Here is a 43,024-nt window from a genome sequence, read left to right on the forward strand (position 1 = left end):
CTCGGCGTGGGCGTAGGCGGGGCCGTCCAGTTCCTCGCCGTAGGCGTCCGGGTCCACTTCGCGGTACGTCCATTCGAGGCCGGTGCCGGCCAGACGGGTTCGGGCGGCCTCGTGGAACGGATCGCGGCCGTCGGCGATGCCGGTGCCGGCGAAGAGGACCAGGGTGCCGCCGCCGGCGAGCCGCTCGGCGGCCGCGTCGAGGATGCGCAGGGACAGCTCGTGCCCGTTCGGGCCGCCGTCCCGGTAGGCCCGGCCGGCCGGATCGATCATGAACGGGGGATTCGAGATGATCAGGTCGAAGGTTCCGGTGACGCCGTCGAGGAGATCGCTGTGATGCGGCTGCACGTTGGGCGTACCCGCCAGAAGGATGTTGGAGCGGGCGAACCGCAACGCCGCCGCATTGATGTCCACCGCCAGCACCTCGGTGCCACGCAGCCGTTTCGCCACCGCGATCGCGCCGGCCGCCGTGCCGCAGCCGATGTCCACCGCCCGCCGCACCTGGTCCTGCCGGGCGGCGACGACGGCGAGAGCGGCGTCGGCCATCCGGTGGGTGTCCGGGCCGAAGAACACCGCGTCCGGCTCGGTCGTCGGGAACGGCGAGTGCACGAAGAGCTCGCCGTCGTAGGTGGAGTACCGGACCAGGCTGCGCCAGGTGTCGCCGTCCCGCTTCAGCACGCCGGCGACGTCCATCAGCTCGACGAAGCGGTCGGGCAGCAGGCCGCGGCCGAACGGGCGGTTCCAGCCGAAGACGCCGCGCAGGTCGGTGGCCCGCTCGTTGCCGGGGCGGTGGTTGATCCGTTCGTGGGTGGCCGGGGTGACGGTGGTGAACCGGTAACCGGCGGCCCGCAGGAGCTCGCCGAGCTCCACCAGCGCGGTGGCCTCGGTCGTTTCCGGGACGGTGATCGACATGGCGCCCGCATTCCCGGGATTCATCGTTTCAATCATCGAAATCACATGGTGACGGATGCTTGCTGACATCGGGGGGCCGGGTATGACAGGGTGCCCTACGGCTATCGGGGAAGGCGGAGATGACACACGGTGAGGTGGACGGGCAGCGGCTCGTCGCGCTGCTGCGCACCGGCCTCGACGCCGTCGCCGATCCGACGTTCGATCGGTTCGCCGCCCTGGTGCGCAGCGTCCTGGACGTGCCGGTGGCCCTGGTCTCGCTGGTCGACACCGACCGGCAGTTCTTCCCCGGCGCGGCGGGGCTGGGCCAGCCGTGGGCGGCCAGCCGGGAGACCCCGCTGAGCCATTCGTTCTGCCGGCACGTCGTGGACAGCGGGCGGCCGCTGATCGTCACCGACGCCCGTGTCGATCCGCGGGTTCGGGACAATCCCGCGATCGACGACCTGGGCGTGATCGGTTATGCCGGGATGCCGCTGCACGACGCCGAGGGTCGGGTCCTCGGCTCGCTGTGCGCGATCGACCACGAGCCGCGCAAGTGGACCGAGCGGGAGACGGCGCTGCTGGCCGACCTGGCGGCCGCCTGCTCCGACACCCTCCGGGCCCGGATCGCCTCGTACAGTTCGGAGCGGCGGCGGCAGGCGGCCTCGGACGGCGAGGACCAGGCGCAGACGATCGCCGAGCGCGCCCGGCTGCTGCTGCGCGCCAGTGTCGCGCTGGGCGGCGCCGCCACCTCCGAGCAGGTCGTCGAGACGGTCCGCAGCCTGGTCATCGGCACCATCGACCCGGCGTACGTCGGATTGTCCTGGCTGCAGACCGGCGGGAACATCCGGCTGGTGTCGGGCCGGCTGCTGCCGCCGCACCTGGCCACCCGGTGGGAGCGGTACGGCCCGCAGGTGCGCACCCCGTCCGGCCTGGCGGCGGCCGGCGGCCGCCCGGTGGTGCTGCCCGATCTGGACGCGGTGGCCGAGCAGACGCCGGACGCGCTCGGCACGTTCGCCGAGATGCGCTGGCAGTCGGCCGTCAGTGTGCCGCTGCCCGGCGCGGGCGGGCCGATCGGGGCGCTGACGTTCTGCTGGCGGGAGCCGTACTCGCCGAGCGAGGCGGAGCAGGCCGTGCTGACCGCGCTGGCCGGTTACGTGGCGCAGGCGCTGCTGCGGGCCAGCGCCTTCGACGACCGTCGCAACGCCGCCGAGATGATGCAGAAGGCGCTGCTCAGCCCGCTGCCGCAGCCCGGTCATGTGCGGCTGGCCGCCCGCTATCTGCCGGCCAGCCGCAGCGACCTGGTCGGCGGCGACTGGTACGACGCGGTCTGCCTCGACGGCGACCGGATGGCGGTGATCATCGGTGACGTGGCGGGACACGGTGTGACGGTGGCCGCGACCATGGGCCACTACCGCAGCATGCTGCGCACCCTGCTGGTCGACCGCTACGACTACCCGTCCGCGCTGCTGGAGCGGTTCGAGCGAGCGGTCCGGGTGCTCGGCCTCGACGGCATCGCCACCGTGCTGGTCGCCTACCTCACCGCGGAGCCCGGCGGTGGGCACACCCTGACCTGGTCCAGCGCCGGTCACGTGCCGCCCACCGTGGTCCTGCCGGACGGCACGGTCACCCAGCTGCCGACCGGCGGGCCGCTGCTCGGCGGGCTGCGCGGGGTGACCCGGCGCACCCACACACGCCGGCTGCCGCCGGGCAGCCGGCTGGTGCTGTTCACCGACGGGCTGATCGAGACCCGGACCTGCCCGCTGGACGACGGCATCGACTGCCTGCACCGGATCCTGCGCGAGAACCCGGGCGCCGGCCTGGACGAGCTCGCCGACCTGATGATGGAGATCATCCCGGCGCCGCAACGGGAGGACGACGCGTCCCTGCTGCTGATCGACACAGAACCGAGCCGACGACATTACCCTGCCGACGGATCGCCCTGACCGGATGTTCGGGTGATTCACACCTCACCGCTAACCTGTTGCAGTTGTGCAAGCATCTGGATGCTTTTCGGCACGGGTCGCGACAGATGAGGGTGGCTGGGAATGATGCAGAGCGGCGCCGCGGTGGCCGATGGTGACCTGCGGCAACTGCTGGCAGGACTGACCGCCGTTCGGGACGGCGACTTCCGGACCCGGTTGCCGGAGGACGGCGACGGCCTGCTGGGCGAGATCGCGGGCGTCTTCAACGGCATGGTCGACCAGCTGTCGCTGTTCACCTCCGAGGTGACCCGGGTCGCCCGGGAGGTGGGCACCGAGGGCCAGCTGGGCGGTCAGGCCGAGGTGCCGAACGTGTCCGGCACCTGGAAGGACCTCACCGACTCGGTCAACGCGATGGCCGGCAACCTCACCGACCAGGTGCGTGACATCGCGCAGGTGGCCACCGCGGTGGCCACGGGCGACCTGTCGCAGAAGATCACCGTCGACGTGCGCGGCGAGATCCTGGAGCTGAAGAACACCATCAACACGATGGTGGACCAGCTGTCCAGCTTCGCCGACGAGGTGACCCGGGTGGCCCGGGAGGTGGGCAGCGAGGGCCGGCTCGGCGGTCAGGCCGAGGTGCCCGGCGTCGCCGGCACCTGGCGCGACCTCACCGACTCGGTGAACTTCATGGCCGGCAACCTGACCAACCAGGTCCGCAACATCGCCCAGGTGACCACGGCGGTGGCCCGCGGCGACCTGTCGCAGAAGATCACCGTCGACGCGCGCGGCGAGATCCTGGAACTCAAGTCGACCATCAACACGATGGTGGACCAGCTGTCGTCGTTCGCCGACGAGGTGACCCGGGTGGCGCGGGAGGTCGGCACGGACGGCCGGCTCGGCGGCCAGGCGCAGGTCAGCGGGGTCGCCGGCACCTGGCGCGACCTGACCGACTCGGTGAACTCGATGGCCGGCAACCTGACCGGCCAGGTCCGCAGCATCGCGCAGGTGGCGACCGCGGTGGCCCGCGGCGACCTGTCGCAGAAGATCACCGTGGCGGCCCGTGGTGAGATCCTGGAGCTGAAGAACACCATCAACACGATGGTGGACCAGCTCTCCAGCTTCGCCGACGAGGTGACCCGGGTGGCCCGCGAGGTGGGCACCGAGGGCCGGCTCGGCGGCCAGGCCGACGTGAAGGGCGTCTCCGGCACCTGGAAGGACCTCACCGAGTCGGTGAACGTCATGGGTGACAACCTCACCGCCCAGGTCCGCAGCATCGCCGAGGTCACCACGGCGGTGGCCCGCGGCGACCTGTCGCAGAAGATCCGGGTCGACGCGCGCGGCGAGATCCTGGAGCTCAAGGAGACCATCAACACGATGGTCGACCAGCTGTCCGCGTTCGCCGACGAGGTGACCCGGGTGGCCCGCGAGGTGGGCACCGAGGGCCGGCTCGGCGGTCAGGCCCGGGTGTCGAACGTGGCCGGCACCTGGAAGGACCTGACCGACAACGTCAACGTGATGGCGTCCAACCTGACCAGTCAGGTGCGCTCGATCGCCCTGGTGGCGACCGCGGTGGCGCAGGGCGACCTGAGCAAGAAGATCACCGTCGAGGCCAAGGGCGAGGTCGCGGTCCTGGCCCAGACGATCAACACGATGGTGGACACGCTCGGCGCGTTCGCCGACGAGGTGACCCGGGTGGCCCGCGAGGTGGGCACCGAGGGTCAGCTGGGCGGTCAGGCCCGGGTGCCGAACGTGGCCGGCACCTGGAAGGACCTCACCGACAACGTCAACTCGATGGCCAACAACCTGACCGGCCAGGTCCGCAACATCGCCCAGGTGACCACCGCGGTCGCGCAGGGCGACCTGACCAAGAAGATCGACGTCGACGCCCGCGGCGAGATCCTGGAGCTGAAGACGACCATCAACACGATGGTCGACCAGCTCAGCAGCTTCGCCGCCGAGGTCACCCGGGTGGCACGCGAGGTCGGCAGCGAGGGGCGGCTGGGTGGACAGGCCGAGGTCGAAGGCGTCTCCGGTACGTGGAAACGGCTCACCGAGAACGTCAACGAGCTCGCCGGCAACCTGACCCGGCAGGTGCGCGCCATCGCCGAGGTGACGAGCGCCGTCGCCACCGGCGACCTGACCCGCTCGATCACCGTCGACGCGTCCGGTGAGGTGGCCGAGCTCAAGGACAACATCAACTTCATGGTGGAGTCGCTGCGCGAGACCACCCGGGCCAACCAGGAACAGGACTGGCTCAAGACCAACCTGGCCCGCATCTCGTCGCTCATGCAGGGACACCGCGACCTGGAGGCGGTCGCCTCGCTGGTGATGAACGAGCTGGCCCCGCTGGTCGACGCGCAACTCGGTACGTTCCTGCTGGTCGACGAGACGGCCACCGAGCCGGGGCTGCGGGAGGTCGGCGGTTACGGCCACAAGGGCGCCGGGCGACGGTACGCCCTCGGCGAGTCCCTGGTCGGGCAGGCCGCCGTGGCGAAACGCCGGATCGTCGTCGACGACGTGCCGGCCGACTATTTCCGGGTCTCGTCCAGCCTCGGCTCCGCCGTGCCGATGCAGCTCGTCGTTCTCCCGATCGTCGTCGAGGACCAGGTGCTCGGCGTGATCGAGCTGGCCGGGATGAGCCCGTTCACCGGTATCCACCAGGACTTCCTGGACCAGCTGATGGAGACCATCGGCGTCAACGTGAACACGATGGTCGCCAACGCCCGCACCGACGTGCTGCTCACCGAGTCCCAGCGGCTGGCCGCCGAGTTGCAGGCCCGCTCCGAGGAGTTGCAGGCCCGGTCCGAGGAGCTGCAACGCTCCAACGCCGAGCTGGAGGACAAGGCGTCGCTGCTGGCCCGGCAGAACCGCGACATCGAGACCAAGAACTCCGAGATCGAGCAGGCGCGCCAGGAGCTGGAGGCCCGGGCCCAGCAGTTGGCGCTGGCCTCGAAGTACAAGTCGGAGTTCCTCGCCAACATGAGCCACGAGCTGCGTACGCCGCTCAACTCGCTGTTGATCCTGGCGCAGCTGCTGGCCCAGAACCCGACCCGCAACCTGAGCCCGAAGCAGGTCGAGTACGCCAACGTGATCCACTCGGCCGGCACCGACCTGCTGCAGCTGATCAACGACATCCTGGACCTGTCCAAGGTCGAGGCCGGCAAGATGGACATCGCGCCGGAAGCGTTCGAGCTGCGCAACCTGCTCGACTACGTGGAGGCGACGTTCCGCCCGCTGACCACCTCCCGCGGTCTGACCTTCGAGGTGTCCACCGCGCCGGACGTGCCGACCGGGCTGTTCACCGACGAGCAGCGGCTGCGCCAGGTGCTGCGCAACCTGCTGTCCAACGCGGTCAAGTTCACCGAGTCCGGCTCGGTGCGGCTGAACATCGAACGGGCCCGCCCGGACGAGCTGACCGAGGCTCTCGCCGGGCAGGAGACGGTCGTCGCGTTCCGGGTCGTCGACACCGGCATCGGGATCGCCGAGCAGCAGCTCAGCGCCATCTTCGATGCGTTCCAGCAGGCCGACGGCACCACCAGCAGGCGGTACGGCGGCACCGGTCTCGGCCTGTCGATCAGCCGGGAGATCGCGTACCTGCTGGGTGGTGAGATCCAGGCGCAGAGCGTGCTCGGCAAGGGCAGCACGTTCACCCTGTACATGCCGATCGAGACGTCCCCGGTGCACGTCGACGGGCCGGCCGAGCCGCACCCGGTCGCCCAGTCGGCGCTGCCGCAGCTCACCGTCGAGCAGATCATCGACCGGCCGGCCACCCGGCGGCTGCTGGTGGTGGAGAGCACCGCGGACGGGCTGCTCACGCTGATCGCCAGGGGCGCCGCGAGCGCGGTCGCCGAGACCCACGGGACGGTGCAGGTGGCGACGGCGGTGGACCCGTACGCCGCGATCGCCGACCTGATGTCGCAACCGTTCCACGCGGTGGTGCTGGACCTGTCGATGCCGTCGGACACCGGTTCGATCTTCCTCAAGGCGCTGCACGACCAGACCGGGCTGCGGCATCTGCCGGTGCTCGCGTACCGCACCCGGCCGCTGGCGGCGAACCAGGACACCCTGTTGCAGGCGCTGGCCCAGACCCGGCCCCTGGAGGTGCTGTCCAGCCTGGACGAGCTGCGTGAACGGGTCACCCTGCACCTGTCCACCGACGCCGGGATGCCGGTGATGCCGCCGGCCTTCGAGACCGGGGCCCTCACCGGCCTGGCCGAGCTGCCCGGCAAGCTCACCGGCCGCAAGGTCCTGGTGGTCGACGACGACGCCCGCAACGTCTTCGCCCTCACCAACATCCTGGAGCTGCACGGCATGGAGGTCGTCTACGCCGAGAACGGCCGCAAGGGCATCGACGTGCTCGCCCAGCACGACGACGTCGACCTGATCCTGATGGACGTGATGATGCCGGAGATGGACGGGTACGAGGCGACGGCCGCGATCCGGTCGATGCCGAAGTACGCGGACCTGCCGATCATCGCGGTCACCGCCAAGGCCATGCACGGTGACCGGGAAAAGAGCATCGCCTCCGGCGCCAGCGACTACGTCACCAAGCCGGTCGACGCCGAGGACCTGCTGCACTGCATCGAGCGCTGGCTGGAGAGCTGACCCCGGGCCGCGTGCCGGCCGACCGCGATCACGTCACCGTTCGTCGAGTTCGATTCGTTCCTGGCGGACGGTGCCGGTCACGGTCTGCTCGTCGCGGACGGTCTCCTTGGTGAGGCGTACGCGCTCGACCGGCACCGTCTCGGTGGTGACCACGGGCCGTTCGGCGTGCAGGACGACCGGGCCGGCCGCCGGCTCCTCGGGCGCGTCGACCGGCACCTCCTCCAGGCGTACCTCCTCGCGGGTCACCGGGACGGTCACCTGCTGCTCCTCGGTGACCAGGTACTTGCGCAGCCGCACCCGGCGGGCCGGCTCCCTGGTGGTGGAGGCGACGAGCCGTTCCTCGGATCGGGTCATCGCGTCGTCCGGCGCCGTCCCGTAGTGGTCGTGCAACCGTTCGGCCTGCTGGTGTTCCAGCGGCCCGCCGGTGTCCAGCAGCGGCGCCCGGCGAACCTGATCCGCGTCGGCGGCGACGGTGAGCCGGCCGGCGTCGAGACGGGCGCCGAGCAGTGGGACGAACGATTCCTGAAAGCTCAGTGTGCCGGTGCTGACGGTCACCCACAGTGGATCACCGGTCTCGGCGTCCAGGTAGATCTGGCGGACCGTGCCCAGCTCGTGACCTGCTCGGTCGTACACCGCAATCCCTTGAAGTCTGTCGATATCGCGCTGTGTGAACACCGAAGGGTGGTACCCGCGCACGCCGGAAATCCACCTGGATCACGTCCAGGAGTGAATGAGAGCCCGTTCACGGTGACTCATCGGAAATGTGCGCATGCCCCGGAGGTTGCCGGGTAGCAAGGGGCGTACCGAACGACGAGAGGAGAACCCCCCGATGATCACCGTGGAGCAGGTTCAGACCCTGTACGGGCTCGACGTCTACGACCGTGACGGCGACAAGATCGGCCACGTGGGCCAGGTGTGGGACGACGGCACGAGCGGCCGTCCCACCTGGGCGAGCGTCAAGACCGGGCTGTTCGGACTCAACGAGTCTCTGGTGCCACTGCAGGACGCCGACGTGCGCGACGACCGCCTGATCGTGCCGTTCCAGAAGGGCACCGTGAAGGACGCGCCCAACGTGGACGCCGACCACGACGAGCCACTGAGCAGCGAGGACGTCGAGCGGCTGTACGAGTACTACGGCATCGACTGGCGGGAGCACTACCGGGCGTACCAGGCCGGCGCGACCGCCGCCGGCGACGGGTACCGCGGCTCCCGCACGGACTACGACGAGTCGCGCACGGACTACTCCGAGTCCCGCGCTGACTACTCCGGGGCTCGCGGCGGCCACGGCGACTCCGACGCCATGACCCGTTCCGAGGAGCGTCTCAACGCCGGCACCGAGCGCGAGGAGGTCGGCCGGGCCCGCCTGCGCAAGTACGTGGTGACCGAGCAGCAGCAGGTCCAGGTGCCGGTGGAGCGCGAGGAGGTACGCCTGGAGCGGGAGCCGATCACCGGCCACAACCGGCAGGCCGCCTACTCCGGCCCGGACCTCACCGAGTCCGAGCACGAGGTCACCCTGCACGCCGACCGCCCCGTCGTGAACACCGAGACCGTTCCGGTCGAGCGGGTCCGCCTCGGCAAGGAGACGATCACCGACGAGGAGACCGTCAGCAGCGAGGTCCGCAAGGAGCGCATCGAGGCCGACCTGCCGGGCGAGCGCGGTCGTCGCACCGTCGACTGACCGGTCCCGGATCCCGGGTGGGGGTTCCCGCGGAGGGTGCCCTCACCCGGCCGTCTCGGCCAGCACACAGACGGCCAGCAGGTGCAGTGACGGCCAGGACGCCCGGCTCCAGTCGACGGCCGCCTCGTCGGCGGACCACCCGCGGGCGGTGACCGTGTCGGCGACGCCGTCCGCGTACGCCGCGAGATTGTCCGCGCGAAGCTCACCGAGAGCGTCCCGGATCTGCGCGACGTGCTGATCGACCGCGGCCGCGAGGCCGGGGAGCAGCCGCATCGCCTCGAACCCGGGGACGCCGAGCCGCTGTGACCACTGCGCGAGAGCGAACCGCGCGGAATCGGTCACGGTCCGGCTGTGGTGCTGATCCAACTCCATGACCAGCGACCGTACGGAACGAGCCGATCTTTCGGCAACCGGCGGAACCGGCATATTCGTCGGGCCACGCGGACGAACCCGGTCCGGTGATGATAATCGGACGGACATGTCGGACTCGGCGGATCGCCGTCCCGCCTTCACCGAACCGGTCGGCGGCGTGTGGCCACCGACCGGTTCGGTGTCGTCGCGGACTCCCGCGCGCGCGGTCCTACTTGGTGGCCCGGTTGGTCAGGTGGTCCCGGAGCCGGTCCACCAGGCCCACCCCCGGCCCGACCAGCTTGTGGAACAACTCGCTGTTCGGGGCGGCCGGATGCGGCCGGGTCGGCGCCAGCTTCTTCGCCGTCTCCACCTTGCCGGCCAGCGTCACCAGCTCCTCGGCCGGGATGTGCCGCCGCAGCTCGGGGAAGTGCTCGGTCTCCTCGTCCTGGATGTGATCGGCCAGGATGGTCTCCAGCTTGCGCAGCGCGGCGTCGAACTCGGCGCTCGAGACGTCGGCGGCCTCGAGCTGCTTCATCGTCACCTCCAGCTCCTTGTGCTCCTCCACGTCGTGCTCGACCGCCTTGTCGCCGCCGGGCATGTGCTTGCGCATCGCCGGATAGACGTACATCTCCTCGGCGACGGCGTGCCGGACCAGCTCGCTGATCGCGGTGTCGGTCAGGTCCCGCCGGATCATCGGGTCCGCGACCACCTTGATCTCGCCGATCAGGGCCGTCACATCCCGGTGGTCATCGGTCAGAATGTCGATCACGTCGGTACGGGGACTGTCGGACACGGGTTCCTCCTCCAGGTCGTGGGGATACCCGGGCGCATTACCCGCCGGCAGCCGCTTCAGTCGTCGAACCGTGGAGTCGTGCCGCGGTGCCTGCCGGCTGTCCGAGAACGCCCACGCCCTGGGCCTAAGGCTCGAACAGCGCCGGCTGCCCGCCCTTTCCGCCGGCCGCCGGGTCCCCGCCGTCGGGCCCGCTCGCGGCGGCGAACCGATCGGCCGGCGTGTCGTAATAGCCCGGCGCGGCCACCAGCACCGACTCGAAGTACCGGCCGTCCTCGTCGTCCGGGTCGTCGGGCACCCCCGACCGCCAGAAGGCGAGCAGCAGATCCGGCGCGGTGAGGCCGCCGTCCTCCGTAGCCTCGACCCGGGTGATCCTGCGCAGCGCGTCCGTCAGCTCGTCGGCGGTCAGGTCGAACACCGGGATCTCCCGGAACAGAACCGTCACCCCGGTCCGCGGCCGCCAGATCTCCACGGCTCCGACCCGTCCGCTCCCGTCCGGCCCGACCGAGATCGACAGCCCCGTGTCGTAGTGGGTGAGCGTCCCGTGCACCGGGGCCCCCGGCGCGGGCGGACGGTAGCCGTCGAGGTTCCGGAGAACCTCCTGCGCCGCACGCATCGGCATACCGAGACCGACCGGCCCGGCGGCCCGCGGCGGATCCAGATGAAATCGCATCGACCCTCTCTACCAAATACGGCCGGATACGGCGCCGTCCGCACCCGGGAGGCCTGCCGTTGCCGCGGGGGGTCACGGGACGAAGGTGGCGCCGGTCCCGGGACCGGCGCCACGTCGCGGCGACGTGGATCAGCGGCCGGAACGCTCCCGGCGGACGGCAGCGCGGCGACCGCGGATCATCGCCTGCTGCATCGCGTTGATGACCATGTCGGCAGCCGGTTCCGGCACCTCCACCAGCGAGAACCGGTCGGTGATCTGGATCGCGCCGATCTCCCGGACGTTCAGGCCGGACTCGCCGGCGATCGCGCCGACCAGATCCTGCGGGCGGACTCCGGCCCGCCTGCCGATGCCGAAGAACAGCCTGGTCGCGCCCGCGTTCGACGGACGTCCCCGGCCGCCCTGGCGCGGGTCCCGGTCACGGTCGCGGCCCTGCGCCCGGCGCGACTCGGACGGTGGCGCCGGTGCCGGGATCTCGTCCTCGTCGACGTCGCCACCGGCCGCCTCGTGCAGCAGCTTGATCGCGGCCAGGGCGATGTCCTCGACGTCGAACTCGCCGGTCAGCGAGTCCAGCACGACCCGGAACTTCTCCAGGTCGTCGTTCTCGATGCTGGCCTGCAACGACGTACGGGTCAGCTCCAGCCGCCGGGCCCGCAGGTCGGTGACGGTCGGCAGTTTCTCCAGGGTGATCCGCTGCCCGGTGAGCCGTTCGATGGCCTTGAGCATCCGCTGCTCACGGGGCTCGGCGAGGGTGATCGCGGAGCCTTCCCGCCCGGCCCGGCCGACCCGGCCGATGCGGTGCACGTACGACTCGGGTGCCGCCGGCACGTTGAAGTTGATGACGTGGGTGAGCTGTTCGACGTCGAGCCCGCGGGCGGCGACGTCGGTGGCGACGAGCAGTTCGGTGGTGCCGGCGCGCAGCCGGTTCATCACCCGGTCGCGCTGGTCCTGGCTCATGCCGCCGTGCAGGGCCTCCGCCCGGTACCCGCGGCCGTTCAGCGTCTCGGTGACCTGGTCGACCTCCTCCCGGGTGCGGCAGAAGACGATCGCCGAGGTCGGCGCCTCGACGTCCAGGATCCGGCCGAGCGCGGCGGCCCGGTGCGGGCGGGCGACCAGGTAGGCGCTCTGCCGGACCAGCGGCATCTCGCCCGGCTCGACACCCTTGCGGCCCATCGTGATCCGGACCGGCTCGCGCAGGTGCCGGCGGGCGATGCTGTCGATGCGGGGCGGCATGGTGGCGGAGAACAGCACCGTCTGCCGGGTGTCCGGGGTCTCGGCGAGGATCGCCTCGATGTCCTCGGCGAAGCCCATGTCGAGCATCTCGTCGGCCTCGTCGAGCACGACGGTGCGGATGTCGCCGAGTTTCAGGGTGCCGCGCTCGATGTGGTCGAGGACCCGGCCGGGGGTGCCGACGACGACGTCCACGCCGCGGGACAGCGCCTGCAGCTGCCGGCCGATGGGCTGGCCGCCGTACACCGGCAGGACCCGGACGCCGAGGTCACGGCCGTACCGGTGGACGGCCTGGGACACCTGCTCGGCCAGTTCGCGGGTGGGTACGAGCACCAGCGCGACGGGGCCGGCGTCGCGCCGGGCCGGGGTGAGGGTCTGGAGCAGCGGCAGCGCGAACGCGGCGGTCTTGCCGGTGCCGGTCGCGGCCTGGCCGACCAGGTCGTTGCCGGCGACCAGCGGCGGGATGGCCTCCTGCTGGATCGGGGTGGGCTCTTCGTAGCCGAGGGTCGTCAACGCACGGAGCAGCTCCGCCCGCAACCCCAGTCCGGCGAAACCTGTCTCGGACTCGAGCGGATCATGTTGCATGGTTGTCAACTTTAGGAGATCCGCCCGAGCCGGGTTTCAGGGGGCGGGGGTCAGAGCTCCCGGTACATCAGGTGCAGGCCGACCCGGCCGAGGGCCGGATGCTCGAACGAGCGCGGCACGGTGCCGAGGATCTCCCAGCCGTGCCTCCGGTACAGCTCGACGGCGGTGGCGTTGGTCTCGACGACGGCGTTGAACTGGATCCCGGCGTAACCGGCGGCCCCGGCCCAGTCGATGACGTCCTTGCACAGGGCGGTCCCGACACCCGTGCGGCGAGCGTTCGCGGCGACCATGAAGCTGGCCGTGGCGATGTGCGATCCCGGGCCGGGGCGGTTCGGGCCCATCTTGGCGGTGCCGAGCACCCGGTCCCCGTCGACCGCGACGACCGTACGCCCGGGTGGCGTCTCCACCCACATCGGCCGCGCCTGCTCCTCGGTCATCGCCGGGTCGTAGGGGAACGTCTCGCCTGCCCGCACCACGTCCCGGATGATCTCCCAGACCTGCGGCCAGTCGCTACTGTCGATCTCTCGAATGCGCACGCCGCACAGTACATTCGCCGGTCGGGCCGCTCGTCACCGGCGGCCGCGAAGGGCACACGCTCGGTTGACGCGGCGGGCATACTGATCGCCGTGGATGCGGACCGGCACCTGGAGGAGATCCCGGGCGAGTCCGTCGCACCCCAGATGAGTTCCGTCGAGGAGGCGGCGATGGACCGGATGATCCGGACCGTCGAGGACCTGCTTGCGGGGTACGGCTACCAGCGCGCCGACCAGACCCTCACCCGCGAGGTCGCCCCCGGTCTCGAACATGTGATCGTCGTCGACCACTCGTTCGGGTGGAACCCCGGCGAGCACCAGGTCGGCATCACCGCCGCGGTCCGGCTGGACCTCTCCGACGTGCCGTCGTTCAACGTCCTCGACCACCGCGGCGACCTGAGCGACGGGGCGGCCCTGGCCACCGTGATCACCGACCGGGTGCTGCCGCTGCTCGACGGCCTGACCTCGGTGGACGCGATGCTCGAGTCCTGGCGCGCGCAACGGTCGATAGCCGAGGACCGCCGACAGCCGTACCCGCTGCCGGAACGCAAGATGCACGCCCGGGTGCTGGTCTCGCTGGGCCGGCTGGACGAGGCCCGCGAGCAGTACCAGATCGCGTTCGAGCAGAGCATGCCCCGCTACCGGGAGTACCTGCTGAAGACCGTCGACGGGCTGGGTGTGCCGCCGCTGGCCACGGCCGCCGACCGGAGCCTGACCGTCGGGGAGGCGGCGACCCTGGCGGCGTGGCCGGGCACGCGGACCGGGCGGCTGCGGGAGCTGACCGGGCTGGCTCTGGACGGTTCGCTCGCGTCGCTGGACGGGTTGTGGGCGTGGCTGCGGGGCGCGCCCGCCGTCGACGGGGAGCCGGCGCTCGGCAGGTCCTACTACGGGGCTCTCGTCCCGGAGATCGGTTCGGGGCGCATTCCGTTCGACCCGTCGTACCGGGTGACGGTGGAGCTGGTCACGGCGTACGTCGGGGAGGTCGTCATCGGGGTGGCCCCCGGCGCCGTGTGGTGCATCGACGGCGAGGGCAACCTGGGCCTGGCCCGCCACAGCGCCACCGGCCTGCTGTGGCGGGTCCTGGCCATCACGCACGAGGCGTTCGACGCGCCCGAGGAGGAGTTCGATCCGCGCCGGTTGCGCCGCCTCGCCGACGACATGGTCCGCTGGGTGAACGACCCCGCCGACCGGGTGTGGAACATCCGCGCGGTGTAGGTCAGATCCGGGCGCCGACCGCGGCGCCGTTCGCCGGGACCAGGAAGTTCGACGAGCGGATCGCGCCGTCGGCGGCCCGGCCGCCGGTGATGACCGAGGCGTCGGTGCTCGACAGGGTCCAGGTGCCGCCGATGTTCCAGGAGTTGCCGGCGGCGGTGGATCTGCCGAGCGCGACCGCGGTGGCGTTGCCGGCGGCGAGGTTCGCGGTCAGCCGGGTGGTGGAGCCGCCGTCGACGTCGAAACCGGTCTTCGCGTTCTTCCAGGCGGTGCTGCGGTCGATGGTGATCGCCCCGGTGTTGCCGTTGTCGGTGAAGCCGTGCGCCGCGTTGCTCCAGGAGAACGTGTCGCCGACCGCGTGCGCGGCGGCCGGGCCGGTGCCGCCGCTGCCGCCGAGCTTGAACCCGTTGCCGTCACCGGAGAAGTTCGGGATGCTCCAGCGGTTGTAGCCGTTGCCGTACGCCAGGCTGTTCCGGATCGTGATCGGCGAGGTGAAGAGCCAGGCGTCGAAGCCGTCGTCGACGTTGTTCCACAGCCGGGCGCCGCGGACCACGTTGCCCGTGCCGGAGCCCTCCTTGATGCCGAGCCCGTCGGCGCTCTCGCCGTTCTTGCGCGGATCCCGGTTGCCGTAGCTGTCCAGGTCGAGGATCAGGTTGTTCGCCGAGGCGCCCTGCAGCTGGAAGCCGGTCTCGTAGTTGTCCCGGGTGACCAGTCGCTCGAACGTGTTGTTGTCGCAGCCCGCGCAGTAGACGCCATAGGGCCCGTGCACGATCTCCAGCCCGGCCAGCCGCCAGTACGACGCCTCCATGTGGATCGCGCCGCGCTCTCCGCGGGGGATGGTCGACCCGACGGCTCCCGGTGTGTACCCGAGGGCCTCCCCGTCGATGATCACCTTCTCGGCGCCGTACGCGGTGAGCGTGATCGGGGCGCCCGCCGTGCCGCTCTTGGTGATCTGGATGTTGGTGGTGAGGGCGTAGGTGCCGCCGCGGACCGCGATCGTGCCGCCCGCCGAGGTCAGGCCGATCGCTTTCTGAATGGTCGCGAGCGGGGCGGCAAGGGTGCCGGCGTTGTTGTCGTTGCCGTTCACCGCCACGTACAGCGTGGTGGTGGCCGCGGAGGCCGAGGGGATTCCGGTGATGATTCCGGCGGTTACCGCGGTGGCGCCGATCACCGTGGCCAGCACTTTTCGGGATTTCATGGAGATCTCCTTTAGCGGAAAGCGCCGACGAGGGGGAATGCGCTTTCCCGGCGGGAACCTACCGGAGGGTTCGAGGCGGGTCAATCCGTCAAGCTTCGCAGTGGGTGCTAATGCAACAAACCTGCAAACAAGAAGCATTGACGTGCTCCGATACCCGATTTTATGGTCGGCCCAAGGTTTCGCGGATGTTACGCAGGCCAATTCCTACCGGTGTTTCACGCCGCCGCTGTCCCGGCACGGTGGCGATTCCGCGTACCCGTCCCGTTTCCCGACGGCTTGACGAGGATCTTGATGAGAAGAGTCCGATGGCTCGGCACCGGCGTCGCAGCGGCGGCGTCGGTGCTACTGCTCAGTGCGGTGTTCAGCGGCCCCGCACGTGCCGAGTCCCTGTTCACCGACACGTTCGACGACGGCAACGCCGACGGCTGGACCCGTAACGGCGGCGCCTGGTCGATCGTCACCGACGGCACCCCCGCCTACCAGCAGTCCAGCACCAGCACGAACGCCCGGGCCCTGGCCGGCAGCGGCTCGTGGACCGACTACACCGTGCAGGCCCGGGTCAAGCCGGTCACCTTCGGCAACGCCACCCGCAGCGCCGGGGTCGCCGCCCGAGCCCAATCCAGCAGCCAGTACTACACCCTCGTCCTGACCGGGGGCGGCGCCGCCCAACTGCAGAGAGTCTCCGGCGGTACGGCCACCGCGCTCGCCACCACCGCGGTCGGCGGCGGCGCCGGCACCTGGCGGACCCTCGCGCTCTCCGTGCGGGGCAGCACCCTGACCGGATTCGTCGACGGCGCCCAGGTCCTCCAGGCGACGGACAGCGCCTTCGCCAGCGGGCGGATCGGGCTCGTCACGGCGTACACCAACGCGATCTTCGATGCCGTCGCGGTCGACACCGCGGCGCCCGGACCCGGACCGTCACCGTCGTCGCCGACCCCGACCACCCCGCCGCCGCCCGGCGGATGCGCGGTCACCGGCGCCGCCACCGGGTTCGCGGCCGGCACCACCGGCGGCGCGGGCGGCCCCACCGTCCAGGTGGACACCGCCGCCGAGCTGCTGCAGTCGATCGCCACGCCCGGCCCGCTGACCGTCTGCGTGGTCGGCACCATCACCCTGCCCGCCGGCATGTACGACGTCACCAGCGACAAGTCCATCGTCGGTGTCGGCGCCACCGCCGGGATCACCGGTGGCGGCTTCAACATCGGCCTGCCGGCGTCGAACGTGACGACACCGCCGGCGAACGCCGTGCGCAACGTGATCATCCAGAACCTGACGTTCACCAACGCCGGCGACGACTCGATCAACGTGCAGATGTTCTCGCACCACGTGTGGATCGACCACAACGACCTGTCCCGGGGCTACGACGGGCTGATCGACATCAAGCGCGGCTCGTCGCTGATCACGGTGTCGTGGAACCGCACCCACCACCACACCAAGAACATGCTGCTCGGCCACGACGACGACAACGGCGCGCAGGACACCGGGCGGCTCAAGGTGACCTACCACCACAACTGGTTCGACGCGACGCCGCAGCGCAACCCGCGGGTCCGGTTCGGCGAGCCGGTGCACGTCTACAACAACTACTACTTCTACAACACCGACACCGGCGTGGCCTGCCAGAACAACGCCGGCTGCATGGTCGAGGGCAACTACTTCGAGAACGTCGAGGAGCCGGTCACCAACACGTACGCCGGACCGTCCGGCCGCTGTGTGGCCCGCAACAACGTCTTCGTGGGCGAGTCCGGGGCGCCCGACTGCTCCGGGACCGTGCAGGAGCCGTCCACCTACTACAGCTACACCCTCGACGACCCCAACCAGGTGAAGTCGATCGTCACCGCCGGCGCAGGCGTGGGGAGGCTCTGAGATGAAGGCACGGAAAGGACTCTTCGCGGCTCTGGGCGCCGGGGTGGCCGCCGCCACGCTGGTGCTCGGGATGATGACCGGCGCCCACGCGGCCACGCTGCTCAGCGACGACTTCGAGGACGGCAACGCCACCGGCTGGACCACCAACGGGGGCAGCTGGTCGGTGGCCACCGACGGCTCCCGCGTCTACCGCCAGGGCAGCACCAGCAGTGACGCCCGGGCGCTGGCCGGCACCGCGACCTGGACCGACTACGCCGTCCAGGCCCGGGTCAAGCCGATCGCGTTCAACGGCGCCAACCGCTTCGCCGCGGTGCTGGCCCGGGTGCAGAGCAGCACCAGCTACTACTATCTGGCGCTGCGATCGAACAACACCGTGGAGCTCAAGCGTCTCGACGGCGGCTCCTCGGCCACTCTGGACACCGCGCCGGTCGCGGTGACCGCTGGCGCCTGGTACACCCTCAAGCTCGAGGTCGCCGGGTCGTCACTGCGCGGGTACGTCAACGGCGCCCTGCTCACCGAGGCGACCGACACCCGCTGGAGCAGCGGCCGGGTCGGGGTCGCCACCTTCTACACCAGCGCGAGCTTCGACGACGTCCAGGTGACCACCGGCGGTTCCCCGGACCCGTCCGGCTCGGTGAGCACCAGCCCGACCCTCGAGCCGCCGCCCGCGCCGAACGTCGCCGACGGCTGGGCCTCGGTCGACGCCTGGGGTCAGAACGGCACCTCCGGCGGCACCGGCGGCCCGACCGTCACGGTCAGCACCGCGGCCGCCTTCACCGAGGCGATCGCCCGGCCCGGCCCGCTGATCGTCCAGGTGCAGGGCACCATCGCCCTGCCCGGCCCGATGCACGACGTCAGCTCCGACAAGACCATCATCGGTCTCGGCTCCGGCGCCACCATCACCGGCGGCGGCCTGAACATCGGCCTGCCGATCGACAACGCGATCACCGCGCCGCCCGCCAACGCCGTCAACAACGTGATCATCCGCAACCTGCGGTTCAGCGGCTGGCCGGACGACGCGATCAACGTGCAGATGTTCAGCCACCACATCTGGATCGACCACAACACCTGGACCACCGGGTCGGACGGCGGCGTGGACATCAAGCGCGGCTCCTCGTACGTCACCGTCTCCTACAACCACGCCGACGGCACCGACAAGAACATGCTGCTCGGCCACGACGACAACAACGCCGCGCAGGACGTCGGCCGGCTCAAGGTGAGTTACCACCACAACTGGTTCGACGCCACGCGGCAGCGCAACCCCCGCGTCCGGTTCGGTGACCAGGTGCACGTCTACAACAACCACTACAACGACACCGGCGACTACGGCATCGCCTCCACCGAGGACGCCGGCGTGATCGTCGAGGGCAACTCGTTCGAGAACGTCGACGACCCGTACCACCTCGGGGAGGCGTCCTCCGGACCGGGCCGGATCGTGGCCCGCGACAACTGCTTCGTCAACTCCGGCGCCGGTGAGGCCGGTGGCAGCGTCACCGGAGTGCCGTACGCCTACACCCTGCTGCCGTGCGCCCAGGTCAAGGCGGCCGTCACCGCGCAGGCCGGCGCCGGCCGGATCGGCGTGCCGGACCCCGGCCCGACGACCCCCACCCCCGACCCCACCGACCCGAACCCGCAGCCCGCACCCGGACTCGTCGGCTGGGCCACCCAGAACGGCGGCACCACCGGCGGCACCGGTGGGCAGACCGTCACCGTCTCCGACGGGCAGGCCCTCGCCGACGCCCTGGAGTCCTCGTCACCGCTGATCATCCGGGTCCGCGGGACGCTCACCATGCCGGACAAGATGAACGACGTCCGGTCGAACAAGACGGTCCTCGGCGAGAGCGGCGCCGTGCTCGACAACGGCCTCAACATCAGCGGCGCCCGCAACGTCATCGTCCGCAACCTGACCTTCCGCGGCTGGGACGACGACGCGATCAACGTGCAGGGCTCGACAAACGTGTGGCTCGACCACAACACCTTCGACGGCGGGTACGACGGCGCGCTGGACATCAAGCGGGCGTCCGACTTCGTCACCGTCTCGTGGAACCGGGTGCAGAACCACACCAAGAGCATGCTGCTCGGCCACGACGACGGGCACACCGCCGACCGCGGCAAGCTGCGCGTCACCTACCACCACAACTGGTTCGACGGCAGCAAGGAGCGGCACCCGCGGGTCCGCTTCGGTGACCCGGTGCACGTGTTCAACAACTACTACTACGGAGCCGACTACGGCGTCGCGTCCACCATGGGCGCCGGCGTGCTGGTGGAGAGCAACTACTTCGAGAACGTCACCCGGCCCACCGCCGTCGGCTACGCCGAGAGCGGCCCCGGTGACCTGGTGCAGCGCGACAACGTCTTCGTCGGCTCCGGGACCCCGGAGAGCGCCGGCGACGTGGCCGCCATCCCGTACGAGTACACCCGGGACGCCGCCGCCGGCGTCAAGGCGAGCGTGACCGCCGGCGCCGGCGCCGGGCGCATCACGGTCTGACGGCTCGGGGGCGGGACGGCGCTGTCGCCGTCCCGCCCCGCACTCCGCGCAGTAAGGAACCCGACATGCATCGCAGGACCCTCCTCGCCGCAGCGGCGGGCGCCGTCGTCGCACCCGCCGTCGCGGGCCGCCCCGCGGTGGCCGCACCGTCCGGTCCGGACGGCTTCGCCACCGTCGCCGGGTACGGCCGCGCCACCACCACCGGCGGCGCCGGTGGGCCGGTCGTCACGGTCTCCACCGCCGCCGCCCTCCTCGACCACATCTCCCGTCCCGGCCCGTACGTCGTCCAGGTCTCCGGCACCATCACCCTGCCCCGGGGCGCCAACGACGGCATGCACCCGGTCACCTCCGACAAGACGATCATCGGCCTCGGCTCGACCGCCGCCCTGGTCGGCGGGGGCCTGAACATCGGACTGCCGGTCACCTCCGCGACGACCCCGCCGGCCGGCGCGGTCAACAACGTGATCATCCGCAACCTCCGGTTCTCCGGCGCCTCCGACGACCTGATCAACGTCCAGATGTTCAGCCACCACATCTGGATCGACCACAACGACTTCTCCGACGGCGACGACGGCGCGGTCGACATCAAACGCGGCTCCGACCTGGTCACCGTCTCCTGGAACAGGTTCCACGACCACGACAAGACGCTGCTGCTCGGCCACGACGACGACAACGGCGCCCAGGACGCCGGCCGGCTGCGCGTCACCTACCACCACAACTACTTCGACGGCTCCGACCAGCGGCACCCGCGCGTGCGGTTCGCCCCGGTCGTGCACGTCTACAACAACTACTTCCGCGACAACAGCTACGGCATCGCGTCCACCAACGACGCCGGCCTGTTCGTGGAGGGCAACTACTTCTACAGCGTCAACAACCCGGGCCGGGTCGACTTCAGCGGCCCGCTCGGGCGGATGGTGCAGCGCGACAACATCCTCGTCGACTGCAACCACGCCATCGAGGTACGCGGCACCGTCACCGACCCGCGGACCTTCTACGCCTACACCGCGGACCCCGCCAGTTCGGTGCCCACGATCGTGCCGGCCGGCGCCGGCGTCGGAAAGGTGTGACCTGCCATGAGACGGCTCATCCCCACCGTTCTCGGCCTCGCCCTGGTGGCGTCCCTCCCACTGCCCGCCACCGCGGCCGCGGCCGCCCCACCCGGCGCCCCGGACGGCTTCGCCTCGGTCGCCGGCCTCGGCCTCACCGGCACCACCGGTGGCGCGGCCGGCCCCACCGTCACCGTGACCACCGCCGCCGACCTGGCCCGGTACGCCGGAGCGAACACGCCGTACACCATCCTGGTCTCCGGCCGGATATCGACGGGCAGCATGATCACCGTGGTCGCCAACAAGAGCATCCTGGGTGTCGGCTCGACCGCGGAGATCACCGGCGGCGGCCTCCAGCTGGGCACCACCACCCGGCCCGGCAACAACGTCATCATCCGCAACATCCGGTTCACCGACGCCGACGACGACTCGATCAGCGTGACCAACGGCGCCCACCACGTGTGGATCGACCACAACGAGTTCGGTCCCGGGTACGACGGCTCGCTCGACATCAAGCGCAAGTCCACCTTCGTCACGGTGTCCTGGAACGTCTTCCGCGGCACCGACAAGACCATGCTGCTGGGGCACTCCGACAACTACCGCGACGACATCGGATATCTGCGGGTCAGTTACCACCACAACTGGTTCGACGGCTCCAACCAGCGGCATCCCCGGGTGCGGTTCGGCGAGCCGGTGCACGTCTACAACAACTACTACGACAACGTCGGGGCGTACGGCATCGCGTCCACCGAGAACGCCGGAGTGGTCGCCGAGGGCAACTACTTCGAGAACGTGGCGTACCCCTGCCACTCCACCGGCGGTTACGCCGAGAGCAACCCCGGCCGCCTCGTGCAGCGGGCCAACGTCTTCGTCAACTCCGGAGTGTGCGAGGCAGGTGGCACCGTGACCGAGCCGCGCACGTTCTACTCCTACACGCTGGACCCGGCCGCGAACGTCCCGGCACTGGTCACCGCGGGGGCGGGGGTGGGCAGGTGAGGATCCTCCTCGCGGCCGTGCTGGCCGCCGCATCGGTCCTGGTGGCGGCGGCGCCCGCGCAGGCGGCGCCGGCCGTCGACGGGTTCGCGTCGGTGGCTGCTCTCGGCCTGGCCACCACCACCGGCGGCGCCGCCGGCCCGACCGTCACCGTCGACACCACCGACGAGCTGCTCGACGCCATCGACACCGTCGGCCACCTGACCATCCAGGTGTCCGGGACCATCGACATCACCAGCAAACAGGGGGTCCGCCCCAACAAGACGATCGTCGGCGTCGGCGCGAACCCGACGATCCGCGGTGGCGGCCTCGACTTCTACAAGTCGTACAACGTGATCGTGCGCAATCTGACCTTCGTCGACGCCGAGGACGACGCGATCAACGTCGGTCAGCAGTCGCACCACATCTGGATCCACCACAACACGTTCGTCAGCCCGGTCGACGGGTCGATCGACATCGTGCGCGGCGCCGACTACGTGACCGTGGCGTGGAACCACTTCGCCGGAACCGACAAGAGCATGCTGATCGGCCACTCCGACGGCGCCGCGTCCAGCGACATCGGCCATCTCAAGGTCAGCATCCACCACAACTGGTTCGACGGGTCCCGGCAGCGGCATCCCCGGGTCCGGTTCGGTGAGCCGGTGCACGTCTACAACAACTACTTCGACGGCAACGAGCTGTACGGGGTCGCGTCCACCATGAACGCCGGCGTGGTCGTCGAGGGCAACAACTTCAGCGGGGTCCCGTACCCCTGCTTCTCCACCAGCGGCTACGCCGACAGCGGCCCCGGCCGCCTGATCCAGCGCGCCAACGTCTTCACCGGCTCCGGCCCGTGCGAAGCCGGCGGCACGGTGGCCGAGCCGCGCGCCTACTACTCGTACACCCTCGATCCGGCCGCCTCGGTGCCCTCGCTGGTCACCGCCGGCGCCGGCGCCGGACGCCTCTGACAGCGCGAACGGCGAGTGCCCCGGCCCTCGCCGTTCGCCGTTTCTCTCAGCCCGGTGTACGCCACCAGGGCCGTGACGCCAGCCCGGCAAGCACCGCGCCGGCCGCGTTGAGCAGCACGTCGTCCACTGACGACACCCGGTCCAGGCGCAGCACGTACTGGGCGGTCTCGACCAGCATCGAGCAGCCCGCCCCGAGCGCCAGGATCCTCGGCACGGACGCCAGCGCCGGGAACCGCATCGGTGCGAAGAACCCGAGCGCCGCGAGGATCAGCAGGTTCCCGCCGATCCCGATCGGCCCCATCGTGGCCAGATCCCGCAGCGGGACGAGGCTCACCCGGCCGGTGCTGAGCCCGGCGCCCGGACCCGGCATCATGGTCAGCCACACCAGCGGCACCGTCCCGTAGACCATGCCCACCTCGGCCACCGACCGCCGCCACGCCGAGACGCCGCCGGCACTCCGGTAGCTCGCCAGCGCCCACGCCAGCAGCGCGGCCACCGGCAGCCCGACCAGCGTCATCAGCACGACACCGTTCTCGGTGTCGTAGCAGCCGTGCCACTGTCCGGTCAGGCACCTCGGCGCCGACATCAGCAGTGGCTGCCGCACGGCGTACAGGACACTCGCCACGCCCAGCAGGATCAGGCTGACGACGGCGATGCGGAGCGGGGTCGCGGTTCGTTCCATGCCGCCATTGAAGTCACCGGTCCGTCATGGCGGCATAAGGATCGAGCTCGGCCCTTCGATCCGTGGCTCGGCCCGCCGGGTGCTCCGGCGCGGGTGCCGGCCGGTCAGGGCTAGGTGGCGTAGGACTCGCCCGGGTACGACAGCTGCTCGTCGCCGGCGAGCCGGCGCAGGTGTTCGAGGTCGCGGGCGGTGTCGGCAGTGGAGATGTGCGCGAGCAGCTCACTGTCGGCGGCGCCGAGGAGCCCGCAGGCGGACTACGCGCCCCGGACATCGACGTCGTCCATCGTCAGGTGATCCGACAGTCTGGCCCGCCGGGGGTTCCCGGCAGCACCCGGGCATGAAATCATCGGCGGGTCTCGATGTCTTGATCGGAGGTCAGGTGAAGGTTCTCCGAAAGCTCGTCGCCCGCGCTCTCGTGCTCACCACGGTGGTGGTGCCGTCGGTGGCCGTGTTCGGCTCCCCGGCGTTCGCCTTCTACCGAACGGTGGGATGCTCGCCCTACGGCGCCGAGAGCCAGAACATCAGGTTCTACGCGGACAACGGCGACATGGTCAGCGCGGTCAGCTGGTACTGGAGTTTCCCGGGCCAGGGCAATGCCAAGTTCATGTTCACCATCGATGACCCGGCACCCTACGACGGGGCCACGACGAAGCTGCGGGTGGACACGGGCTCATCCGTGATCGAGTACCACCAGGATGTCGACGATGCCGCCGGCTTCTACGCGATCGGCTACTCCGTCCGGAAGTTCCGAGTGGTCTGGAACGGTCACCCCACGTCGTGGCGCCTGCCGAACCAGTGCGACCTGAGCGAGATCGATCCGAACTAGGTCTCCCGCCCGGCCGGTCATGTCCCGGATGCCCCTTGGCGTTTTGACCGGATGGGTGGTCGCGGAATCCGGGGTGGCGCTGGAAGGATCCCTGGACATGACTGACCGTGCCCGCCCGCCCCGGGTTCCGGCGGCCCGGGACAGGCATTGACCGGCATGCCGTCCGACCCGGTCCGGCACGCCTGGGTGGCCGGGTCGCAGCTGCCCCTGGTGACGGCCATGGAAGGGATCGAAGCGCTTGCCGAGATGCCGACCAGGACCATGCTGCTGAGCCTCGTCGAGGAGGAGCTGCGCGCCGAGGAGCCGGCGCTGACCCTGGCGGTGGCCCGCAACCCGATATGCCGGCTGGACCTCGTCGCCCTGATCCGGCAATGCCTGCAGGTCCGTGGCGGCGTCCGCGCGATGCGCGAAGCGGCGCGGCTGCTGTTCGGTGAGTCCGGCCCGGCCCGCGCACTGCTCGACGAATGCGACCGGGCTCTCGCACTGGAGCCCGGCCTGCTCGGCGCCGCCGAGCGGACCGAGCTGCTGACCCTGCTCGACGGCATCTCGCTGACCGGCGGCGCGGACGTGCCGGCGCTGTTCGTCGAGGCCACCCGGCCGCTTCCGGCCCCGGCGACGGTGTCCACCATGATCGGAGCCGTGCGGCAGCTGGAGCGCCGGGGCACCGCGGTCCCACTGCTGCGGTTTCTGCAACTGCTGGCCAACCACAGCAATCAGCGACGCGGCGTTCAGGCGCTGCGCACCTGGATCGACCACCGCCTCACCCTCGTCCCGCGGCACCGGCGGGTGGAGGTCACCGCGCTGCGTGACGCCCCGGCTCCTCCCGCCGCCGGCGCGGACGTTCGTACGTGTCTGCTGGTGCGGCTGGAGCCGGTGGAGGACGGCACCTTCACGGTGATGGCGTGGCTGGGACAGACCGGCACACCGTTCGGCCCCAACTGCGGCCCGGAGGACGTCGTCACCCTCGAAGAGCTGCGGCAGTGGCTGGGGGAGTTCATCGGGCGCTACGCGCACGGCGCACTCGACCCGGGCCGCCGTCCGCTGATCGAGTTCGCGCTGCCGTCCCGCCACCTCAATCTCCCGGTCGACACCTGGACCCTGACCGGCGGGGACCGGCTCGGCGCGCTCTACCAGGTCACCGTCCGGCCGCTGGACCGCCCGGCCGCGGCCGGGCCGGAGCTGTCGGACCGCTGGAAGAGCCTCGTGGCCGGCGCGGGCGCGGAGCTGCCCGCCCAGGAATCGGTGCGCTGGCTGCCCTCGACCGAGATCGTCGAGACCGACGGCCCGGACAGCCCGGCCTGGGCCTGGATCGCCGTGACGTGCCCGTTGATGCACCGTGAGCCGGCCGCCGTCGACGCCGTGCTGGCCACCGGCACACCGGTCGCCGCCTGGCTGCGCGGGGACAAGGCGGAAGCGGCGTGCCGGGCGGTGCTGGAGGGCCTGTCACGGGGCCGGCTCGTCACCCAGTTCCCCGACTCGGTCCGCGCCTTCCGCCACGCCGGCTGGCAGGACGGCAGCGACCACCGCGACGTCGTGCTGCTCTGGGACGACCCGACCCGGCCACCACCGCCCAGCTATCCGGTCAGCGCCCCGCAACCGAGGAGTTAGCGTGCCGATGAACACGTGGAGGATCTACCAGGGCGACGGCCGGCCGCACGACGGCATCCACCGCCTGCCCCCACCGCCGAACTGGCGGAGTTTCGACGGCGGCCCGCCACTGCCCACACCGCCCGACCGCAGCATCGGAGCGCGGCGGCGGCTCGGCGTCAACGCCGCGAGCGCGGCCGCCCGCCAGGGTGTGATCGACATGGTCAACGCGGCGTTGTATCTGCGCCGGCCGCTGCTGGTGACCGGCAAACCCGGGGTGGGCAAATCGTCCCTGGCCTACCAGGTGGCGCACGAGCTGCGGTTGGGGCCGGTCCTGAACTGGCCGATCTCCAGCCGTTCGACGCTGCGTGACGGCCTGTACGAGTACGACCCGATCGGCCGGCTCCGCGACGAGAACATCCGCCAGTCGGCGGCGGGACGCAGGCGCCAGGCCGCCCCGGACGACGAGTCCGCCATCGGCGACTACCTGACCCTCGGCCCGCTCGGCACCGCTCTCCTGCCCTTCGAGAGACCCCGGGTCCTGCTCGTCGACGAGATCGACAAGAGTGACGTCGACCTGCCCAACGACCTGCTCAATGTCCTCGAGGACGGCGAATACCAGATCACCGAGCTGCGGAGGCTGGCCGGGCGGCAGCCCGAGGTCGAGGTGCAGACGTGCGACCAGGACGGCCGCACCACCGTACGGGACGGGCGGGTGCAGTGCCTGGCGTTCCCCTTCATCGTGCTCACCAGCAACGACGAGCGGGAGTTCCCGCCGGCTTTCCTGCGGCGCTGCCTCCGTGTCACCCTGGCCGAGCCGGACGCCGCCCAGCTGTCCGCGATGATCGCCGCCCACCTGGGCGACGACGCCGCCGCCCGGGCACGGGACCTGATCGAAGAGTTCGTGGCCCGGCGTACCGGCAGCGGCTCCTTCGCCACCGACCAGCTCCTCAGTGCCGTCTACCTGCGCTACTCCTCGGCCGACCCGGACCGCGACAGTGACATGCTGGCCGCCGTCAGTGAGCACGTGCTGCGGGATCTCAACGCGCCCGGACCGGCCTGAGCCGGCCGTGTTCGCGGACATCGTCACCGCCCTCCGAGCGGCCGGGCTCCAGCCCACCGCGGTCGACGTGGCGGAGATGCTGTGGCTGGCATGGATCATCGACAGTCCCGTCACGCCACACACCCCGGCACGTGTCGAGCCGGCGCCGCACACCGCCCCGTCCACCGGCCCCGCCCGGCCCATGCCGGTCGCCGCCGCCGAGAGCGCCGCGGCCGCCGCCGACCTGCACCCGTACACCTCCGATCAGGAACCGGACGGCGAAGCCGTCGACGCGCTGCGCCTGCGCAGTCCGGGCGTGCCCGCCCTGCCGCATGCGCTCGCGCTCGGGCGGGCGCTCCGGCCCCTGCGCCGGCGCACCCCCTCGTCGCACCTGTTCGACGTGGACGAGGACGAGACGGCGGCCCGCATCGCGCAGGATCGCCTGTGGATCCCGGTGCTGCGGCCGCGTCTCGAGCCGGCCGCCGACCTGGCCGTCATCGTGGACTCCTCCTCCTCGATGGCGATCTGGGGCCCGACGGTCCGGGAGCTGCTGCTGCTGACGCAGCGGCTGGGAGCCTTCCGGGCCATCCGCGGTCACACCGTCGACAGCGACAGCGCCGGCGACCTGACTCTGCTGCCGCTGGGCGCCCGCGTCGCCTCCGCCATGGACGCCGACGCCATCACCGACCCGACCGGCCGGCTGCTCATGCTGGTCGTCACCGACGGGATCGGCGCTGCCTGGCACGACGGACGGATGCATGCCCAACTGCGGCGCTGGGCCACGGCCAACCGGATCCAGGTGCTCTGCCTGCTCCCTCGCCGCATGTGGCGGTCCACCGGGCTGCGCACCCGTACCGCCACCGGTGATCCGGCTGCACCCGCCGAGGAGCGCAACGCCGTACCCGTGCTGGAATTGAGCCTCACCGCGATCCGCCGCCGCGCCGCGATGATCGGGCGGGCCGAAGGCGCGGCCGTCCTGCTGCCACCCGATCCCACCACCCGCGAGCCCGGACCCACCGACCCGGCGGAACTCGTGCGGCGTTTCCTGTCGCTGGCGTCACCGACCGCCCAGCAGCTCGCCGGCTACCTGGCCGCCGCACCACTGACCCTGCCCGCGATGCGGCTCGTGCAGCGGGTCATGCTGCCCCGGTCGGCGCCCACCCACCTCGCCGAGGTATACCTCAGCGGCCTCATCCAGCAGCGCGGCGCGACCGGGCCCGGCGCCGACATCGAGACGGTTCGGTTCGACTTCCTTCCGGGGGTACGGGAACTGCTGCTCGACGGCACCGACCGGGCCGGAGCTGTCCGGGTCCTGTCGTTGATGTCGAGATACGTCACCGACCGGTTCGGGCGGCAGGCACTCGACTTCCCCGCCCTGCTCCGGGCGCCCGAGACCGCCGAGATCCCCGAGCTGGGCGCCGGCGCCTGGCCGATCGCTCAGATCGCCGCCCCGGTGCTGCGCGGTCTCGGCCCCCGGTTCGCGCTGCTCGCCGACCGTCTGGAGGCACAGGCGCGCATCGCCGCGGCGGCGAACCGAAGCAACCTGCCCGCAGAACCCGAACCGGCGTCACCGCGGGCACGGGTGGGCTTTCATGTCGCGCCCGTCGACGCGACAAGCCGCCGGGAAGACCACCGTCTGTTGGGTGCCGTCCTCGACGAGATCTTCGAGGGCCTCGTAGCGGACGGCGATGGAACCGAGAGGATCCATCTCGGCCGGGGGATGGCGGTGATCCTTCCCCCGTACATCGAACCGCGCTCTGCTCTCGAGTTCGTGCTCACCACGGCGACCAGGCACCTGCAACGGCTCAACGCCGGTCGGGCGGACGCACTACGGCTTCGACTGTGCGTCTCGGCCGCGGTGGCCAGTGCCCTCGGTGACATGGAGCGGCTTCTGGCCGACATGCTGCGGCTTCAGCACTGTGGCGCGTTGCGCGAGGTCATGGCCGCTCGTCCGGATCTGGACCTCGCCGCCGCGATCTCCGACGATCTGTACGCCGCAACGGTGCGCAACGACCAACAGCCCCACAGCGTGTTCCAGCAGGCGTCACTGGACCCCGGCGTGGCTTGGCTGTGGACCGGCGTCCTCGAACCCTCCGAGATCGCCGCATCCGAATCGGCCGACACCGGCGTACTGTCCCGGCTGACTCCGCGCCAACGGGAGGTGCTGGCCGGGGTGGCGCAGGGACTCGACGACGACGAGATCGCATGGAATCTGCACATCAGCCCGAGAACCGTCTCCTCGCACCTCAGAGGCGTTTATCAGAGCCTCGGAGTCCGGACCCGGACCCAGGCGGTCCTGAAATACCTGGAGGTGAAGGCGGAGCACTTCCCGCGAGACGCGTCCGACCCGGCGCGGGCCACCCAGGATCAGCCGAGTGCGCCCCGGCTGGTGGCTCGAGACGGCAGCTGGCTGGTCATGCTGAATGATCGCGAGCTCGAAGTGCTGATCGCTATGGCGCAGGGGCTCGGCAACGGCGACATCGCACGAAGGCTCTCCATCAGTGAACGGACCGTCTCCTCGCATGCGGGACACGTCTATCGCAAGCTCGGAGTCCGTAACCGCGTCGAGGCGGTTCTGTTTTATCTGACCGAGACCTCGCCGCCCGTATCGATGGAGTCATCGCCCGTTCCGGAAGAGAACGCGCTGGTGGCTACCCAGAGAAAGGTCTGGAGCCTCCGTGCGCTCGCCCGGGACGACCCCGACGAGCATCTGCCGGAGCTCGCCCTGGAATTGGGCGTCCTCGCCATCAAGCTGCGAGACGCCGGCCGGAGTGCCGAAGCCGTGACAGCCGCTGAAGAAAGCGTCGAGATCGGTAGGAGAGTGGCCGACCAACGACCGGGCTCCCATCAGGGAACGCTGGCGATCCTCGCCCGGAACCTCGGCAAGGTCTATGAGACGGTGGGACAGCCGGACCGGGCCATCACGGTGTACACCGCCGCGATAGCCGACGGCGAAGCACATCTGGGCCCTGATGACTTCAACGTTCTCAATGTGAAGCGGGGCCTGGCCGATGTCTACCGGATCGTGGGGCGGTCGGCTGAAGCCATCGCCCTGTACGAGGGGGTCCTGGCCGGTTGTGATCCGAGGTTCTCGCCGGTTGATCCCTACAATCTGGACACGCGGAGCAGGCTCGCCGGCACTCTCGAGGCGGCCGGTGAGCTGGAGCAGGCCCTGTATCACTACGGCCGGCTGTCGAAGCTGCAACGGGAGGGTGGCCACCGTGCGGATGAAGCCATCACTCTCACCGCCATCGGCCGCCTGCACGAAGCCCTGGGTGAGCATCAGCGAGCTCTCGTCGATCACCGGCAGGCCCTGCGGATCCGGCGGGAGATGCAGGACCGGGCCGGCGAGGCCGAGACCCGGTACGGCATCGCCATGATCCACCGACAGCTGGGTGACTTCGACGCGGCGATCGCCGAGCTCGAAGAAGCCGTCCGGATCGGTGATGCTCCCGCCACCCTCACCACCAGACTGCAGCAGCTGCGCCGGGAACGGGACGGCATCGGCATGCCGCCAGGCTTCCTCCTGGCGATCACGATCGACCTCGGCGAGGACCGAGCCCACCTCCTCGAACGACAGGTGCGGCGGCTGCGCGACGATCTGGCGCAACTCGATGTCGGGTGGGTGCGATTCCCGTCGGAGAGTGTGCCGCCGGCAGATTCCGGCGCCGGGACGCGGGCCACCGGCATACTCATGGTCGAGGTGTCGCCGCCGCCGTCCCGGATGCGCGAAGTGTTCGACGTGCTGGTCGCCTGGTCGCGCCGGTCCGGTGGGAAAGTGACGGTCGCCAACGGCAACGATGCGATCGTGGTGGACGCCGCAGGGCCGGAGGAGATGGAGCGCCTCATCGACAGGTTCGTCGAACAGCAGACGGCATGACCCGATCCACCGGAACCGGTGGCGGCCCTCTACTCGGAACGGGTCACGTCGTACACCAGCTTCAGGATCCCGTTGGAGTAGCTCTCCGACTCCCGCAGCGTCAGCATCTGCTTGTCCCGGTCGGCCCGGCCGAAAAGGCTCTTCCCTGCGCCTCGCCCGGCCCGCCGCCGGGCGAGTCGACGACGCCGTCGAGCGACATGAAGCCGGTGTAGACCAGGTCCCGCAGGGTGTCGTCTCCTCACATCGGGGTGAGCTGCCGGGACCACGCTAAACCTCCGCCCCGCCCGTGACTCGTAAGGTGACCGGCATGGCGTTCATCTCCGGGCTGTTCGGCTACCTCGTGGCGATCGTCGCCTTCCTGTGGATCGGCCTGCTGATCGGGCATGCGGATCCCGCTGACTCCCTCGGCGCCGGTCTGGCGGTCGCCTACCTGATCGCGCTGTCCGCCACGGTGGCCGTGCTCGTGACGGCCCTGCGGGCCCGGCGCCGGGGCCGGCCGATCGCCGGTTCGCTCGCCGGGATGGCGGTGGGCCTGATCCTGATGGCGCTGCTGGCCGCCCGGATCCAGCCGGTCGCGGAGCGAGCGGATCCCGGCTGTCCCTGTGAGGCGATCATTGATCAGATCGTCACGCCGCGACCGCTGTGAGAAGCCGCGACGACCGTCACGGTGGCGGTCTTCACACAGGTGCGGCGGGTAACGGCGGATGTGCCTACGGTGGACGCTGACCGCCGTGGCGGTGAACGCCCGGCCGTCACGTCATCCCTGGGGAGCCACCTTGCACGCCGAGATCGTCACCGCCCTCGACCGCCATCTGACCGAAGTGCAGGCGCTGCGCCGCCTCCTCACCGACGCCCGCGCCATCGAGCCGGGCGAGCGCCTCGACGTCGTGATGCGCATCGCCGCCAGCGCCGAGCGCCTCACCGACACCGTCCACACCCAGCATGCCGGGGGAGCCGGCCGCCGCTGACAGGCGCACACCGGTGCGGTAAAGCTCGATCAGCAGCGGCCGGAGCTGCTGCCCGGCCGGGCTGAGAAGGTACGTGACACGGCTCGGGAACCCGCTGACGGCCCGCCGTTCCACCAGTCCCTGCGCACGCAGCCCACGCAGCCGCTCGTCCAGGACCTTGTCGCTGATCCGCGGGAGGGCGGCGCGCAGCGCGCTGAACGACAGCGGCCCGTGCATCAGCTCACGCAGCACCAGGGTGGTCCATCGGCCGCCGACCGCCAGCAGCGCCCGTTCCACCGGGCAGTCCGGGTCGGGACGGTCGGTGCGGCCCGTGCCGTCCGGAACGAGCTCGGGATCCCACCGGCGGCTCATCGGGCGGCTCGCCGGCGGCTTACCGTTTGGTGAGCTGCGACGGCGTCCGCTTGGCTGGGGTCATGTCCGATCACGAACTCATTCTGTCGTGGGCCATCGAGGCTGCGCGCCACCCGGCGGCCTTCGCCGCGGCGTTCAACAGCGGCGATCCGGCCGCGGTCGAGGCGATGTACGAGGAGAGCGCCGTCCTCGTCCCCGCCCCGGGCGATCCGGTCACCGGTCGCGAACGGGCGGTCGCGAACGAGCGGTTCCTGGCCCTGGGGCTGCCGATCACCGTACGCCCGAGACACGTCTACACCGCCGGCGACATCGCCCTGCTGATCGTCGACTGGACCATCGACGGCCCCGGCCCGGACGGCACGGCCGTGCACATCTCCGGGACGGCCACCGACGTCGCCCGCCGCGGCGCCGACGGCGCCTGGCGTTACGTCATCGACAACCCGTTCGGGGTGGCGCCGAGCAGCGCCATCTGAACGAGGCGGCCACGGCCGGCCTCCCCTCATGACCGCCCCCGGTGCGGTCATGCATGCCCGTTCCGGTCACCTCCGGCTCTGCCGTGGCAGTTCCAGCTCGGACCACCGCGGACGCCCACTCCAAGGGAACGCGAACCGTCCGCGCAGCGGCAGATCTTGCCCGGCTGGCTCTCGTCGTCGTCTCGACCGGCGCGAGCCAGCAGTGAGAGCCAGCCGAGGCTTTCCGGCCCGCTGCCACTGCTGCCCCGCCCGGTTTCGAGACAGCCATCCGTGTCCTTGCGACGCCCGTGCCGTGCGTGCAAGTCGGCCGCTGGGCGCGATTGACATAACGCTATCGATCAAGGCGTGAGCTTAGGTGATGGCCGACTTTCGGGGCAGCAGTGAAAAGCCAGCCGTGGTTCTCCGGCTGGTTGCCACTGCTGTCTCGCCGGTCCGAGACAGCACTGAGAGCCGGCCGGAAAGGGAGCGGAGCCGGGCATGCCCGCCCCTCAACAGACCGGGCCGAGGGAACCGAAACGGGCCATTGTGCTGGTCGCGCGGGATGTCAGGTCGGCGTCTCGACAGTCCGGTGGAGCAGGGGAGGGCGCGTAGAGTTCGGTCGACTACCCGCGCGCGGATGGTGGTGGGCGGATGTGACGGTCGTGGTCGGGGTGGACGGGTCGGGGCGTACCCATCGGCTCCGAGAGATCGCCGCGACCGTGAGCGGGGCGGTGTGGTGGCCCGCTGGCCAGGCTGTGGGGCAGCCCGTGGACGGGCAGCCCGCGAACAGGGGGGCGGCTGGGCGGTTCGCGGGCGGCGTGAGTCTGGTCATCGTGGATGATGCGCATCGGCTCGATGCCGCTGTGCTTGCCGGGCTGGCGGCGGCCTGCCGGGGCGGCGTTCCGATGGTGATCTCGCGACGGCCCACGATCGACCGGCCCGAACTGGCCGAACTCGACGAGCCGGCCTCGGCCGACGGGGTGGAACTGCTCGGTGCGCTGGACCGGGACGGGGTGGCCCGCCTGGTCGCCTCGGTGACCGGGCGGCCGGTCACCCCGGAGGAGGCCGAGACCGTCCGCACCGCGTCGGCGGGGCTCGCGACGGTCGCGGCCGCGGTCGCCGCTGCGCCTTCGGGAGTGGTGCCACCGGTACTGGTGGCGCGGGTGCAGCGGCGGTTCGCGACGCTGGATGACACCACGGTGACGGCGGCCCGGATCCTGGCGTTGCGGCTCGACCTGCCCGACCACGTGATCGGGGCAGCCTGTGGCATCGATCCGGACGGACTCGCCTCAGTGTTGCGGACCTTGCGCGAGGAAGGGCTGATCGCGCCGGACGGCGAACGGATGATCCCGGCGATGGCCGAGGCGATCCTGGCCGTCTTCGGTGGGGCGGAACGACGACGTGTGCACGACGCCATCGCCGGCGCGCTGATCGCCGCCGGGACCGATCCGGTGGCGGCAGCCGGGCACCTGCGCGCGGCGCGGGCGGTGACCACGGTCGCCTCGGTGGTCTACCGGGAGGCCGGTGAACGGTTGCGGTTCGTGGATCCGGCGGCCGCCCTGGGCTGGTTCGACGAGGCCGCCGACGCCGGCGGTGACCTGGCGGAACTGGCGCCGGGACGAGCCGAGGCGGGTGCGCTGCTCGGGATGCCGGTCGACGTGGACCAGTTCACCTTCGGCATCCCGGCACCCGAAGAGCCGGGAGTCCACGGGTCCCGCGGTGGCGACGAAGGGCCGGGAGGCTACGGGTCCGGTGGTGGCGGGGCAGGGCTGGGCGGCTACGGGCCGCGCGGTGGCGAAGCAGGGTCGGGAGGCCACGGGGTGCGGGGTGGCGAAGCAGGGTCGGGAGGCTTCGGGGCGCGCGGTGGCGAAGCAGGGTCGGGCGGCCACGGGTCGCGCCGCGACGGGGCGTCTGACGGTGGGTCACGTGCTGGGGGAGGGACGTACGGATCACGTGACGGTGAGTGGCCGCGTGGGAGAGAGGGCGGGGCGTTCGGTGATGGCGACCGTTCCGGCGGCGGGCGGCTGGCACTGGTGGCGGGGGCGGTCGCGGCCCATCAGGGGCGGGCCTCGCGGGCGGCGGAACTGTTGTTGGGCGCGCCGTTGCCGGGGCCGGCGATGGCCGTACCTTCGCTGATCGGAATCGGTCGTGTCGCGGAAGCGCAAGCCGCGGCAGCCACCGTGGCGCCGGGCCCGCTGGCGAGGTTTGCCGAAGGGGCCCTCGCCGCGGGGAGGCCGATGATCGCGTTGCCGCTGCTCATCGAGGCGGCGGAAGCCGTCGAACGGGGTGCGCCGCCGGCGGTGCTGCCGGATACGCCGCACGCGGTCGCGGCCGTCGTCGCGGTGGCCGCCGGGGATGTGGGGACGGCGGAGCACCTGCTCGCGCGTGCTCGCACGGGCCGCGTCGGTGGCCCGGTGGCGGACGAACGGCACCGGCTGTTGCTGGCCTGGGCGCGGATGCGGGCCGGGCGGTACGACACGGCCCTGCACGAACTGCGGTTCCCGCCCGGAGGGGAGTTGCCGGGCCGGGAGCGGCTGCTGCGGGCGGCCCTCGCGGCAGGGATCGCCCGGAGGCGCGGGGACATCGCGGGGCTGCGGGACGCCTGGATCGGGGTCGAGCCGCTGCTGGCCCGGCGCGCAGTCGACCTGTGGCAGCTGGAAGCCGTCGAGGAACTGGCGGTGGCCGCGGCCCGGCTGCGCCGCCTCAACCGGGTCGCGCCGGTGATCGGCCTGCTCGACGGCATCGTGGCGGGGCTCGGCCGGCCGGTCACATGGTCGGTGTCCCTGGAATGGTTGCGCTTGCAGACCGCCATCGCGACCGAGGACGTCGCGGCGGCGGCCGCTGTCGCCGGGCGGTTGACCGCGATCCGGGGCGAACCGGACGACGATGGCGGTCTGGACAGGGCGGTGGGGATGGCGGACCGGCCGCGGGCGCAGTGTGTGGCGGCGCAGCGGTGGGCGGAGGTGCTCGACGGGCGGGTGGATCAGGAGGCGGTGCTGGCGGCGACCGAGGACCTGGTCGCGGCGGAGCTGCCGTGGGAGGCGTCGCGGCTGGCGGGGCAGGCGGCGATCCGTACCGCTGATGGGACCGTGGCCCGCCGCCTGCTGGAACGTGCCCGCGAATTGTCCGAGCCGGACGCCGAAGGCGGCGCGGCAGCCCTCACGACCGGTTCGGGGAATCTGTCCGAACGCGAGGTGACCGTCGCCCGGCTGGTGCTGGCCGGGAGCACCCACCGGGAGATCGGCGCGCAGCTCTACATCGCGCCGAAGACGGTCGAACACCACGTGGCCCGCATCCGCGGCAAGCTCGGCGCGAACACCCGCGCCGAACTGCTGGCGATGCTGCGCGAGACGCTCGGCGACTGAGGACCCCGCGCGAAGGCGACTGAGGACCCCGCGCGAAGGCGACTGAGGACCCCGCGCGAACGCGAAGGAGGACCCCGCGCGAACGCGAAGGAGGACCCCGAGCGGAGGCGGCGGGGGCCGTCGGCGAAGGAGAGCGCGGACCGTCGGCGAAGGCGGTTGCGGGCTGTCGAGGGAAGCGGCTGCGGATCATCCCGGGAACGGCTGAGCAGGGAGATCGTTCCCGATCCGGTGAGTTGGATATGCGACGGAAGGCTAGGGAACCCCCTAGGGGAGGCCCTATACCACGGGGGACACCCCGATGCCCGCACCGGGTTATGGGCCGCACGCTGGTGCCGTGTCCGGGTGAGGAAACACCGGCGCCCACCGAGCGAGGAGAGATCATGACCGTCAACGCTGCCGAAGCCCTCAAGGACTTCGTCATGAACCTGCTGACCGACCGTGAGTTCGCCGCCCGTTACGCGGAGGACCCGCAGGGCACCCTGACCGCGGAGGGTGTCACCGAAGCCGACCTGTCGACCGTGGACGTTCCCGAGGTCGTCGGTGTCGCCGCCGCCCAGCCGGAGGTCTCGTCGGAGGCCCGGTCCGCGCTGCAGGGCTACACGTCCGGCGGTGGTGGCGGTGGCGGTGGTGGCGGTGGCTACGCGCCGCCGCACACGGCGACCGGCACGCAGTCGGTGGAGCACGTGGTGCAGCACCTCAACTACGTCACCTACGCCACGTACGAGGGTGACGACTACGTGACCCAGACCCTGGACCTGACCGTCACCAGTGTCACCGACAACAGCTTCGACCTGGACGTCGACGGCAACGTCTTCGGCGACATCGACGCCTCCAACGTCAGCGCCTCCGGTGACGGCGCGGTGGCCGGCGGCCGGGACGTCGTCGGGGTCGCGACCGGTGACGGCGCGGTGGCCGGCGGCGGCGACGTGGCCGGCGCGACCGGTGCGGGCGCGGTGGCGGGTGGCGGCCCGGTGAACGCCGCGACCGGTGACGGCGCGGTCGCCACGGCCGGTGACGGTGACGTGAACGCGGTGACCGGTGACGGCTCGACGATCGTGGACGGGGACATCAACTCCGCCTCCGGCGACGGCAGCCAGGTCATCGACGGGGACAACTTCGGCCAGGCGAACACCGGCGACGGCGCGGTGCAGGTCGGCGACGACCTGTCCGGTGCGGTGAACACCGGCGTGAACACCGGGATCGTGGCCGACGAGCTGGACGACGCGGTGGTCGGCGACGACAACCAGACCGTGCAGGCCGACGGTGACATCGACGAGTCGGTGATCAACTTCGGGGACGGCGACGTGGCGAACCTGCCGGACGCCGACATCGACGACAGCGCGGTGTCGTTCGGCGACGGCGACGCCTCGAACGTCAGCGACGTGGTGGCCGACGACGGCTCCGCGGTGTCCGCGGGCGGCAGCGCCAAGGGCAACAACGAGGACAACGACACCACGATCAACGACAACGACACGAACATCCAGGACAACGACACCACTGTCACGACCGTCGAGGACAACGACACCAGCATCAGCGACGACGACACCCGGATCGAGGACAACGACACGCGTATCGAGGACAACGACACCAGGATCGAGGACAACGACCGGGTCGAGACCGGGGACGACAGCACCGTCGTCGCCTGACCGGAGCAGAACCAGCGTGTGGGTTTCGGGCGCCGGGAGCGGCCGGAATCCACACCCGTGAGGGAGAACCGGGGGAGGAACCGTGGCCGAGGTCGCGAAGGCGGTAGCCGTGGTCGATCTGGCGCTGAAGGCGTGCACGGCGTACGACCGCCCCGACGCCGCCGCCCGCCTGACCGCGGCCAAGCGGGCCCTCGCCGACCCGGTCCTGCACGTCGTCGTGGCCGGCGAGTTCAAACAGGGCAAGAGTTCCCTGGTGAACGCCTTGGTCGGCGCGAACATCTGCACTGTCGACGACGACGTGGCCACGGCCGTGCCGACCTATGTGCGGCACGGCGCGAAACCCGAGGCGGCCCTGTTGTACGAGCCGGGCCGCCGCGAGTCCATCCCGGTCGCCGATGTCCGCCGTCACGTTCTGGAGAACGGCGCCCCGTCGAGAGAGAAGCCGTCCGGTGTCGAGATCCGCATCCCCCGCAAGATCCTCGCCGGCGGCATGGTCCTGGTCGACACCCCCGGCGTCGGCGGTCTGGGCTCCCCGCACGCGGTGGCGAGCCTGTCGGCGATCTCGATGGCCGACGCGGTCATCTTCGTGACCGGCGCCGCCCAGGAGCTGACCCGCAGCGAGGTCGACTTCCTGCAACGGGCCCGTTCGCTGTGCCCGGTCGTGGTCTGCGTGATCACCAAGACCGACTTCTATCCAGCCTGGCGCCGGATCCGCGACCTCAACGAGCAGCACCTGGCCACACACTGCCCGGTCCCGCTGATCCCGGTGTCGTCGGCGCTGCGGTCCCGGGCCGTCAAGGCCAACGACACCGCCCTGAACACCGAGTCCGGCTTCACCGATCTGGTCCGGTTCCTCACCGACCGGATCGGCCGGTCGGCGGCGGACCGTCTCGTCGCCGAGGCGATGGCCGAGTGTGCCGAGCTCTGCGACCAGCTCGGCAACCGGTTCCAGGCGGAGAAGGCGGCGCTGGCCGATCCGGAGGCCGCGGCCCGGGTGGTCCGCGAGCTGACCGGCGTGAAGGACCGGGTGGAGGCCCTGAAGAGCGCCGCCGCCAAGTGGAACCTGACCCTCGGCGACGGCGTCACCGACCTGACCTCCGACATCGACCACGACCTGCGCGGCCGCGTCCGGGTGGTGATCGCCGAGGCGGACGCCGCGATCGAGGAGGCCGACCCGGCCGACACCTGGCTGGAGATGGAGGCCTGGCTGCAGGCGCGGATGGCCGACGAGCTGCTGGCCAACTACGAGCTGCTGCGGCAGCGGGCCGGTGAACTGAGCCAGCGGGTCGGCGACCACTTCCACGAGGCGTCGACGATGCTGATGCGCCGGCCGCCGGTTGCCGATCCGACACCCCTCGCCGCGGTCACCGACTTCGAGCACAAGATCGATCTGCAGCGGATGCGGTTGCCGAAACAGGCGATGGTGGCGCTGAAGAGCGCGTACGGCGGCGCCCTGATGTTCATCATCCTGGGCAGCCTGGTCGGCGTGCAGCTCGGCCCGATCGGCGTCGGCATCGGCCTGGTGATGGGCCATCGCGGGCTACGCGAGGAGAAGAAGCGCCAGGTGCAGAAACGCCGGGCGGAGGCTCGCAACGCGATCCGCCGCTACTGCGACGAGGTCAGTTTCGTGGCCAACAAGGATTCCCGGGACACGCTGCGCCGGGTGCAGCGGCAGCTGCGCGACCACTACAGCGGCCTGGCCGAGGAGCTGAACCGGTCCAACGCGCAGGCCCTGGTCAGCGCCTCGGACGCGGCGAAACGCACGCAGGCCGACCGGGAGCGGCGGCTGAAGGACGTCGACGCGGAACTCGAACGGGTCCGCCAGATGCGCAAACGGATCCTGGCGGTGACGGGATGACCCTGCTCGACTCCACCCGGACCGTGCTGGACCAGGCGATCGCCGTGTATCACGGCACCCCGGACGCGGCGAGGCTCGCCGCGATCCGGGACCGGCTCGGCGCGCCCCTGCGGGTAGCAGTCGCCGGCCGTATCAAGGCCGGCAAGTCCACCCTGCTCAACGCGCTGGTGGGAGAGCGGCTGGCGCCGACCGACGCGGGCGAGTGCACCCGGATCGTCACCTGGTACCGCGACGGTCCCGGCTATCAGGTGCACGCCTACCCGAGACGGGGCGACCCGCGGCAGCTGCGGTTCACCCGCGACGGCGGCGCCATCGACGTCGACCTGGGCGGCCTGACCGCCGACGACGTCGCCCAGCTGGTGGTGACCTGGCCGGCCGGGGCGCTGCGCACGGTCACCCTGATCGACACGCCGGGCATCGGCTCACTGTCCGAACAGGCCGCCCAGCACACCTGGGACCTGCTGGTCCCGGACGACGAGGAGACACCCGCGGACGCGGTCGTCTACCTGCTGCGCCACCTGCATCCCGGTGACGTGGAGTTCCTGCGCGCCTTCCACGACACCGAGGTGTCCCGGCCCAGCCCGGTCAACGCGATCGGGGTGCTGTCCCGGGCCGACGAGATCGGCGCGGGCCGGCTCGACTCGATGGCCTCGGCCCGGCGGATCGCGGCCAGGCTCGGCACGGACGCCAACGTGCGGCGGCTCGTGCAGTCGGTCGTACCGGTGGCGGGTCTTCTCGCGGAGACCGCCGTGACCCTCACCGAGACCGAGGTGGCGCACCTGCGCAGGATCGCCGGCCTGCCGGTCCGGCAGGCCGAGGACCTGCTGCTCTCCGCCGACCGGTTCGTCGGCACCATGCCCGAGGTGGGCCTGACGTCACTGGAGCGCGAGGGCCTGCTGGCCCGCTTCGGGCTCTTCGGGGTACGCCTGACGAGCACCCTGCTCCGCCGTGAGGTCGCCACCACCGCGGCCGCCCTGGCCAAGGAACTCGCCGAACGCAGCGGACTCACCCAGCTCCGCGAGATCATCGGCTCGCTGTTCCTGGAACGCCGCGACGTGCTGAAGAGCCGTTCCGCGCTGCTCGCCGTCGCCGAACTCACCCGCGCCCGGCCCCGCCCCGGCACGGAGGCGGTGACCGCCGCCGTCGAGGAGATCATGGCATCCGCGCACCCGTTCAACGAGTTGCGCGTGCTGTCCAGCCTGCGCGCCGGATGGATCACCGGGAGACCGGAGGCGGTCGCCGAACTGGAACGTCTGATCGGCGGGTCCGGCGCGGCCGTCAGCGAGCGCCTGCACCTGCCGCCGGACGCGCCGGCCGCCGAGCAGTCCGCGACCGCCCAGGCCGCCCTGGCACGCTGGCAGCGCCGGGCCGAGAACCCGATGACCCCGTACGAGCTGGCGGTGGCGGCCCGGGTGGCGGTGCGCACCTGCGAGGGCATCCTCTCCGGTCTCGGACAGCACCGATGACCTCACTGCAGCAGATCGTCGTCCGCGCCGTCGTCCGCCCCGTCGATTCCGGTGTCGTCCGCCCCGCCGATTCCGGCGTCGTCCGCCTCGCCGATTCCGGCGTCCGGAGCACCGGCGGGGACCGTCCAATCGTCCAATTCGTCGAGCTCGATCGGGTCGTCCGGGAAGTCCAGCGGTTCAACGTCGAGCGTGGCGTCGCTATGGTCGAGGGTGGGCCCGGCGCCCGTACCGGGAACGCCCGAACCGAAGTCAAGATCGGCTTCCTCGAGGCCGCCGCTCTCCGCCGTGGGATCGGAATCCGCGCCGGCAGGCGCCGTGATCATAAGGTCCAGCCAGTGCTGCTCAGCGCTGTCCGCGCTCTCCGCGCCGACCACGCTGTGGGCGCTCACGAACGGCGCCAGGTGCTCGGCCACCTCGGCGGGCGCCGTGTCGGCATAACTGATCACGGCCTCGGCGACCAGATCCTCCGGAAGATCCAGCAGAGCGGCCGGGTCACCGGCGGCGCCGGCGCCGGTCATCTCGGCGAACACGTCGCGGAGGGGGAGGTCGGGGTCCATGCACCAACCATATGAGCGTCGCGAGCCCGGACGTCTCGGGGAAACCCCCCGCCGAACCCCCAATCCGCGACCGCAGAATACGGAGCGTCAGGCGATGTACGCACTCGGCATCGATCTCGGCACCACCTGGACCGCCGCCGCGACGTGGCGGGACGGGCACGCCGAGATCGTCCCGCTCGGCGGCCGGGGCGCGGCCATCCCGTCGGTGGTGCTGCTGCGCTCCGACGAGACGTTCCTGACGGGGGAGCCGGCCGGCCGGCGCGGGCTGACCGAGCCGCACCGGGTGGCCCGCGAGTTCAAACGGCGGATCGGTGACAGCACCCCGATCCTGCTCGGCGGTGTGCCGCAGTCGGCGGAGGCGCTGACCGCCCGGATGCTGCGCGCCGTGGTCGAGCAGGTCGCCACGCGCGAGGGTGGGCCGCCGTCGGCGACCTGTGTGTCGTACCCCGCGAACTGGGGTCCTTTCAAGATCGACCTGCTGAAGCAGGCCGTGCGGATGGCGGACCTGCGCGGCGAGGTCACCTACACCACCGAGCCGGAGGCAGCGGCGGTCAGTTACGCCCAGCAGCAGCGGCTCGAGACCGGCGCGGTGATCGCCGTCTACGACCTGGGCGGCGGCACCTTCGACGCGGCGGTGCTGCGCAACACCGGCCTCGGCTTCGACATCCTGGGCCGGCCCGAGGGCATCGAACGGCTCGGCGGCATCGACTTCGACGCGGCGGTGTTCGAGCACGTCCGGGCGGCGCTGAACGGCAGACTGGAGGAACTGGACGAAGAGGACACCACCGCGATCACCGCGGTCGCCCGGCTGCGGGAGGAGTGCGTCAACGCCAAGGAGGCGCTGTCCTCCGACACCGACACCACGATCCCGGTGCTGCTGCCCAACGTGGCCACCGAGGTACGCCTGACCCGCGCCGAGTTCGAGGCGATGATCCGCCCGGCCCTGTACGGCTCGGTCGACGCCCTGAAACGCGCGGTCCGCTCGGCCGGCTGCGAACCGGACGCGCTGGACGCGATCCTGCTGGTCGGCGGCTCGTCCCGGATGCCGCTCGTGGCGCAGACGGTGACCAGTGAGTTCGGCCGCCCGGTCGCCGTCGACGCGCACCCCAAGCACGCGGTGGCCCTCGGCGCGGCGTGGCTGGCCGGTGGCGTCCGTGCCGCGGTGTCCGGCCCGGCGGCCGGCCGTGCGACCCCGCCCTCACCCCGTCCCGCTTCGTCGTCCGGTCCCGCCTCGTCACCGCGTTCCGTCCCGTCACCGCGTCCCGCCTCGTCCCCCGGTCCCGCCTTGTCACCCCGACCTGCTTCGTCACCTGGTCCCGCCTCGTCGCCCCGGCCCGCCTCGTCA

The 43,024-nt window shown here is 71.2% G+C and carries 30 protein-coding genes and 2 pseudogenes (1 of these 32 running past the window's edge); 20 read left to right on the forward strand and 12 right to left on the reverse strand.

Annotated features, from left to right (window positions below; all coding sequences use genetic code 11):
• A protein-coding gene (locus Aut01nite_RS22795; RefSeq protein WP_236643018.1) for a methyltransferase crosses the window boundary here: on the reverse strand, positions 1-933 show its 5' portion. It extends 42 nt beyond the left edge of the window; 933 of the gene's 975 nt are visible here — the first part of the coding sequence; it begins with the start codon at positions 931-933; its stop codon lies beyond the left edge, outside the window.
• A 95-nt stretch (positions 934-1,028) separates the two neighbouring features.
• Here Aut01nite_RS22795 and Aut01nite_RS22800 point away from each other — a divergent pair, with 95 nt between their 5' ends.
• Complete coding sequence (locus Aut01nite_RS22800) at positions 1,029-2,831, forward strand: SpoIIE family protein phosphatase (RefSeq protein ID WP_052164287.1); 1,803 nt, start codon at positions 1,029-1,031, stop codon at positions 2,829-2,831.
• Between the two features lie 102 nt (positions 2,832-2,933).
• Positions 2,934-7,415 (forward strand): HAMP domain-containing hybrid sensor histidine kinase/response regulator, encoded by a 4,482-nt coding sequence (locus Aut01nite_RS22805; protein ID WP_239124610.1) that lies wholly within the window; start codon positions 2,934-2,936, stop codon positions 7,413-7,415.
• A 33-nt stretch (positions 7,416-7,448) separates the two neighbouring features.
• Here Aut01nite_RS22805 and Aut01nite_RS22810 read toward each other — a convergent pair whose 3' ends face one another.
• Entirely contained in the window at positions 7,449-8,111 is a 663-nt protein-coding gene (locus Aut01nite_RS22810; RefSeq protein ID WP_307837526.1) for a PRC and DUF2382 domain-containing protein, read from the reverse strand.
• 133 nt (positions 8,112-8,244) lie between these two features.
• Between Aut01nite_RS22810 and Aut01nite_RS22815 the strand changes: the two genes are divergently transcribed.
• Positions 8,245-9,093 carry a DUF2382 domain-containing protein gene (locus tag Aut01nite_RS22815; RefSeq protein WP_043533947.1) on the forward strand — a complete coding sequence of 283 codons (849 nt, stop codon included), beginning with the start codon at positions 8,245-8,247 and terminating at the stop codon, positions 9,091-9,093.
• A gap of 42 nt (positions 9,094-9,135) precedes the next feature.
• Here Aut01nite_RS22815 and Aut01nite_RS22820 read toward each other — a convergent pair whose 3' ends face one another.
• The 5 genes from Aut01nite_RS22820 to Aut01nite_RS22840 all read right to left on the reverse strand — a co-directional run bounded on the left by Aut01nite_RS22820 (position 9,136) and on the right by Aut01nite_RS22840 (position 13,255).
• On the reverse strand, positions 9,136-9,465 hold the full coding sequence (locus tag Aut01nite_RS22820; protein WP_043533946.1) for a DUF6401 family natural product biosynthesis protein: 330 nt from the start codon (positions 9,463-9,465) through the stop codon (positions 9,136-9,138).
• A 208-nt stretch (positions 9,466-9,673) separates the two neighbouring features.
• Complete coding sequence (locus Aut01nite_RS22825) at positions 9,674-10,237, reverse strand: hemerythrin domain-containing protein (RefSeq protein ID WP_043533945.1); 564 nt, start codon at positions 10,235-10,237, stop codon at positions 9,674-9,676.
• Positions 10,238-10,361: 124 nt separating this feature from the next.
• A complete protein-coding gene (locus tag Aut01nite_RS22830; RefSeq protein ID WP_152629179.1) occupies positions 10,362-10,907 on the reverse strand; it encodes a hypothetical protein in 546 nt (181 codons plus the stop codon).
• 129 nt (positions 10,908-11,036) lie between these two features.
• Positions 11,037-12,719, reverse strand: coding sequence for a DEAD/DEAH box helicase (locus Aut01nite_RS22835; RefSeq protein ID WP_043533944.1), 1,683 nt, complete (start codon positions 12,717-12,719; stop codon positions 11,037-11,039).
• Positions 12,720-12,769: 50 nt separating this feature from the next.
• On the reverse strand, positions 12,770-13,255 hold the full coding sequence (locus Aut01nite_RS22840; RefSeq protein WP_043533943.1) for a GNAT family N-acetyltransferase: 486 nt from the start codon (positions 13,253-13,255) through the stop codon (positions 12,770-12,772).
• Between the two features lie 90 nt (positions 13,256-13,345).
• Between Aut01nite_RS22840 and Aut01nite_RS22845 the strand changes: the two genes are divergently transcribed.
• Positions 13,346-14,467 carry a hypothetical protein gene (locus tag Aut01nite_RS22845; RefSeq protein ID WP_043533942.1) on the forward strand — a complete coding sequence of 374 codons (1,122 nt, stop codon included), beginning with the start codon at positions 13,346-13,348 and terminating at the stop codon, positions 14,465-14,467.
• 1 nt (position 14,468) lies between these two features.
• Here Aut01nite_RS22845 and Aut01nite_RS22850 read toward each other — a convergent pair whose 3' ends face one another.
• A complete protein-coding gene (locus Aut01nite_RS22850) occupies positions 14,469-15,662 on the reverse strand; it encodes a right-handed parallel beta-helix repeat-containing protein (RefSeq protein ID WP_043533941.1) in 1,194 nt (397 codons plus the stop codon).
• Between the two features lie 291 nt (positions 15,663-15,953).
• On the opposite strand from Aut01nite_RS22850, the gene Aut01nite_RS22855 reads away from it, so the two are divergent.
• The 5 genes from Aut01nite_RS22855 (at position 15,954) to Aut01nite_RS22880 (ending at position 22,999) form a co-directional block, all read left to right on the forward strand.
• Positions 15,954-17,525, forward strand: a complete 1,572-nt coding sequence (locus Aut01nite_RS22855) for a pectate lyase family protein (protein WP_043533940.1) — start codon at positions 15,954-15,956, stop codon at positions 17,523-17,525.
• A 1-nt stretch (position 17,526) separates the two neighbouring features.
• Positions 17,527-20,013 (forward strand): pectate lyase family protein, encoded by a 2,487-nt coding sequence (locus Aut01nite_RS43660; RefSeq protein WP_239124611.1) that lies wholly within the window; start codon positions 17,527-17,529, stop codon positions 20,011-20,013.
• Between the two features lie 65 nt (positions 20,014-20,078).
• Complete coding sequence (locus Aut01nite_RS22870) at positions 20,079-21,080, forward strand: pectate lyase family protein (RefSeq protein WP_043533939.1); 1,002 nt, start codon at positions 20,079-20,081, stop codon at positions 21,078-21,080.
• A 6-nt stretch (positions 21,081-21,086) separates the two neighbouring features.
• Positions 21,087-22,055: a pectate lyase family protein gene (locus Aut01nite_RS22875; protein ID WP_043533938.1), complete on the forward strand. Its 969-nt coding sequence runs from the start codon at positions 21,087-21,089 to the stop codon at positions 22,053-22,055.
• Positions 22,052-22,999 (forward strand): pectate lyase family protein, encoded by a 948-nt coding sequence (locus Aut01nite_RS22880; RefSeq protein WP_043533937.1) that lies wholly within the window; start codon positions 22,052-22,054, stop codon positions 22,997-22,999. The genes Aut01nite_RS22875 and Aut01nite_RS22880 overlap by 4 nt, the downstream gene beginning before the upstream one ends.
• 46 nt (positions 23,000-23,045) lie before the next feature.
• On the opposite strand, the gene Aut01nite_RS22885 is transcribed toward Aut01nite_RS22880, so the two are convergent.
• Positions 23,046-23,681, reverse strand: a complete 636-nt coding sequence (locus Aut01nite_RS22885; protein WP_043533936.1) for a VanZ family protein — start codon at positions 23,679-23,681, stop codon at positions 23,046-23,048.
• A 379-nt stretch (positions 23,682-24,060) separates the two neighbouring features.
• On the opposite strand from Aut01nite_RS22885, the gene Aut01nite_RS22890 reads away from it, so the two are divergent.
• From Aut01nite_RS22890 to Aut01nite_RS44385, 4 genes are all read left to right on the forward strand, one after another.
• Positions 24,061-24,507: a hypothetical protein gene (locus Aut01nite_RS22890; RefSeq protein ID WP_043533935.1), complete on the forward strand. Its 447-nt coding sequence runs from the start codon at positions 24,061-24,063 to the stop codon at positions 24,505-24,507.
• A 156-nt stretch (positions 24,508-24,663) separates the two neighbouring features.
• On the forward strand, positions 24,664-26,115 hold the full coding sequence (locus Aut01nite_RS22895; protein ID WP_043533934.1) for a VMAP-C domain-containing protein: 1,452 nt from the start codon (positions 24,664-24,666) through the stop codon (positions 26,113-26,115).
• 7 nt (positions 26,116-26,122) lie between these two features.
• Positions 26,123-27,157: an AAA family ATPase gene (locus Aut01nite_RS22900; protein WP_043533973.1), complete on the forward strand. Its 1,035-nt coding sequence runs from the start codon at positions 26,123-26,125 to the stop codon at positions 27,155-27,157.
• A 7-nt stretch (positions 27,158-27,164) separates the two neighbouring features.
• Entirely contained in the window at positions 27,165-31,016 is a 3,852-nt protein-coding gene (locus Aut01nite_RS44385; RefSeq protein WP_052164720.1) for an SAV_2336 N-terminal domain-related protein, read from the forward strand.
• A gap of 151 nt (positions 31,017-31,167) precedes the next feature.
• On the opposite strand, the pseudogene Aut01nite_RS44875 reads toward Aut01nite_RS44385, so the two are convergent.
• Positions 31,168-31,242, reverse strand: a pseudogene (locus Aut01nite_RS44875) (dihydrofolate reductase family protein); the annotation flags it as partial.
• An 81-nt stretch (positions 31,243-31,323) separates the two neighbouring features.
• On the opposite strand from Aut01nite_RS44875, the gene Aut01nite_RS22910 reads away from it, so the two are divergent.
• Complete coding sequence (locus tag Aut01nite_RS22910) at positions 31,324-31,662, forward strand: hypothetical protein (protein ID WP_152629178.1); 339 nt, start codon at positions 31,324-31,326, stop codon at positions 31,660-31,662.
• A gap of 331 nt (positions 31,663-31,993) precedes the next feature.
• On the opposite strand, the pseudogene Aut01nite_RS44630 reads toward Aut01nite_RS22910, so the two are convergent.
• Positions 31,994-32,260: pseudogene (locus Aut01nite_RS44630) on the reverse strand (winged helix-turn-helix transcriptional regulator); the annotation flags it as partial.
• A 137-nt stretch (positions 32,261-32,397) separates the two neighbouring features.
• Between Aut01nite_RS44630 and Aut01nite_RS22920 the strand changes: the two are divergent.
• From Aut01nite_RS22920 to Aut01nite_RS22940, 5 genes are all read left to right on the forward strand, one after another.
• Positions 32,398-32,808, forward strand: coding sequence for a YybH family protein (locus tag Aut01nite_RS22920; RefSeq protein WP_043533932.1), 411 nt, complete (start codon positions 32,398-32,400; stop codon positions 32,806-32,808).
• 812 nt (positions 32,809-33,620) lie between these two features.
• On the forward strand, positions 33,621-36,152 hold the full coding sequence (locus Aut01nite_RS22925; protein ID WP_152629177.1) for a helix-turn-helix transcriptional regulator: 2,532 nt from the start codon (positions 33,621-33,623) through the stop codon (positions 36,150-36,152).
• A gap of 380 nt (positions 36,153-36,532) precedes the next feature.
• Positions 36,533-37,798, forward strand: a complete 1,266-nt coding sequence (locus Aut01nite_RS22930) for a hypothetical protein (protein WP_043533930.1) — start codon at positions 36,533-36,535, stop codon at positions 37,796-37,798.
• Positions 37,799-37,880: 82 nt separating this feature from the next.
• Complete coding sequence (locus Aut01nite_RS22935) at positions 37,881-39,656, forward strand: dynamin family protein (RefSeq protein ID WP_043533929.1); 1,776 nt, start codon at positions 37,881-37,883, stop codon at positions 39,654-39,656.
• Positions 39,653-41,122 carry a dynamin family protein gene (locus tag Aut01nite_RS22940; protein WP_043533928.1) on the forward strand — a complete coding sequence of 490 codons (1,470 nt, stop codon included), beginning with the start codon at positions 39,653-39,655 and terminating at the stop codon, positions 41,120-41,122. The genes Aut01nite_RS22935 and Aut01nite_RS22940 overlap by 4 nt, the downstream gene beginning before the upstream one ends.
• Positions 41,123-41,124: 2 nt before the next feature.
• Here the strand turns inward: Aut01nite_RS22940 and Aut01nite_RS22945 are convergent, their stop codons facing one another.
• Positions 41,125-41,679, reverse strand: coding sequence for a hypothetical protein (locus Aut01nite_RS22945; RefSeq protein ID WP_043533927.1), 555 nt, complete (start codon positions 41,677-41,679; stop codon positions 41,125-41,127).
• A 94-nt stretch (positions 41,680-41,773) separates the two neighbouring features.
• On the opposite strand from Aut01nite_RS22945, the gene Aut01nite_RS22950 reads away from it, so the two are divergent.
• A partial coding sequence (locus Aut01nite_RS22950) for an Hsp70 family protein (protein ID WP_204037641.1) occupies positions 41,774-43,024 on the forward strand: 1,251 nt, incomplete at its 3' end.

The organism is Actinoplanes utahensis, from assembly GCF_016862455.1.
GTDB classification, from domain to species: Bacteria; Actinomycetota; Actinomycetes; order Mycobacteriales; family Micromonosporaceae; genus Actinoplanes; species Actinoplanes utahensis.

What these genes read in the sequence shown, in the direction of transcription:
- Aut01nite_RS22815 (WP_043533947.1), top strand. Translation starts at nt 8,245, where the DNA reads ATGATCACCGTGGAGCAGGTTCAGACCCTGTACGGGCTCGACGTCTAC.
- Aut01nite_RS22855 (WP_043533940.1), top strand. Translation starts at nt 15,954, where the DNA reads ATGAGAAGAGTCCGATGGCTCGGCACCGGCGTCGCAGCGGCGGCGTCG.
- Aut01nite_RS22900 (WP_043533973.1), top strand. Translation starts at nt 26,123, where the DNA reads ATGAACACGTGGAGGATCTACCAGGGCGACGGCCGGCCGCACGACGGC.
- Aut01nite_RS43660 (WP_239124611.1), top strand. Translation starts at nt 17,527, where the DNA reads ATGAAGGCACGGAAAGGACTCTTCGCGGCTCTGGGCGCCGGGGTGGCC.
- Aut01nite_RS22870 (WP_043533939.1), top strand. Translation starts at nt 20,079, where the DNA reads ATGCATCGCAGGACCCTCCTCGCCGCAGCGGCGGGCGCCGTCGTCGCA.
- Aut01nite_RS22885 (WP_043533936.1), bottom strand. Translation starts at nt 23,681, where the DNA reads ATGGAACGAACCGCGACCCCGCTCCGCATCGCCGTCGTCAGCCTGATC.
- Aut01nite_RS22850 (WP_043533941.1), bottom strand. Translation starts at nt 15,662, where the DNA reads ATGAAATCCCGAAAAGTGCTGGCCACGGTGATCGGCGCCACCGCGGTA.
- Aut01nite_RS22875 (WP_043533938.1), top strand. Translation starts at nt 21,087, where the DNA reads ATGAGACGGCTCATCCCCACCGTTCTCGGCCTCGCCCTGGTGGCGTCC.
- Aut01nite_RS22945 (WP_043533927.1), bottom strand. Translation starts at nt 41,679, where the DNA reads ATGGACCCCGACCTCCCCCTCCGCGACGTGTTCGCCGAGATGACCGGC.
- Aut01nite_RS22940 (WP_043533928.1), top strand. Translation starts at nt 39,653, where the DNA reads ATGACCCTGCTCGACTCCACCCGGACCGTGCTGGACCAGGCGATCGCC.
- Aut01nite_RS22805 (WP_239124610.1), top strand. Translation starts at nt 2,934, where the DNA reads ATGATGCAGAGCGGCGCCGCGGTGGCCGATGGTGACCTGCGGCAACTG.
- Aut01nite_RS22800 (WP_052164287.1), top strand. Translation starts at nt 1,029, where the DNA reads ATGACACACGGTGAGGTGGACGGGCAGCGGCTCGTCGCGCTGCTGCGC.
- Aut01nite_RS22930 (WP_043533930.1), top strand. Translation starts at nt 36,533, where the DNA reads ATGACCGTCAACGCTGCCGAAGCCCTCAAGGACTTCGTCATGAACCTG.
- Aut01nite_RS22920 (WP_043533932.1), top strand. Translation starts at nt 32,398, where the DNA reads ATGTCCGATCACGAACTCATTCTGTCGTGGGCCATCGAGGCTGCGCGC.
- Aut01nite_RS22910 (WP_152629178.1), top strand. Translation starts at nt 31,324, where the DNA reads ATGGCGTTCATCTCCGGGCTGTTCGGCTACCTCGTGGCGATCGTCGCC.
- Aut01nite_RS22820 (WP_043533946.1), bottom strand. Translation starts at nt 9,465, where the DNA reads ATGGAGTTGGATCAGCACCACAGCCGGACCGTGACCGATTCCGCGCGG.
- Aut01nite_RS22895 (WP_043533934.1), top strand. Translation starts at nt 24,664, where the DNA reads ATGCCGTCCGACCCGGTCCGGCACGCCTGGGTGGCCGGGTCGCAGCTG.
- Aut01nite_RS22835 (WP_043533944.1), bottom strand. Translation starts at nt 12,719, where the DNA reads ATGCAACATGATCCGCTCGAGTCCGAGACAGGTTTCGCCGGACTGGGG.
- Aut01nite_RS22830 (WP_152629179.1), bottom strand. Translation starts at nt 10,907, where the DNA reads ATGCGATTTCATCTGGATCCGCCGCGGGCCGCCGGGCCGGTCGGTCTC.